General features: G+C 34.9%; 58 protein-coding genes (1 of these 58 only partly in view). 24 read left to right on the forward strand and 34 right to left on the reverse strand.

Features of this window, described 5'->3' with window-relative positions; genetic code table 11:
- Nucleotides 1-1,890, forward strand: partial view of a diguanylate cyclase gene (locus tag ABZC13_RS06710; RefSeq protein WP_373001624.1) — the 3' portion only. Its footprint begins 33 nt before the window's first position; the window shows 1,890 of its 1,923 coding nt (coding positions 34-1,923); its start codon lies off the left edge, out of view; the stop codon is at nt 1,888-1,890.
- An 8-nt stretch (nt 1,891-1,898) separates the two neighbouring features.
- Here ABZC13_RS06710 and ABZC13_RS06715 read toward each other — a convergent pair whose 3' ends face one another.
- The 3 genes from ABZC13_RS06715 to ABZC13_RS06725 form a co-directional block, all read right to left on the reverse strand.
- Nucleotides 1,899-2,339: a DoxX family protein gene (locus tag ABZC13_RS06715; protein WP_373001626.1), complete on the reverse strand. Its 441-nt coding sequence runs from the start codon at nt 2,337-2,339 to the stop codon at nt 1,899-1,901.
- Nucleotides 2,340-2,530: 191 nt separating this feature from the next.
- Nucleotides 2,531-2,797, reverse strand: coding sequence for a hypothetical protein (locus tag ABZC13_RS06720; RefSeq protein ID WP_373001628.1), 267 nt, complete (start codon nt 2,795-2,797; stop codon nt 2,531-2,533).
- A gap of 169 nt (nt 2,798-2,966) precedes the next feature.
- A complete protein-coding gene (locus ABZC13_RS06725; RefSeq protein WP_373001630.1) occupies nt 2,967-3,197 on the reverse strand; it encodes a hypothetical protein in 231 nt (76 codons plus the stop codon).
- Between the two features lie 64 nt (nt 3,198-3,261).
- On the opposite strand from ABZC13_RS06725, the gene ABZC13_RS06730 reads away from it, so the two are divergent.
- Nucleotides 3,262-5,283, forward strand: coding sequence for an EAL domain-containing protein (locus ABZC13_RS06730; RefSeq protein ID WP_373001632.1), 2,022 nt, complete (start codon nt 3,262-3,264; stop codon nt 5,281-5,283).
- Nucleotides 5,284-5,285: 2 nt separating this feature from the next.
- Here the strand turns inward: ABZC13_RS06730 and ABZC13_RS06735 are convergent, their stop codons facing one another.
- Both ABZC13_RS06735 and ABZC13_RS06740 read right to left on the reverse strand, forming a co-directional pair.
- Nucleotides 5,286-6,599 carry a cytochrome c3 family protein gene (locus ABZC13_RS06735; RefSeq protein WP_373001634.1) on the reverse strand — a complete coding sequence of 438 codons (1,314 nt, stop codon included), beginning with the start codon at nt 6,597-6,599 and terminating at the stop codon, nt 5,286-5,288.
- Nucleotide 6,600: 1 nt separating this feature from the next.
- On the reverse strand, nt 6,601-8,616 hold the full coding sequence (locus tag ABZC13_RS06740) for an EAL domain-containing protein (RefSeq protein WP_373001636.1): 2,016 nt from the start codon (nt 8,614-8,616) through the stop codon (nt 6,601-6,603).
- Nucleotides 8,617-8,763: 147 nt separating this feature from the next.
- On the opposite strand from ABZC13_RS06740, the gene ABZC13_RS06745 reads away from it, so the two are divergent.
- Genes ABZC13_RS06745 through ABZC13_RS06760 form a run of 4 tightly spaced genes read left to right on the forward strand, consistent with a single transcriptional unit; the run spans nt 8,764 to nt 10,344 of the window.
- Entirely contained in the window at nt 8,764-9,294 is a 531-nt protein-coding gene (locus tag ABZC13_RS06745; RefSeq protein WP_373001638.1) for an RBBP9/YdeN family alpha/beta hydrolase, read from the forward strand.
- A 30-nt stretch (nt 9,295-9,324) separates the two neighbouring features.
- On the forward strand, nt 9,325-9,525 hold the full coding sequence (locus tag ABZC13_RS06750) for a hypothetical protein (protein WP_373001640.1): 201 nt from the start codon (nt 9,325-9,327) through the stop codon (nt 9,523-9,525).
- A 47-nt stretch (nt 9,526-9,572) separates the two neighbouring features.
- Entirely contained in the window at nt 9,573-9,797 is a 225-nt protein-coding gene (locus ABZC13_RS06755) for a hypothetical protein (protein ID WP_373001642.1), read from the forward strand.
- Nucleotides 9,790-10,344 carry a GNAT family N-acetyltransferase gene (locus ABZC13_RS06760; RefSeq protein WP_373001644.1) on the forward strand — a complete coding sequence of 185 codons (555 nt, stop codon included), beginning with the start codon at nt 9,790-9,792 and terminating at the stop codon, nt 10,342-10,344. Before ABZC13_RS06755 ends, ABZC13_RS06760 begins: the two co-directional genes overlap by 8 nt.
- Nucleotides 10,345-10,346: 2 nt before the next feature.
- Here the strand turns inward: ABZC13_RS06760 and ABZC13_RS06765 are convergent, their stop codons facing one another.
- On the reverse strand, nt 10,347-10,571 hold the full coding sequence (locus tag ABZC13_RS06765) for a hypothetical protein (protein ID WP_373001646.1): 225 nt from the start codon (nt 10,569-10,571) through the stop codon (nt 10,347-10,349).
- Nucleotides 10,572-10,660: 89 nt separating this feature from the next.
- Here ABZC13_RS06765 and ABZC13_RS06770 point away from each other — a divergent pair, with 89 nt between their 5' ends.
- The 3 genes from ABZC13_RS06770 to ABZC13_RS06780 all read left to right on the forward strand — a co-directional run bounded on the left by ABZC13_RS06770 (nt 10,661) and on the right by ABZC13_RS06780 (nt 12,862).
- Nucleotides 10,661-11,575: a DUF234 domain-containing protein gene (locus ABZC13_RS06770; RefSeq protein WP_373001648.1), complete on the forward strand. Its 915-nt coding sequence runs from the start codon at nt 10,661-10,663 to the stop codon at nt 11,573-11,575.
- Between the two features lie 4 nt (nt 11,576-11,579).
- Nucleotides 11,580-12,428 (forward strand): prephenate dehydratase, encoded by an 849-nt coding sequence (locus ABZC13_RS06775; RefSeq protein WP_373001650.1) that lies wholly within the window; start codon nt 11,580-11,582, stop codon nt 12,426-12,428.
- 65 nt (nt 12,429-12,493) lie between these two features.
- Nucleotides 12,494-12,862 carry a nitrous oxide-stimulated promoter family protein gene (locus tag ABZC13_RS06780; RefSeq protein ID WP_373001653.1) on the forward strand — a complete coding sequence of 123 codons (369 nt, stop codon included), beginning with the start codon at nt 12,494-12,496 and terminating at the stop codon, nt 12,860-12,862.
- Here the strand turns inward: ABZC13_RS06780 and ABZC13_RS06785 are convergent.
- The gene (locus ABZC13_RS06785; RefSeq protein ID WP_373001655.1) at nt 12,859-13,980 is read right to left on the reverse strand and encodes a Fic family protein; all 1,122 of its coding nucleotides are present in this window, start codon (nt 13,978-13,980) and stop codon (nt 12,859-12,861) included. The genes ABZC13_RS06780 and ABZC13_RS06785 overlap by 4 nt on opposite strands.
- Before the next feature lie 69 nt (nt 13,981-14,049).
- Entirely contained in the window at nt 14,050-15,240 is a 1,191-nt protein-coding gene (locus tag ABZC13_RS06790) for a tetratricopeptide repeat protein (RefSeq protein WP_373001657.1), read from the reverse strand.
- Between the two features lie 91 nt (nt 15,241-15,331).
- On the opposite strand from ABZC13_RS06790, the gene ABZC13_RS06795 reads away from it, so the two are divergent.
- Nucleotides 15,332-17,437 (forward strand): helix-hairpin-helix domain-containing protein, encoded by a 2,106-nt coding sequence (locus ABZC13_RS06795; RefSeq protein WP_373001659.1) that lies wholly within the window; start codon nt 15,332-15,334, stop codon nt 17,435-17,437.
- Here the strand turns inward: ABZC13_RS06795 and ABZC13_RS06800 are convergent.
- Entirely contained in the window at nt 17,415-19,622 is a 2,208-nt protein-coding gene (locus tag ABZC13_RS06800; protein ID WP_373001661.1) for an ATP-binding protein, read from the reverse strand. The genes ABZC13_RS06795 and ABZC13_RS06800 overlap by 23 nt on opposite strands.
- Before the next feature lie 168 nt (nt 19,623-19,790).
- On the opposite strand from ABZC13_RS06800, the gene ABZC13_RS06805 reads away from it, so the two are divergent.
- Together ABZC13_RS06805 and ABZC13_RS06810 are read left to right on the forward strand one after the other, a co-directional pair.
- Nucleotides 19,791-20,984, forward strand: a complete 1,194-nt coding sequence (locus ABZC13_RS06805) for a molybdopterin-dependent oxidoreductase (protein WP_373001663.1) — start codon at nt 19,791-19,793, stop codon at nt 20,982-20,984.
- A gap of 9 nt (nt 20,985-20,993) precedes the next feature.
- Complete coding sequence (locus ABZC13_RS06810) at nt 20,994-21,302, forward strand: sulfite:cytochrome C oxidoreductase subunit B (RefSeq protein ID WP_373001665.1); 309 nt, start codon at nt 20,994-20,996, stop codon at nt 21,300-21,302.
- A gap of 4 nt (nt 21,303-21,306) precedes the next feature.
- On the opposite strand, the gene ABZC13_RS06815 is transcribed toward ABZC13_RS06810, so the two are convergent.
- Entirely contained in the window at nt 21,307-21,432 is a 126-nt protein-coding gene (locus tag ABZC13_RS06815) for a hypothetical protein (protein WP_373001667.1), read from the reverse strand.
- Nucleotides 21,433-21,595: 163 nt separating this feature from the next.
- Here ABZC13_RS06815 and ABZC13_RS06820 point away from each other — a divergent pair, with 163 nt between their 5' ends.
- Both ABZC13_RS06820 and ABZC13_RS06825 read left to right on the forward strand, forming a co-directional pair.
- The gene (locus ABZC13_RS06820; RefSeq protein ID WP_373001668.1) at nt 21,596-23,425 is read left to right on the forward strand and encodes an ABC-F family ATP-binding cassette domain-containing protein; all 1,830 of its coding nucleotides are present in this window, start codon (nt 21,596-21,598) and stop codon (nt 23,423-23,425) included.
- Nucleotides 23,426-23,489: 64 nt separating this feature from the next.
- The gene (locus ABZC13_RS06825; protein WP_373001670.1) at nt 23,490-23,792 is read left to right on the forward strand and encodes a hypothetical protein; all 303 of its coding nucleotides are present in this window, start codon (nt 23,490-23,492) and stop codon (nt 23,790-23,792) included.
- Nucleotides 23,793-23,805: 13 nt separating this feature from the next.
- Here the strand turns inward: ABZC13_RS06825 and ABZC13_RS06830 are convergent, their stop codons facing one another.
- Genes ABZC13_RS06830 through ABZC13_RS06850 form a run of 5 tightly spaced genes read right to left on the reverse strand, consistent with a single transcriptional unit; the run spans nt 23,806 to nt 28,001 of the window.
- On the reverse strand, nt 23,806-24,318 hold the full coding sequence (locus ABZC13_RS06830) for a YgjP-like metallopeptidase domain-containing protein (RefSeq protein ID WP_373001672.1): 513 nt from the start codon (nt 24,316-24,318) through the stop codon (nt 23,806-23,808).
- Nucleotides 24,319-24,323: 5 nt separating this feature from the next.
- Nucleotides 24,324-25,685, reverse strand: a complete 1,362-nt coding sequence (gene dbpA, locus ABZC13_RS06835) for an ATP-dependent RNA helicase DbpA (protein WP_373001674.1) — start codon at nt 25,683-25,685, stop codon at nt 24,324-24,326.
- Complete coding sequence (locus ABZC13_RS06840; protein ID WP_373001676.1) at nt 25,682-25,876, reverse strand: YwbE family protein; 195 nt, start codon at nt 25,874-25,876, stop codon at nt 25,682-25,684. Before ABZC13_RS06840 ends, dbpA begins: the two co-directional genes overlap by 4 nt.
- A gap of 45 nt (nt 25,877-25,921) precedes the next feature.
- The gene (locus ABZC13_RS06845; RefSeq protein ID WP_373001678.1) at nt 25,922-27,166 is read right to left on the reverse strand and encodes an EAL and HDOD domain-containing protein; all 1,245 of its coding nucleotides are present in this window, start codon (nt 27,164-27,166) and stop codon (nt 25,922-25,924) included.
- Nucleotides 27,167-27,221: 55 nt separating this feature from the next.
- Nucleotides 27,222-28,001, reverse strand: a complete 780-nt coding sequence (locus tag ABZC13_RS06850) for a TrmH family RNA methyltransferase (protein WP_373001680.1) — start codon at nt 27,999-28,001, stop codon at nt 27,222-27,224.
- Between the two features lie 35 nt (nt 28,002-28,036).
- On the opposite strand from ABZC13_RS06850, the gene ABZC13_RS06855 reads away from it, so the two are divergent.
- Together ABZC13_RS06855 and ABZC13_RS06860 are read left to right on the forward strand one after the other, a co-directional pair.
- Nucleotides 28,037-28,606, forward strand: coding sequence for a cytochrome b/b6 domain-containing protein (locus tag ABZC13_RS06855; RefSeq protein WP_373001682.1), 570 nt, complete (start codon nt 28,037-28,039; stop codon nt 28,604-28,606).
- 5 nt (nt 28,607-28,611) lie between these two features.
- The gene (locus ABZC13_RS06860) at nt 28,612-28,848 is read left to right on the forward strand and encodes a hypothetical protein (RefSeq protein ID WP_373001684.1); all 237 of its coding nucleotides are present in this window, start codon (nt 28,612-28,614) and stop codon (nt 28,846-28,848) included.
- Here the strand turns inward: ABZC13_RS06860 and ABZC13_RS06865 are convergent.
- The 3 genes from ABZC13_RS06865 to ABZC13_RS06875 all read right to left on the reverse strand — a co-directional run bounded on the left by ABZC13_RS06865 (nt 28,845) and on the right by ABZC13_RS06875 (nt 31,777).
- On the reverse strand, nt 28,845-29,438 hold the full coding sequence (locus ABZC13_RS06865; RefSeq protein ID WP_373001686.1) for a 2OG-Fe(II) oxygenase: 594 nt from the start codon (nt 29,436-29,438) through the stop codon (nt 28,845-28,847). The genes ABZC13_RS06860 and ABZC13_RS06865 overlap by 4 nt on opposite strands.
- Nucleotides 29,439-29,564: 126 nt before the next feature.
- On the reverse strand, nt 29,565-30,539 hold the full coding sequence (locus ABZC13_RS06870; protein WP_373001688.1) for an iron-sulfur cluster assembly scaffold protein: 975 nt from the start codon (nt 30,537-30,539) through the stop codon (nt 29,565-29,567).
- A 23-nt stretch (nt 30,540-30,562) separates the two neighbouring features.
- Nucleotides 30,563-31,777: a NifS family cysteine desulfurase gene (locus tag ABZC13_RS06875; RefSeq protein ID WP_373001690.1), complete on the reverse strand. Its 1,215-nt coding sequence runs from the start codon at nt 31,775-31,777 to the stop codon at nt 30,563-30,565.
- 150 nt (nt 31,778-31,927) lie between these two features.
- Between ABZC13_RS06875 and ABZC13_RS06880 the strand changes: the two genes are divergently transcribed.
- A complete protein-coding gene (locus tag ABZC13_RS06880; RefSeq protein ID WP_373001692.1) occupies nt 31,928-32,431 on the forward strand; it encodes a hypothetical protein in 504 nt (167 codons plus the stop codon).
- Between the two features lie 21 nt (nt 32,432-32,452).
- Here the strand turns inward: ABZC13_RS06880 and ABZC13_RS06885 are convergent, their stop codons facing one another.
- On the reverse strand, nt 32,453-33,187 hold the full coding sequence (locus ABZC13_RS06885) for a GGDEF domain-containing protein (protein WP_373001694.1): 735 nt from the start codon (nt 33,185-33,187) through the stop codon (nt 32,453-32,455).
- Between the two features lie 4 nt (nt 33,188-33,191).
- Nucleotides 33,192-34,025 carry a helix-turn-helix domain-containing protein gene (locus ABZC13_RS06890; RefSeq protein ID WP_373001696.1) on the reverse strand — a complete coding sequence of 278 codons (834 nt, stop codon included), beginning with the start codon at nt 34,023-34,025 and terminating at the stop codon, nt 33,192-33,194.
- Nucleotides 34,026-34,175: 150 nt separating this feature from the next.
- Between ABZC13_RS06890 and ABZC13_RS06895 the strand changes: the two genes are divergently transcribed.
- The 7 genes from ABZC13_RS06895 (at nt 34,176) to ABZC13_RS06925 (ending at nt 39,781) form a co-directional block, all read left to right on the forward strand.
- Complete coding sequence (locus ABZC13_RS06895) at nt 34,176-35,435, forward strand: 3-isopropylmalate dehydratase large subunit (RefSeq protein WP_373001698.1); 1,260 nt, start codon at nt 34,176-34,178, stop codon at nt 35,433-35,435.
- A 72-nt stretch (nt 35,436-35,507) separates the two neighbouring features.
- Nucleotides 35,508-36,731: an OmpA family protein gene (locus tag ABZC13_RS06900; RefSeq protein WP_373001700.1), complete on the forward strand. Its 1,224-nt coding sequence runs from the start codon at nt 35,508-35,510 to the stop codon at nt 36,729-36,731.
- Entirely contained in the window at nt 36,732-37,304 is a 573-nt protein-coding gene (gene mobA / locus ABZC13_RS06905) for a molybdenum cofactor guanylyltransferase MobA (protein ID WP_373001702.1), read from the forward strand.
- Between the two features lie 58 nt (nt 37,305-37,362).
- The gene (locus tag ABZC13_RS06910; RefSeq protein WP_373001704.1) at nt 37,363-37,791 is read left to right on the forward strand and encodes a hypothetical protein; all 429 of its coding nucleotides are present in this window, start codon (nt 37,363-37,365) and stop codon (nt 37,789-37,791) included.
- Between the two features lie 53 nt (nt 37,792-37,844).
- Nucleotides 37,845-38,315 (forward strand): cyclic pyranopterin monophosphate synthase MoaC, encoded by a 471-nt coding sequence (gene moaC, locus ABZC13_RS06915; protein WP_373001706.1) that lies wholly within the window; start codon nt 37,845-37,847, stop codon nt 38,313-38,315.
- Nucleotides 38,296-38,565: a YbeD family protein gene (locus ABZC13_RS06920; RefSeq protein WP_373001708.1), complete on the forward strand. Its 270-nt coding sequence runs from the start codon at nt 38,296-38,298 to the stop codon at nt 38,563-38,565. Before moaC ends, ABZC13_RS06920 begins: the two co-directional genes overlap by 20 nt.
- A gap of 157 nt (nt 38,566-38,722) precedes the next feature.
- On the forward strand, nt 38,723-39,781 hold the full coding sequence (locus ABZC13_RS06925) for a DUF6781 family protein (RefSeq protein WP_373001710.1): 1,059 nt from the start codon (nt 38,723-38,725) through the stop codon (nt 39,779-39,781).
- Nucleotides 39,782-39,788: 7 nt separating this feature from the next.
- On the opposite strand, the gene ABZC13_RS06930 is transcribed toward ABZC13_RS06925, so the two are convergent.
- The 14 genes from ABZC13_RS06930 to ABZC13_RS06995 all read right to left on the reverse strand — a co-directional run bounded on the left by ABZC13_RS06930 (nt 39,789) and on the right by ABZC13_RS06995 (nt 57,041).
- Nucleotides 39,789-42,575, reverse strand: a complete 2,787-nt coding sequence (locus ABZC13_RS06930) for an EAL domain-containing protein (RefSeq protein ID WP_373001712.1) — start codon at nt 42,573-42,575, stop codon at nt 39,789-39,791.
- An 81-nt stretch (nt 42,576-42,656) separates the two neighbouring features.
- Nucleotides 42,657-43,751 carry a 4Fe-4S binding protein gene (locus ABZC13_RS06935; RefSeq protein WP_373001714.1) on the reverse strand — a complete coding sequence of 365 codons (1,095 nt, stop codon included), beginning with the start codon at nt 43,749-43,751 and terminating at the stop codon, nt 42,657-42,659.
- Nucleotides 43,744-44,319, reverse strand: a complete 576-nt coding sequence (locus ABZC13_RS06940) for a molecular chaperone (RefSeq protein WP_373001716.1) — start codon at nt 44,317-44,319, stop codon at nt 43,744-43,746. The genes ABZC13_RS06935 and ABZC13_RS06940 overlap by 8 nt, the downstream gene beginning before the upstream one ends.
- Before the next feature lie 108 nt (nt 44,320-44,427).
- Nucleotides 44,428-44,922 carry a hypothetical protein gene (locus ABZC13_RS06945; RefSeq protein ID WP_373001718.1) on the reverse strand — a complete coding sequence of 165 codons (495 nt, stop codon included), beginning with the start codon at nt 44,920-44,922 and terminating at the stop codon, nt 44,428-44,430.
- Nucleotides 44,922-46,124 carry an ethylbenzene dehydrogenase-related protein gene (locus ABZC13_RS06950; RefSeq protein WP_373001720.1) on the reverse strand — a complete coding sequence of 401 codons (1,203 nt, stop codon included), beginning with the start codon at nt 46,122-46,124 and terminating at the stop codon, nt 44,922-44,924. Before ABZC13_RS06950 ends, ABZC13_RS06945 begins: the two co-directional genes overlap by 1 nt.
- Entirely contained in the window at nt 46,124-47,251 is a 1,128-nt protein-coding gene (locus ABZC13_RS06955) for a 4Fe-4S dicluster domain-containing protein (protein ID WP_373001722.1), read from the reverse strand. The genes ABZC13_RS06950 and ABZC13_RS06955 overlap by 1 nt, the downstream gene beginning before the upstream one ends.
- Nucleotide 47,252: 1 nt before the next feature.
- Nucleotides 47,253-50,153 (reverse strand): molybdopterin-dependent oxidoreductase, encoded by a 2,901-nt coding sequence (locus tag ABZC13_RS06960; protein ID WP_373001724.1) that lies wholly within the window; start codon nt 50,151-50,153, stop codon nt 47,253-47,255.
- Nucleotides 50,154-50,168: 15 nt separating this feature from the next.
- Complete coding sequence (locus ABZC13_RS06965; protein WP_373001726.1) at nt 50,169-51,311, reverse strand: sulfurtransferase; 1,143 nt, start codon at nt 51,309-51,311, stop codon at nt 50,169-50,171.
- Nucleotides 51,312-51,852: 541 nt separating this feature from the next.
- Nucleotides 51,853-52,443 carry a DUF302 domain-containing protein gene (locus ABZC13_RS06970; protein WP_373001728.1) on the reverse strand — a complete coding sequence of 197 codons (591 nt, stop codon included), beginning with the start codon at nt 52,441-52,443 and terminating at the stop codon, nt 51,853-51,855.
- Nucleotides 52,444-52,766: 323 nt separating this feature from the next.
- A complete protein-coding gene (locus ABZC13_RS06975; protein ID WP_373001730.1) occupies nt 52,767-54,110 on the reverse strand; it encodes an FAD-dependent oxidoreductase in 1,344 nt (447 codons plus the stop codon).
- 30 nt (nt 54,111-54,140) lie between these two features.
- Nucleotides 54,141-55,079 carry a DUF302 domain-containing protein gene (locus tag ABZC13_RS06980; protein ID WP_373001732.1) on the reverse strand — a complete coding sequence of 313 codons (939 nt, stop codon included), beginning with the start codon at nt 55,077-55,079 and terminating at the stop codon, nt 54,141-54,143.
- 35 nt (nt 55,080-55,114) lie between these two features.
- Nucleotides 55,115-55,552 (reverse strand): MOSC domain-containing protein, encoded by a 438-nt coding sequence (locus tag ABZC13_RS06985; protein ID WP_373001734.1) that lies wholly within the window; start codon nt 55,550-55,552, stop codon nt 55,115-55,117.
- A gap of 242 nt (nt 55,553-55,794) precedes the next feature.
- Nucleotides 55,795-56,904, reverse strand: a complete 1,110-nt coding sequence (locus ABZC13_RS06990; protein WP_373001736.1) for an MBL fold metallo-hydrolase — start codon at nt 56,902-56,904, stop codon at nt 55,795-55,797.
- 8 nt (nt 56,905-56,912) lie between these two features.
- Nucleotides 56,913-57,041: a thiosulfate oxidation carrier complex protein SoxZ gene (locus ABZC13_RS06995; protein WP_373001740.1), complete on the reverse strand. Its 129-nt coding sequence runs from the start codon at nt 57,039-57,041 to the stop codon at nt 56,913-56,915.
- Between the last annotated feature and the right edge of the window lie 12 nt (nt 57,042-57,053).

The raw sequence follows: 57,053 nt of genomic DNA on the forward strand, positions 1-57,053 counted from the left end.
GTCATAATACTCACAGCAGTCTTCTACAGATACATGCAAACATCTAAAGATGAAGTAATACAAAACGTAGCAGACAAAAGTCTAGAATCTATGGATGTTGCTAATAAATCTATACTAAACACTTACCTTCTAGTTGCTGAGAAAAATTTCTATGACATTATGCAAAATAAAAAAGCATTATATATTTTAAGAGAGTTCAAAGATGCTGATGAAGAAACAAAGGCAGTTCTCAGAGGGGACTTTTTCAGACTCCTTTACAAAGAGTATGATTTTCTTAAAAAGCAAAGCATCCGCCAGTTTCATTTTCATACCCACGATTCTAAAAGTCTGCTCAGATTTCACCTGCCATATAAAAGTGGTGACTCCTTAAAAGATATAAGAACTTCCATTAGAGTTGCTAATTCAGAACTTAAAACAATGGTAGGTTTTGAAGGTGGTAGAGTACTTCCTGGATATAGATATGTTTTTCCAATAGTTGACAAAGGAGAGCATCTAGGCAGTGTAGAGTTTTCAGTATCTTTTGAAGGGATAGAGAGAAAACTGCAAAAGATACTTCCTTTTTATGCTCATAAAATCATCCTGGAAAAATCAGTAAGTTATGATAAAGTTTTTAAAGATCATATAGACTTTTTTGTACCCTCACAATTTAGTGAGAATTACTATCTTGAAAATCAGGATATCTCTAATGTAACTAGAAAGACTCAAGATGATTCTTTTGTAAACAAGCTTACATCTTTGACGAAAGAGAGTAAAGGTTTTTTACAAAAACTAAGTAAAAAAGATAGCTTCACAGTTCCTATTATAGAGGATGAAAAAGGCTATGTTGTTACTTTTTTATCTCTTAAAGATATTGATAATAAAAATGCCGGTTATGTAGTCTCTTTTACAAATCTTCAAGAGATCGTTGATATACAAAAAAGATATCAAGACTTTAGTTTCGTTGTATTTCTTGGTGCATTACTACTCTTTGTACTAATAGTAGCTGTTTTAGTTCAAATCCAAAGAGTAAAAAATGAGTCTTTAAAACTTCAAAAGTTTATAGATATCCAAAACTCTATAGTTGTTTTAACCGATGGTAAAAAATTCAAGTTTGCAAATAAAAAGTTTTTTGACTTTTTCAAATATGCGAACATGGAGGATTTTTTAAATAAACATGATTGTATCTGTGAGCTATTTGTAAGAAGTAATGGCTTCTTTAGCTTAGCTGATGTAAAAGAAAATGAAAAACATTGGGTTGAGAGTCTGTTAAACCTATCTGGAAGAAACAGAATAGTATCTATGTTGGATAAGACTTTAACTCCGCATGCATTTACTGTCTCAATAAATAGATATGACAGAGAAAACTACATCATAAATTTTAGTGACATAAGTGATGCTATGACTGAGAAACTTCAACTTCAAAAACAGATAGTTAGAGACCAGTTAACAAAAGCTTATAACAGAGTATATTTTGAGAAAACTATTGATTCTCTTATAGATGCTAATGCCTCAGAAAATAAAAATACAGGAATCATATTTTTCGATATAGACCATTTTAAAGAGGTAAATGACACTTACGGGCATAAAGCAGGTGATGATGTCTTAAGAATAATTGTAGATCTTGTAAAGAAAAATATACGCAGTAGCGATAAGCTTATACGTTGGGGTGGAGAGGAGTTTCTTATCCTGCTTCCTGCAAACTCTATCGATGAAGTATATAAAGAAGCGGAGCACCTAAGAAAGACTATACAAAATCATGAGTTTGATATAGTCAGACATCTTACATGTAGTTTTGGACTATCTCTGCATGAAGCAACTGCAGACATTCATGAGAGCGTAAAAAAGGCCGATGAGAAACTCTATGAAGCTAAGAAAAACGGTCGTAACAAAGTTGTTTTTAGCTTCATATAAAATCTAATTTAGTTTTTCTCACCAAATATAAATCTATCTAGAGAAAATTTACCGGCTCCATGTGCAACAAACCCGAGTAAAAATATCATATAGTATAGTGGTATTTCAAAACCGTTATCCCCTGCTGAAAATCCATGAGGAAGGTGGACTGTGACAATAGCAACTATCATAACTATAATAAGAGGGATAGAGATAAGACGAGTCAAAAGTCCTAGTGTCAGTAGGATAACACCGGCAATCTCTGTACTTGCCGCCATATATGCATTTAGTAGTGGAAAAGGTATACCCATAGAACCGAACCACTCAGCAACAGCGCCTATATCTGCCCACTTGTTCATAGCTGGGGTATAAAAACCATAAGCAATCAATAATCTTGCCAAAAGTAACGATACTGATTTTAGGTATTCACTCAAACGAGTAAATTCTAAATATAATTTTTTAATGTTCATAACAGACTCCTTACGTTTATATGAGTATTCTAACACAATTTTAGTATAAGAGTATGTAATATGTATCACATAACTAATCTAGTTCTTTATGTTATACTGCTTTAAAGAAATCGGATATAAAAAATGAAGTTATCTTTGCAGAGGATGGGATGAGATTAAAACTCTAAAAAGAGTTTTAATGTCTCGGTTTACTATTTAGAACCACACTTACCAGCGCCGCACTTCATAGGTTTTTTTTCATCTTTTTTTGCAGCAGCTTTTTTCTCACCACCACACTTATCAGAATTGTTTCTCATAGTTTTTTCTTTTTCACCACCACATTTAGTAGCCGGTTGTTTCATAGAGCTTCCACATTTACCAGCTCCACATTTCATACCTTCTGCACTTGCTGCAGTAGCACCTAGACCTAGAAATAACATTGCACCAAAAAGAAGTGCTGCTAAGTTTAACTTTTTCATTTAGAACCCTTTGAATTAATTTGAAACAATTGTAGCACAAATATAAATAATATTAATGTAATATTTGTCACATAACTCTAATATTTAAGAGTAAACTAACAAATCTCTATTTGTAGCCTAGACAACTTTACTATAGCATTCTTCTCAAAACTCTTTAGGATTCTACTAATTACTTCTCAATCATAGATGCCATAGAATCCAGACGTTTTGCATACTGCTCAAATACATAACGCTGGAACTCTTTATCTTCCATAAATTGTCTTGCTAGAAGTTCCTCTTGATTCTCAACTTTCAGCTTATCAAAAAAATCAAATTCTTGCACTAAATCATCTTTTTGGAGAATATTTATCTTCAGTATATCCAAAAAGACAAGGATATTGATGTATAATAATACAAACACATTAGAGGCTTTATTATCATTTTAAACACGCAAACACTATTAAAAAGTTTAAGATCTTTGTAGCATGAAACTAGTTCATAAACTACTTTTAGGGTACTTTTTAATCATTAGTATCATTGGTACATTTTCAACATTTATACTGATGCACACTGTTGAGGAAAGCTCAACAAATCTAAATGTATACAGAGAAAGAGAGATAACCTCTTTTGTAAAAGTTCTAAATGTAAATATCATAGACGATAATAATCTCAAAAACACTTCAGAGATTCAAGAGCTCTTTGAAACTACAATAAGTAGACTACCTCATATAAAAAGACTTACACTTCATAATCAAGATAAAAAGACATCAAAATATACACATATAGTAAGTACAGATAGAGATATTATTGGTACTCCTTCGTATGTCGAAGACATAGATGCCATCATAAACAATAAAACTACTATTTTGTATGAGTCTGGTCCAAATGGTGATAGATGGATAGATATAACCTACCCTATCACCAATAAAAATGGCAAAATCATAGCTGCTCTAGGCGCAGCTGTATCACTTCATGAGTCAGATGAAATACTAAATAAAGCAATAGAACTTATGAAGGATGAAGCGCTAAACAGTGTTTTTATTGCCATTATATTATCTATAGCGCTTTCTTTAGTATTTGGTTTGATAATTGTTAAAAAAATTGTATCACCTATTGAGAAGTTAAAAACAGCTGTTAGTTCATTTTCAAAAAAAGAGTTGGCTCACAACATTGAGGTTTATTCCAATGATGAGATAGGAAAACTATCAATGGCTTTTAATACAATGGCTTTTGAGTTGAATATGCTTTATACTTCTATGGAAGAGCAGATAGAGGCTAAGACCAAGGAGCTAGAAACTCAGTTTTTAACAGACTCTCTAACCGGTATGCCAAACAGGCAAGCTCTATTTAAGGAGATCAAAAGACTTGATGAGTTTCATATAGCCATAGTAGATGTTGCAGCATTTAAAGATATCAATGACTCATATGGTGTAGATATCGGGAACAGTGTCTTACAGATGCTGAGTAAAAAAGCAAAAAGTCATCTTTTAGAATCACCTTTGAAAATATACCGTTTAGGAGCTGATGAAGTAGCCATCATAAATCCTATGATACTCGACAAAGATGAGTTCAAAGATTCTATAGAACAGCTAATAAGAACTATTGAGCATGATACACTTTACTTTGAAAAAGAAGATATTGAGATAAATATATCTCTTCATGCAGGAATCTCATTTGATCACGACCACGCTCTTGAAAAAGCAAATATTGCACTTGTAAACGCTAAAAAAGAACATATTGATCTTGTTGTTTTTGATAAAAATATAGATAATGAAACAAGACAAGTTCAAAATCTTGAGACTATTATAAAAATAAAAAATGCGATTAAAAACTTTGATTTTGTATCTTACTACCAGCCTATTGTAGATAAAGACAAAAATATTATAAAGTATGAGTCTCTTGTTAGAATGAAAGATAATAAAGAGGTATTGTCACCTTATTTCTTTTTAGATATTGCAAAAAAGACTAAGTACTATCCGCATATTACAAGAACTATGATTTTTCAATCTTTTAAAGAGTTTGAAGATAGAGACACATCTTTTTCTATAAATATAGAAGCAGATGACATAATCAATCAAGATACTTTCAACTTTATAAAAAAACATCTTGAAAACTTTAAAAATCCCCAGAGAGTTATATTTGAGCTAGTAGAGAGTCAAGATATTCATGATATTCCAAATATCAAAGAGTTTATTAATTTTGTTAAAAGTCATGGGGCTAAGATTGCTATTGATGATTTTGGTACAGGCTACTCAAACTTCTCGTATCTGCTGGATCTCGAACCTGACTACTTAAAGATAGACGGGTCATTGATAAAAAATATAGATACAGATATCAAGTCATATAACATTGTAAAAACACTGATTAACTTTGCTCACAACCTTGGAATATTAGTAATTGCAGAGTACATCCACTCAAAAGAAGTTTTAGCTATATGTGAAGAACTTGGAGTGGATGAGTTTCAAGGATATCTCTTTGGTGAACCATCTTTAAAACTAAAAGATTAGTTCTACCTCTTATCCCAACCTATCATGCCCCACTCTTCTAAATCTTTTTGAAGAGTATTCATATCTCTATCTTTTTTATGACATGCATAACATGCGTTAGTATCTTTAGGCATGTTGTACGCAAGCGTTTCTTTTGGGGTAGTAAAGCCAAACATGTGAGTCCTAACTGTTATAGGTGACTTGCCTGTATGCTTTCCTACTTTAGGCATATGACACTCAACACAGAGTGATCCTTTTGAGCTAGCCTTATGATGTGTATGCTTCTCGATGCTTTCTTGGTGTGGTCCTATAACTGAACCAAAAGTATGACACTTCATGCATAGGTCATTTCCTGTGTTTGATTCTGCTGTAGGCTCTAGCGTATGAGGATTATGACAGTTTATACAGGTCACACCATGTTTACCTTTCATAGAGTGAACAAACTCATTTCCTTGCATACGGTTTTTCTTACCCATACCATTTGCATAGAACTCTTTAGTCTCTTGTCCCATAACAAATGGTGCTACAAGTTTGTAGTCACTCAAAGGTTTACCGGCTTCATAACCAAAAGGATAGTCTCGAGCGTCCCCAAAGATCTCACTCATATTTTGATCTCTCATACGGTTATCTCTATTTCTCATATGACACTGCAGACAGATTTCATTTTGTCTAACAGGATCACTTAGAGATGCCAAGTAGACTTTAGACTCAGGATCTTTGATGTGATTAGACGCAGGACCATGGCAAGACTCACATGCAATACCAGCATCTACTCTTTTCTCACTTGACATAAAGCCTGTAAAGTGACAACCGTCACAAGCTCTAGAAGTCGGAAGTTGATCATTATCATGCGGATATGCATCTTTATACCAGTATTTCCATGGCTTAAAGCCTTGCCATTTTTTTGTTTGAACATTCCACTGATAATTCCCTAAAACATAGTCTTCAGTGCCGTTGATATCTTTGCGCATCATAAATCGTTGTTTAAACTTTCCACCAACTGTATAAACTGCATCTTTTAGAGCAAAGTTAGCATCACTAGGAAGCGTTGAAAAGTCAGCTACTACAGCAAATGGATTTGCTTTTGGATCTTGTATCATCTTTGGATGACGAGAGTGGCTCCAAGATTTATGATTACCTTCATGACACTTCACACATTTATCAGCTCCTACAAAATGCGCCTCTTTTTGATCATCCATTTGAAGATCAGTTTCTGTACCTACTCGATTTTGTGTTAACTGTCCATAAAATGGCAAGATTTTTGAAGCTTCTTTATAAATAAAATATCCACCAACTAAAACTATCATCCCTGCAATGAAAACTAAAGTTTTTTTCAATCTACTTCCCCATACTTAGTGCTAATTTTTCTACTTCTGTTATTGGGATAGGTTTTGAGTAGTAAAACCCTTGAGCAATATCACACTTAGAATTTTGCAAAAATTCTATATGTTCTTTTGTTTCCGGTCCCTCTGCAACTATTTTTAATGATAGTGATTTTGACATACTGATAATCGCATTTGTAATAGCAATGTCATCTTTGTCATTTGGAATATCTTTTATGAACTCTCTATCAATTTTCAACTTATCTATAGGCAGTTTTTTCAGATAACTCAAAGAAGAGTATCCGGTGCCAAAATCATCAATAGATATAGAAACACCTAATTTTTTAAGTCTTGATAATATTTTTACAGTCTCGTTGATATTTTCCATAATAACACTCTCTGTAATCTCTAACTCTAAAAGTCTGCCATCTATTTTAGTCCTCTCTATTGCCGCTTCAATATATGAATACAGATCTTGATGTAAAACTTGTTTAGCTGAGACGTTTATAGAGAGAGTGGCTTCACTCATATGAGTACCCTTCCATAGAGCCAATTGATCACATGCCTGGTCTATAATCCATTCCCCTATAGGCATAATCAAGCCACTATTTTCTGCGATAGGTATAAAGTCAAGAGGAGAGATTAATCCTTTTATCGGATGCTGCCATCTTATAAGTGCTTCAACTCCAACTATTTCTTCATTACATAGTGATACCTGAGGTTGAAAAAGTAAAAAGAGTTCATTATTTTCTAAAGCTTTATGAAGTTCACTCTCAAGCATAAGACGGTTTGAAGATAGATTTAGCATATCAGCATTAAAGAAAGAGTACTTGCTTCTGCCTGACTGCTTTGCGTCATACATCGCAACATCTGCATTTCTTAAAAGCAATTCTGCATCTTGTGCGTCATCCGGATAGATTGCAATACCTATAGATGCTGTGGTATAGACTTCATAAGTATTTAATATAAATGGCTTTTTAAGTACTTCATGAATCTTAATCATTGTCTTTTCTATGGTCAGTTCACTCTGTACGTTTGAGAATAAAAATACAAATTCATCCCCTCCAAAGCGCGAGAGCATATCATATTCTTTTATTTCATCTTTAAGACGTTTTGCAACTTTTTGAAGTAACATATCTCCTAGTGTATGTCCTAGTGAGTCATTGATAGTTTTAAAGTTGTCAAGATCCATGAAGACTAGAGCAAAATTATTTTTATTTTTATTCACCATACTTGTTATTTTATCAATATAAGCATGACGATTAGGAAGACCGGTCAGACTATCATGATTTGCAAAGTATTCTAGTTCGTCTTTAGCTTTTTTCTCTTTATTGTATACGAACCGAAAAAGTATCATACCCACAAGCCAAAAGATAATATGAATTATAAGTGTCTTCTTGTAAGAGCTCATTGCAAGTTTATAAATTTCGGCCATTGGAACAATTACACTAACTCCTCCGGCTGTTTTATTGTTTATATAGGATTCTTGATGACCGTGACAAGTCAGACATCCAGAGGTAACTTCCATTGGACGGATAAGACGCATATATGCCTCATTATTGACTTTAGTAAGTTCTACTATTTCTTTGATTGAGTCATCTTTTATAAACTTTTTTAGTGCATCTCTTTCCCATGCATCCGGTGCGCTACTTGGATTTAAAATCTCTAAGGCTGTGATATGCCCTTTTGCCCCATAAAGTCCTGAGTACTCATCCATCATCTGTCTTAACATATATGCCGGATTCATAAGTGTTAGCTTTTTCCCTGTAACTGTTGTCACATCCCTCTCAGGTATGTGACTTAAGTATGGACTTGGCGGTGTTCTCTTCATATCTACAGGGACATAGACTCCACCATGAGTAGTTGCCCACTGTCTAAATGCCTGATCTTTATCAAAGTTGGCACTGGCAACATTACGGGCAGTCTCAAAACTTTGCTGATACTGATTAAATGCGGAAAATGCTAGAGATGCAACGACTGTAAGTGTCCAGACAAGCATAGTAATAATTTTTAGATTGAATAATTTTTTCATAGCTCTTTTCGTTGCTTGTTAAATGTTAATTTAATTATAATACTTAACAACTTAATATTGTCCCTTATTAGTGAACTAAATAATTTATCAATATATTTTAGATAAACTTACTTCAGATATTAACAAACTAAATAAGGTATTTTTCAAATGAAACAAAGAGTCTTACTTGTACATGGATGGGGAGGGAGTGATTATCCTCATTGGCAAAGCTGGCTAGCAGCAGAAATTGCCAAGGATTATGGATGTGTTAGTTTTTTAAAACTATCAGACTTTGAGTTTCCAAATAAAAAAAGATGGAAACAAGAACTTTTAAAAGAAATTGATGATTTTAATCCGACTATAGTTATTTGTCACTCTCTTGCAAACACTCTTTGGTTTCATCTTTGTAATGAAGAAAAAATAGCCGATGTGGAGAAACTGTTTTTAGTAGCACCTCCTAGTTTAAACTCTCAGATAGATGAGATAGAAAACTTTTTTCCTGTAACAGCTCCTAAAAATCTTCATGCTAAAGAAGTTTTACTTGTATGCTCTACTAATGACCCATATATGGAGCTAGAAGAAGCGAAAGCATTACAAAAAGAACTAAATGTTGATATGAAAGTTTTAGAAGATGCCGGACACATAAATGCAGATAGTGGTTTTGGTCCTTGGACTTGGATGCTAAATAAGTTAAAATAGATACAATTACAAAAAAGGAATTTTTAAACCATGAACGATACAGTAGAAGAATTAGAATCAGAACTGCAAGAAGTTTTACTAAACATAGATAATATAGCAGCAAGAGTTGTAAAGAAAGAGTTAGACGCTTACGAAGGTTTCGTTGAATCTGAAAAATGGAAGAACAGAGTTGTTGAGATTGGTTACGCTTTAAAAGAGAAGGGTATAGACATTACTACAAGAACTGAGTAAATATTTTTTGTGCTATAATTAGCGTATGTACAGTTAAAGGAGTTGTTATGAATGTAACTCGTTATACATTTCAATCACCTTATCCAAGCCAAGTTCAGGTTGGTAGACCTGACCCTAGTTCAAAGCAGGAAAGCAGTGCACCAGACACTGGTTCAGAGATTATTAAAAGTACTAACACCTCTCTCGCAAATGCACAAAGTTTTCAAGCAACACAAACTAGTGAAGTGAAGCCTACTGTTGGTTCTAGTCCTCTTTTAGACACGTATGCTTAACCCGACGCTTTACTTTCTCAGATCTTCTGAGCAGAAAATTGCGGCGGATATGCTTCGCTATTCAATGCGACTGGATGAATTAAACAAACCCCTAACCGATTTCCCTGCACTAGATATTTATCAGAAATTTTATGGACTATCTACTAAAGACTTAGGTCTCTATGCACTGGTAGACAACAAAATATCCGGAGCTATATGGATACGTCTTCTTAAAGCTGAAGATGGTGCTATGGGTTACGTAGATGCAAATACACCTGTGCTAAATATAGCAGTCATTCCAGAGTTGAGAAGTAAAGGAATCGGTTTCGCTATGCTTAATCAACTTTTACAAGAAGCGGGTGCCGTTTTTGAGCAAGTCAGTGTTAGTGTTTTACAAGACTCTAAAGCTGTAAAACTTTTTGAGAAGTTTGGCTTTGTGATAGTTGAAGCTTCTGAGGGCAAAAGCCCTGTTGATGGAAGTGACGTCTTTACGATGCTCAAAAAACTAGAGAAAAAAGAAGTAGTCAGACCAACTGATGGATATGATCCAAGAAGATGGATGGACTAATTCTAAATATCTAAGTCGTCAAAAAACTCATCTGCAGTTAGAGGCTTATTGCTCTCATCTTCCATAGGTTTTTGTTGTAGGCTCAACTCTTGATATGCAAGATACATATTGAGAGCTTCTGTAAGCATTCTTTGTTTATCTTTACCAATCTCTACAGATAATATATCTAACTCTTGCGAAAGTTCTAGTGGTATATCAAATGTTATTGATTCTACTTTTTCATTCATAATCGGTTCTCTATTTTTTAAATTGTCTAATTATAGCCATCTTCGTATTATTGCTGTATAATTTCAAAAACAAACAAAAGGCTTCTCTCATGGCAAAGCATCCAACACTCTTAGAACAATTCCGCTCTTTTTACTTTCAAAACAACCCTATAGATATGGAACAGGCAATAAAGTACTTTTCTGTATTTGGCGGAATGAGCTGGAGTGTTGATATGGGTGTGCCTCTAGAAGAGCTTATAGAGAGTAAAGTTTTAAACAACTATAGATATATTCATGCAGATATTACAAAGATTACGGAGAGTGATAGACACTCTCACCTGCTTTTAAGCGGCATCGCTATGGGAGACCGTCGTACTCACTCTGCTCTAAAGAAAGCCCGCATCTCAAGATCTGACGGTGAATACGCTTTGGAAAATCTTTATGAAAGAGGTATGCTCGAAGCTGAGTACTCACTGGAATCTCCGCCTAACTCAGAAGACAACATAGATGAAAAACTAAACTTTACAAAACCGTTTATGCGCTTTTGGTTCTCTTTTGTATCTCCTTTTTTCAAAGGTATCAGAGACGGTGACTACAAAGAAAGCAAAGAAAGCTTTGCCAACCGCCAACAAGAGTTCTCTGAACTTATCTTTACAAAACTTGCAATGGAAGTTATGAAAAAAAGTTTTAAAGAGGACCCTATTACAGAGATAGGAAGCTACTGGGACAGAAATACTGAGATAGATATCTTAGCAAAAACCAAGTCTGGCAAGATCGTTGCGGGCATCTGTAAAAACTCTAACTCTAAAGCGAAAAAAACAGAGCTTACAAAACTAAAAGAACAATGCGAGAAGGCTGAACTCACTGCTGATATAAATGTTGTTATATCAAAGAATGGTTTTTCAAATGAGCTTAAAACTCTAAAAGGTGCAGACTTAAGACTATTTGCTCTTAAAAACTTCAAAAGTCTTGTAGAAGACCTAAGTGAGAGAGATTTCATAGAATGCAGTGGGAAAAGATATTAATAACATGAAAAGAAAAGTTGCTTACCAAGGTGTAAAAGGTGCTTACTCTCACCTAGCATGCTACAATCAGTTTCCTGAGTATGAAGCTATCGCTTGTAAATCATTTGATGAGACTATGTATCTCGTTGAAGAGAATGAAGCTGACGTAGCGATGATCCCTATGGAAAACTCAACGGCCGGTAGGGTTGAAGAGATATACAGACTTATACCAAAGATGAAACTACACATCATAGATGAGTATTATCAGCCCGTAAACCACTGTCTACTTGCTCTTCCAGGAACTAAGATAGAAGATATCAAAAGTGTATCATCTCATCCTCAGGCACTAGCTCAATGTAAGAGTCACATAGAAAAGTACAATCTAGAAGCTATTGCCAAGTTTGATACAGCAGGTTCGGCAGAAGAACTTATAAATATGCAGGACAAAACTCACTCTGCCATAGCATCCAGCTTAGCAGCAGAGATATATGACTTAGAGATTTTAGAAGAAGAATTTCAAGATCTTAAAAACAACACTACACGTTTTCTTGTTCTCTCTAAAAAGCATATTGTTCCTGCGTTTGATGAAAAAGAAAAGTACATTACCTCTATTATCTTTGAAGTAAGAAATATACCTGCAGCACTCTACAAAGTACTTGGCGGCTTTGCGACTAACAGCGTAAATATCATCAAAATAGAGAGTTATTCCGGCAGTGGCACTCTTACGCTTTCTCAGTTTCACATCGACATAGACGGGCATCCAGATGAGACAAATGTAAAACTGGCACTTGAAGAGTTAGCCTACTTTGCCAACAGCGTAAAGATGCTTGGAACTTATATACCTCACTCTATGAGAGAGAACTTACGAGCTTGATTTAACCGACATACATCAAGATAAGTAACATTATTTTTAGATACACTTATTCAAAGTGAAAAAAAATGACAGAAGAAAAATTTATCCATGACAGTCAAACTGTTTTAAAGTTTATTCAATGCTACTGTGACAGTGAGCATTTTAAAGCCCAAAAAAGTAAAGACTGCATCAACCTTAACTACAACAATAAAGACCTAAACGAAGAGATACACTACACCCTGTGTGAAAAGTGCGAAGAGACTCTTCACTACTCATACCTCAAACTTCAAGAATGCCCGCACGACGAAAAACCAAGCTGTAGAAAATGCCCAAAACCGTGTTATGACAAAGCAGAATGGAAACTTTTAGCAAAGATTATGAGATACAGCGGGTTGAGATTTGGCATCCTCAAAATCAGAAAAAAACTCTTTGGTAGATTTCAGAAGAGTGCTTAAAACACTAAGGTATAAAAAACACTACGACCGTTTCCGTGACTCTGCATAACACCCTTTTCAACCAAGTCGGACAAATCTCTGCTTGATGTTAATCTCGTAGCTTTTGTTATAGAGATATATTTACTAACTTTCATACCACCTTCAAACTCTTGCGGCAGAGATGCGAGCATCTTTAAAATGACTTTTTTTTGTCTATCGTTTAGTTTTGTGTTTATATGCTTATCCCAAAACATGGCTTTTGTTTTAACTGTTTGAACTTTTATAAGTGTCTGTTCTATGGACTCAGTTAGCAGTTCAACAAACCACTTCATCCATAGACTGATATCTAAATCATCTTTCACACAAACTCTGTCAAGTGTTTGATAGTACTCTTTTCTATGAGCATGAATTGTTGTAGCAACTGAGTAGAAGTTTGCATTTACAAGATTTGACTTACTTAAAACATAATCACTAATCGCTCTTGCTATCCTACCGTTTCCATCATCAAAAGGGTGTATAAGTAAGAACCACAGATGCGCTATAGAAGCTTTGTAGATAATCTCAGATGCGTCAACTTCTTCATTTAACCAAACAAGATATTCATTCATCATCTTATCCATCATACTAGATGGTGGTGCTTTATAGTGAACTTTTTCTTTTTCCCATGAGCCTGAGACTATCTGCATCTCTTGGGCATCTACTCTATATGCACCGACTTGAATCTTTTTAAAACCTGACTGACCAGTAGGAAAGAGTGCTTTATGCCAAGTCATAAGTCTATCTTTACTAAGTGGCTCACCTGAGTTTTGTTTAGCATCTATGATAATCTCTACTAAAGCATCAGTCTGGTTTGTGTGACTGTAGTCATCTTCAAACCCAAGTCTGAGGATTTTGTTTATAGAAGAGCGAACAGAAGAACGCTGTAGCATCTCACCTTCTATGGCAGAAGTAGCTACTGCTTCATCCTCTAACACATCAAGAAGCAGTTCTTTTGAATCCGAGTCATTCATAAACTTCTCAACAGTCTGTAACTGACCAAGCTTGTAAAACAATTCTTCTAGTTTTGGTTTTGTGTAAGTAAAATCTGGAAAGTTTTCACTCTCCCAAATCCACTTTTTTTCATAATGATACGATTCCATAAGCTAATTGTATCATTTTTTGATATGATTATGGGTTTTTATTGTATCATTTTCAGACGAGAATAAAATTTAATCTTGTGGATGTAACTTGAATATTTCAAGAGCATTCTGTAAATGAGACTTTATTTTTGGATTATCTTCACTATTAATCAAACTTTCCAATTCTTTAAAGCCCCATCCTTTCAAAGAAACACTTTTATACTTATCTTTCCAATTTTGAAGCTTATTAGTTATATCTTTATTATTTTTTATGTCCTTTATTATTTCAAGCATGTCATACTTAATCATTTCTTCTTTATTAGAAGCATATTTTTCAAGAAACTTACTTACTAAACCTTCATCAATAGTAATATTAGTAATAATTGACAATTCGTAAAGATTTAAAAATGATTGTTTGTATTGTTCATGATTTTCTGGAACTTTTTTATAACAACTAATTGCTTTTTCATATTCATTTATTTTTCCATAACTAATACCTAGATTAACAATAACTTGAACATAATTTGGATTTATAATCAATGCTTCTTCGTATACTTTAATAGCTTTTTCATCTTCATCAAGCTTACCATATACATAACCTAAATTATTATATGCTACTATGTTTTTCGGATTTAATTCAATTACTTTGTTGTAGGCATTAGCAGCATTTTTGTAGTCATTTTGATTAGTGTATCTCATTGCTAACACATACCAATCATTTTCAGTTTTGTCTTGTTTATTTTTTACTTCTTCAGACAGCTTTTGTAATAATTCTTTTTCTTCTACTGAAAATTCTTTTGTCTGGTTTACTATATCCTCAGACATAGTATTTATAAAATCTTCTACCTCTTTTTCAGTTTTAATTTTTATTTTTTCAAGTAAGTCTTTATACTCTTTAATAGTTTTTTCCAACTCTTTAATTTTATCATTAGTCTTACCATCAATTAGTTTTACGACATAACCCTTAATATTGTTAATACCCAAAAAAGTTACTAGCAAGAACAATGCTCCTACTACACCAAGTATAACTTGAAACGTAGTCAATTGCTTATCATATAAATTTCTATTATTCTCAGCTTCATTTTGATAATTTTCTTTTATTGTATTAATTTTTAATTTAAAAGTTTCGTTATCTTTTATTAAGTCTTGCACTTGACTTTTTAAAACATCTTTTTCTTTTATTAGTTGCCCAACTTTATATTCCAATAATTTTGTATCCTGAGCTTTTGCATATAACAACGATGAAGTAAGCATTATAATAACAAGTAAAAATTTAAACAAATAAAATCCTTTAGAATATTTTCAATGATTATATCTTATATAGATTTTTAACACCAATAAAACAGTATAATTCCCTAAAAAAGAAACAACCATGCAAAACCTAATAACCCTACTAACACAAAAAACAAACCTAAAAAAAGAACATATTGAAAGTATTTTAAAACTTTTAGATGAAGGTGCTACTATTCCTTTTATCGCCCGTTATCGTAAAGAGATGACTGGTGGTGCTGATGATGAAGTACTTCGTGAGTTTGAGGGCTTGTACATAAGTTCTAAAAATCTTTTGGAGCGTAAAGAAGAGATTTCTCGTTTGATTGCTGAGAGAGCTACTCTTACAGATGCTATAAAGAAGAGCATCTTAGATGCCGAGACTATGAGAGCTTTAGAGGATATTTACAGACCTTATAAAGAAAAAAAGAGCTCTCGTGCTACAACTGCCATGGAAAATGGTCTGACACCTCTTGCTAACACTCTGCAAAGTGCAAGACTAACTGCTTCTGAGTTCAAGCAAGAAGCGAAAAAGTTTGTAAAAGGAAACGTTGCATCTGCCGAAGATGCTATAAAAGGTGCTCAGGATATCTTGGCTGAGAGATATGCGGACTTGCCTCGTGAGCGTGAAGCCATCCGTAACTCTATGCTCCGATTCGGAAATTTAGAAACTAAAAAGACTAAGAACTTTGATGAGAACGGTACTTTTAAAAACTTTGCAGAAAAGTCTGAAAAAGTTGCGTACATCCCATCGCATCGTTATCTTGCCATTATGCGCGGAGTAAAAGAAAAAGAGTTGTCTGTGAAGATTACAACAGACACAGATCGCATAGAAGAAAACATAAAACAGTACAAGATTCCTCGTCATGCATCCAGTTCTAGTGAGTTTCTTTTTGAAGCGTACAAAGATGGACTAAAAAGACTTCTTCTTCCATCGTTAGAGAGAGAAGTTCATGCTGAAGTAAAAGAAAAAGCAGATGTATCTGCCATCAATGTTTTTGGCAAAAACCTCAACCAGCTTCTTATGACTCCACCGGTTACAAAGATGGTTATTTTAGGAGTAGACCCTGCATATGTTAGCGGATGTAAACTAGCTGTTATAGATGATAACGGCAACTACTTGGAATCCGCAGTAATCTACCCCACACAGCCAAAGAACGACTATGAAGGCTCTCGTAAAAAAGTGCTAACACTAACAAACAAATATAACATTACGGGTGTAGCCATTGGCAACGGTACAGGCTCACGCGAGACACAAGAGTTCTTTGCAAGGCTTAACCGAGAAGAAGGTACAAATCTCAACTACACGGTAGTATCTGAAGCAGGTGCGTCTGTCTACTCCGCATCTAAGCTCGCACAAGATGAGTATCCTGATCTGGATGTGACTATTCGCGGTGCTATATCTATAGCTCAGAGACTTCGTGACCCGATGGCAACATTGGTAAAAATAGACCCTAAGTCTCTTGGCATTGGACAGTATCAACACGATGTAGATCAAAAGCTTTTAGCTAAAAGACTAGATGATGTAACTTGTGACTTGGTAAACCGTGTAGGTGTAGATATCAACTCTGCGTCTGCATCTCTGCTCTCACATGTTGCAGGCATCGGTGCTAAGATAGCTCAGAACATCATCTCTTTTCGTAATGAGAACGGCAACTTTACTACAAAAGATGAACTACTAAAAGTAAAAGGTCTAGGCAAAAAAGCTTACGAGCAGGCAGCCGGATTTATCCGTATTAAAAACGGCAAAAATATCTTTGACAACTCTGGCATCCACCCTGAGAGTTATGCAGTAGCTAAACAGCTAAACGGGTTAGACCTTAAAACTATAGATGCAGATGCAAAGTCTAAAGAGTTAGAAGTTGGAAAAGAGACTTTAAAGGACATCATTAAAGAGCTCTTAAAGCCCGGTTTTGATCCAAGAGAGGATTTACCTGCGATTCCATTTAAAGATGACGTAACGGACATTAAAATGCTCAAGGAAGGTAGTTTTGTCTCGGGTGTGGTTCGCAATATTGCAGACTTTGGTGCGTTTGTTGATATCGGTCTAAAAAATGACGGTATGATTCATATATCAAAGATGAGTGAAAAGCGTATCTCTCATCCTTTAGAAGTCCTGTCTTTAAACCAGTTTTTACCACAAATTGAAGTAGTCTCTGTAGATAATGAAAAAGGCAAAGTCGGACTTAGTCTTTTAAAAACTTTTTGAGCATGTCGTAAAGCTGAGTTTCATCTATAGGCTTAGACAGATACTCATCCATTCCCTCTTTTAAGAAGCGTTCTCTATCTCCCTCCATAACATTTGCAGTAAGGGCGATGATAGGTCCGCATCTGTCTCCATGTTTTTCTCGGATGTGATGCATAGATGTTATACCATTCATATTTGGCATATTTTCATCCATAAGTATAAGCTGATGAATCTTTGGGTCGTACATATCTAGTGCTTCTTTACCATCGTTTACTATGTCACACTCTACACCTATCTCTTCAAGTAAAAGTTCAATAAGCATCTGGTTTGTTTTATTATCCTCAGCTACTAAGACTTTTCCTCTAAGAGTTTTCTTGACCTTCTCAGCTTCATCAATTTTCGCTTTTATTATGACATAAGAAGGCATCTTTTGCAGAGGAATCTTAACAGTAAATGTTGAGCCTTTGCCCTCTTCGCTCTCAAGTGTAAGCTTTCCGTTCATCAACTCTATAAGCTTTTGAGTGATGCTAAGTCCTAAACCTGTTCCTCCATACTTTCTTGTAGTAGAACCATCTGCTTGAACAAAAGGTTTAAAGATCTTATCCTGGACATCAATAGGCATACCGATGCCGGTATCTTTTACAACTATAAAAAAATCTCCCTCTTTATAGTCAATATCAAGAGTTATCGTCCCCCCATCTGGTGTAAACTTAATAGCATTAGATAACAAGTTAAGAATAATTTGACTTATTCTAAACCAGTCCCCGATAAAAACACCTTTTAAATCATTGCTTATATGTGTTTGGAAAACTATCTCTTTTTCACTAAGTAGCCCTTCAAACTGTTGAGAATATTCTTGAAGTTCAACATAGGCGTTGAACTCATGTGCTTCTACAGTGAACTCGCCTGTTTTTATTTTTGCGAGATCTAAGATATCGTTTATGAGATTCAGTAGTTGCTTAGAACTTGTACCTATGTGACGTAGATACTCTAAATGTTTTTTATCAACTACCTGTTTGTTTAAAATGTTTAAGAATCCAAGAATAGCATTTAGTGGTGTACGAATCTCATGGGACATGTTTGAGAAGAACTCTTCTTTAACTTTTTGCGCTGTTATGTCGTGACGAATAGAGCTATAACCAACTAACCTTCTATTGTAATCATAATCAGGGAGGATTGTGCTTCTTACCCAGTAGAACTCTCCAGCTTTATTTTTATTTTTTATGTCCCCCTCCCAAGCCTGACCTTCTTTGATACTTTTCCACATATCTTCATAGAACTCTTTTGGCATATCAGGATGGCGTACTATGTTGTGGGATCGTCCCATAAGTTCTTTCTCTGAGTAACCGCTAATATCACAAAACGCCTTACTTGCATAGGTAATAAAACCGTTTAAGTCTGTCTTTGAAGCTATCACATTCTGGCCAAAAGATTTAACTGTTTCATTTAACTTATACTGCTTCTCTTTCAACTCTTCTTGACGTTTTTTTTCTAAATTTGTAAAATATGATACAACTATATAGATTAAGATTACAAGTAAAAGCCCTGATACCAGAAGCGTAATGTTTATATAGCCAATAATAATATCATACCGTTTTCTTTGCTCTTGTACAGGAATGATTACTTCAAGAACCCCGCGAACATCACCAAGTTTCCAATCTTTTTTTGAACTATCATGTCTCGTGTTATGGCAGTTGACACATGACATATCATTCATAACATCTCCTATTGCGACTCTCACAACTTCTACGCCGTCTATAATATCATCAGAAATAATCGGCTCTAAAGCACCGCTGTCTCTAAAGTAGCTTATAGATTTTTTTTCAAAGGCATCAAGTACTCTATTCTCACGATTTGGGAAGGGGTAGTCACTGTAGAGTTTAAACTGCATACCCTTAACATTTTTAGTTATATTTTCGCTTATATCATGAATAAAAGTAGCAGGAAGAGGAATGGTGTCTAAGATATGTTTATGATTTGAATCAACTTTAAGATCTGAATACTTAAGAACTTTACTTATGATATTCTTGCTGTAATATTGGCGTAACTCTTTATACTGTTCTATAGTTCTAACAGCATGTTCAACCCTGTCCTCACGCATACTTTTCTCATGCAAAGAAGAGGACACTTTTGTAATAATCAAAACTTCTACGATTATGAGCAAGATGATGGGGAGAAAAATCTTAAACTTGGCTATGGGTGACAATTTATCTTCCTCCATCATCTTTAAAAATAATAATTTACAATAATTATAACCAAACTACTTAAGAACATAGTATGAATCATTTATATTAGCCGATACCGTAAGCAGTCACTAAGCAAAATCTTTTTTTCTTATTTGTGTTAAAATAACAAAAAACTATTTAGGACTCATATGCAAAGAAGAGATTTCTTTAAATTATCACTTGCGGCTTCTGCAGTTGCACTTACAAGACCTGCATCTGCTCTTACAAGAGAGCCTTTAGATTCTCAAAGTGTCTCAAAAGTTGCATTTCCTGAGAAAAGACCGCTAATAACATACTCTGACAGACCTCCTATCTTAGAAACCCCAATAGAAGTTTTTACAAAAGCTATAACTCCAAATGATGAGTTTTTTGTTAGATGGCATATGCCGCGTATCCCTACTCATGTCAGCATCGATACTTACAGAATCAAAGTTAGCGGTGAAGTTGAGAATCCTCTATACCTTTCACTTCAAGAGCTTAAAACCGACTATGAACAAGTAACACTAACTGCTGTAATGCAGTGTGGAGGAAACTCTCGTTCAGCATTTGTACCGACAACCAGTGGTATCCAATGGGGCAACGGAGCTATGGGCTGCGCTTCTTGGAAAGGAGTTAGACTAAAAGATGTTCTAAAAAAAGCAGGTCTTACTAAAGATGCAAATTGGATAGGCTTAAATGGTGATGACAAAGCAGCTTTTCATAAGACTGAAAACTTTATGAGAGAGCTTGAACTTCATGAAATAAAAGATGACGTTATCATTGCTTATGAGATGAACGGTGAAGATCTGCCATATCTAAACGGTTATCCAGTTCGTCTTGTTATTCCAGGATCATTCTCAGACAGTTGGGTGAAGATGCTAAGCAACATCACTGTTATGAAAGAGTATAAAGAGCTTTACTACATGGACACTGCTTACCGTGTACCTGACAATGAGTGTGAGTGTGAGACACCTGATAATCTTTCTAAAAAAACTAAACCAATAACAACCATGAATATAAAATCTGTTATAGGTTATCCAACCAGTAACACAAGAATAGATGCCAACTCAAATGTAATACTAAAAGGTGTAGCTTTTGACAGTGGAAACGGGATAAAAGAAGTTCTAATCTCTGTAGATGCCGGAAAAAGCTGGTCTCCTGCTGAACTTGGCAAAGAGTTGTCTTTACATGCTTTTAGAGAGTTCAAGTTTGCGTTCAGACCTAAGAGTAAAGGAAAAATGACACTTATGGCTAAAGCTATTAATACTCTTGGCGAAGAACAGCCATTTGCAAAAGATATAAAATGGAATCACGGTGGATACAAATACAACGGCATCGATAGTGTTACTATCACAGTGCTGTAAGGAGATATGATGAAGAAAATATTATTAATAACACTATTTTTAGCATCTAGCCTCTTTGCTGAGTATGCCCAGAAAGTACAACTGCCAAGTATTACATTTCAAATGGCTGAAGATGAAAACTTCAAAGCGATGCAGAGAAACTGTCAATGGTGTCACTCTTATGGTTATATACTAAACCAAGGAAAGCAGTCTAGAAAATTTTGGAACAAGTCAGTTGTTAAGATGAGAGAAGTCTATAAAGCTCCTATAACCGCTAGAGATGAAAAAACAGTTACTGATTACCTATTTAAACACTATGGTAACGGTGAGCTAGAGTAACTGTTTAAAGGTTTACCAAAATGCTAACATGGTATCTTGGCATATTTATATCTGTAAAGATACCATCAGGATTATATATATTGAACTTTTCAAGACCATCTTTGCCATCAACAGCTACGGACAATCTCATCAAAAAATCTCTCAAGCATAAGCAGAGTTGAGACTCTCGTCTCTTCATTATCTTCTACGTAAAGAAGTTTTAGTTTTTTAATATTCATTTTTATATTCCTACTAAAATAATTTCTGTAGACTTGGTATAATTCGACTTATTAAACACAAACTAAAAGAGCATCATGATACAACTAAATAATATCTCTAAAAGTTTCTCTTCTCAAGAGCTTTTCTCAAACCTAAACTTTAAACTAAACGGTGGAAATCGTGTCGGTCTTGTAGGTCGAAACGGTAGCGGGAAATCTACTCTTTTTAAACTCATACTTGGCGAAGAAAGTTCTGACAGTGGTGAAGTTATCATCCCTAAGGGTTATAAAATAGGTACTCTAAAACAGCATCTTACATTTAGCCAATCTTCGCTTAGAGAAGAAGCAGCTCTAGCTCTTGAAGAAGAGATGCAGTACGATGTTTACAGAGTTGAGAAGATTCTTTTTGGTCTTGGTTTTGTTCAAGAAGATCTAGATAAAGATCCTCTCTCTTTTTCTGGTGGTTATCAGATACGTATCAACCTTGCAAAACTTTTAGTAACCGAGCCAAACCTGCTTCTTTTAGATGAGCCTACCAACTACTTGGATATCGTCTCTCTTAGATGGTTAAAATCTTTTTTAAGAGCCTTTGAGGGTGAGGTTATACTTATTACCCACGATAGAGATTTTATGGACTCCGTCTCAACTCATACGATGGGACTTGTTCGCAAAAAAATAGAGATAATTCCTGGAGATACTCATAAGTTCTATGAGCAACTTAGTGCAAATGACGAACTTCATACAAAACAGAAAATCGCACAAGACAAAAAAGTCAAAGAGCTTGAAGAGTTTATAGCTAAAAATAAAGCCCGTGCTTCTACAGCAACAAGGGCACAGTCAAAAGTAAAAGAGTTAGAGAAGATGGATTTACTAGAAGACCTTAGTTTTGATGACTCTTTGAAATTTGATTTTAACTTCAAAGATACACCTGCAAAAGTTCTGCTTGATGTAAAAGACTTGAGCTTTGGTTATACACCTGAAAATATTCTCTTTGAAAAGATATCTTTCACATTGCAAAAGGGTGAGTGTCTTGGCATCATCGGTAAAAACGGTAAGGGTAAATCAACTCTTTTAAATACTATTGCAGGTGAGCTAAAACAACTTAGCGGTAACGTTGATTTTCACGGTACGACTTCTTTTGCTCACTTTGGTCAGACGAACATCGCTCATCTAAGTGATAAGAACACTGTTATGGATGAGATTTATGTAGGAAATCCCACACTATCAGAAGCAAGTGTAAGAAGCATCTGTGGTGGAATGATGTTTAGCGGAGATGCAGCTAAGAAGAAGATATCACTTCTCTCAGGTGGAGAAAAAAGTCGTGTAATGTTGGGGCAGATTATAGCTAGAAATGTAAACCTTCTCTTTCTTGATGAGCCTACCAATCACCTTGATATGGATAGTATTGAAGCACTGACTAAGGCTATAAAAGGCTTCAATGGTTCAGTTATCATAGTAACTCACTCCGAAGAACTTCTTCGAAGAGTCTGTGGAAGACTTATTATCTTTGCAAAAAATGGTGCAGAGTATTTTGACGGTGGTTATGATGATTTCTTAGAAAAGATTGGCTGGGAAGAAGAGGAGCAAGAAGAAAAAGTAAAAGCTGCTCCAAAAGGCAATCAAAAAGAAAACAAAAAACTAAAAGCTGAGATGGTTAGAGAAAGAAATAAAGTAACTTCTTCTCTAAAGAAAAAAGTTGAAAAGCTAGAGAGTAAAATTATGAAGATAGAAGAGCTGTTAGAGCTTCATCATAAAGAGCTTATAGAAGTATCAAACTCTGGAGACAGCGCTTCACTTATGGAGCTTTCAAAACTTGTATCAGATGAAGAGAAACAAGTCGAAGATGCATTTGAAGAACTTGAAGTTGCACAGACAGAACTTGATGAAATCAACGAGGACTACAATAAGAGATTTCTAATCACCTAAAAGTGTGATTTATTATTATTTAAAAATTTTGTATAATCTTTGTATATTATACAAAGGATTCAAAATGAAAAACATGATTTTACTGGGCATTTCGGCGCTATTAATTTCAAGCATTCATGCATTTGCCGCAGATAAGGATCAAGTAAGAGACAGATTGAGAGATGGGACTGGTGACAAACTACAGACTCAAACGCAGTCTCAGACTAGAGATAGGATTAAGGCAAAAGACGGAACCGGTGACGGAGAGCAAATAAAAAGCAAGTACAAAAAGCAAAATAGACATAAAGAGCAGATTAAAACACAGAGTGAGTTTGGCTCTGGTCAAGGTCCATCAGGCGGAAGGCGTGGTGGTGGCGGTCGCAAGTAGTATTAGCTTTTAGTTAATTCCACTCTTGCAGTTTTCCTTTTATATCAAGGTGAGTCAGATAAAGTCGTAAATCAAACTCCGCCTGATGATAGGAAGGCTGCATATATTCACACAGTTTATAAAATGCTTTGTTGTGTTCTTTTTCTTTAAAGTGAGCTAGCTCATGTACGACTATCATCTCTAAAAAATCTTGGGGCACACTCTTAAACATGGATGCTATTCGTATCTCATTTTTAGCTTTTAGTTTACCGCCTTGTACTCGTGATACAAAATGATGAGTGCCTAAAGCATTGTGAATAACATTTATCTTTCCGTCATAGAGAACTTTACTAAGTGGAGCTGCTTTTTTTATGTGTTCATTTTTTAAGTCATTCGCGTATAAAAAGAGTGTTTTATCACTCTTTTTATCGTGTGAATATGGATATTTTTTTAGAAGATGCGCAGAGAGCTTATCTGCTTTGATAAGCTTATGCACCTGCTCTTTTACTTGAGCCGGATAGTGATTTAGATACTTTAACTCTTTCATTTAACTTACAAAACCCAAACAGAAAATTTCTTACCTTTTATCTTTCCATTTTTCAACTGCTTATGTGCCTCATCAATAAGTTTAGCCTCTATAGCAACATAACTTTGACGCTCGTAGATATCTATCTTACCAATCGAGCTGCCTTGAAGTCCTGCATCTCCGGTCAAAGCACCAAGAAGATCTCCTGCACGTACCTTATCTTTTTTTCCACCTTCGATTACAAGCGTTATGTATTGAGGTTTCATCTCAAAACCGTTTACAGTTTTAAGGTCTCCTGCACTCTCAAAAAGTCTAGTGTCATTTTTGTACTCATAAGCTTTATCTGCTTCGTGTTCTGTAAAAAGAGTAAATGCCAGACCATCTTGACCGGCACGTCCGGTTCTACCTATACGATGGGTATAAGTCTCCTCACCATGTGGAAGATCATAGTTTATAACCATAGACATCTCTTTTATATCAAGACCGCGCGCTGCAACATCGGTAGCTATAAGCACCGGACAGCTTCTGTTCGCGAACTGAACCAAGACATCATTTCTTTCATACTGTTCAAGATCACCGTGAATAGCCAATGCATCTATCTTTTTCTTTTGCAGATTATCCGCCAACTCTTTTGCATCTATCTTTGTATTTGTAAAAATGATTACATTTTCAGGCTTGAAATTACTAAGAATATTTATGATGGTATCCATTTTTTGATGATTCTCTACTTCATAAAATCTTTCAGTTATATTGTTCGCAACTTCAGTAGATGTTGTCTTAACACTAACTGCTTCATGCTGAAGATTTTTACTAATATCCATGATTTCATCTGTATATGTAGCCGAGAATAGAAGTGTCTGTTTTCTCTTTTTAGTAAAAGACAAAACTTCATTTATCTCTTCGCTAAAACCCATATCTAACATTCTGTCTGCTTCATCAAGAACAAGCATATCAAGGTCTTCAAGAGAGAGTGTCTCTTTTTTTAGATGCTTTAAAATACGTCCCGGAGTACCAACGATGATATGTGCACCATGACTAAGTGAACCTAGCTGTGGACCGAATGCTGCTCCACCACAAAGAGTAAGGATTTTTACATTGTGTGTTGCACGTGCTAGCATACGAAGCTCTTTTGCAACCTGGTCTGCAAGTTCGCGAGTCGGACAAAGGATAAGAGACTGAACTCTGAACTTTTTAACCTGTAGTTTTGTAAGCAGTCCTATTCCAAAAGCAGCTGTTTTACCGCTTCCAGTTTTTGCCTGAGCGATTACATCTTTTCCATCAAGAATATGTGGAAGTGCCTCAGCTTGGATGGGTGTCATCTCTTTGTAGCCAATTTCGTTTAGATTATGAAGCATCTCTTTTGAGAGAGGAAGGTTTGAGAATTTCATTGGTAAACTTCCTTTACACGTCCAACTTCACCACTCATAAGACGCACTTTGATACCATGAGGATGAGAAGGAGATTTTGTAAGTATATCACGAACGATGCCATCTGTTAGAAGTCCAGTGTCTTGGTCTTGTTTTAGCACAATTGCTACGCTCTTGCCATGTATAATATTTTTTCTTTGAGTGCCATCCATAACTGTACCTTTAGTTTTTAAGTATGCAATTATAGCTACATTCTTCTAAGCTGTCATCGCTTCTTCAAAAGTTGTTACTTCTTCCATACATTTAAGTACTACATCTTCTATCTGATGCGTTCCTAGATTATATTTTGAAGTAAAGATATGGACCGACTTTGTATCAAAGGCTTCTATATCTCTAATAAGAGCATATATCTCACCCAATAAACCCTCGTCTTTTAGTAAAGCATTTGTTACTTCATCTGAAATATTTAAATCTGCTAATATCCTTTCTAACTTAACACTAAAGAGCGTATCTATAAGTGACAAAACACCTACAAAATAAGCTTCTCCCAAAGCATTGCTCTTTACATCAGGGTTTACAGCTTTCAAGATATTTTCCATTAATTCAGTTCTATTTTTTACCATCAGCATTAAAGGAGAATGTTTAGATGTTCTGCTTACTGATTTTGAGTAAATCATTAACATTAGCCATTGAGCAAGAGGCTGTCTTCCAACTAAAGTTAAGATGTGATGGACAGAAGATATCCTATTTCTAAAATGAAATGCGCAAGAGTTCATATAACGCAATAACTGTACAGTTATCTCGTAGTTGTTCTCAAACTCAGATGTAATCTCATCTATATTTGTATCATTTATCAGAAGATTATAAAGTTTTAGGACATTTAATTGAGAAGGTTCATACTTTGCATTCTCTACAATGTTTGGTTTTGCAAAAAAGTAACCTTGAAACATGTCACATCCAATCTCTTTTGCTAATATATAGTGTGCATTATCTTCTATTTTAGAACCGACTACTTTGATATTGTGAGCTTTCATCTCACTGATCATAGCTTTCATCTCAAAGTCAATATCTTTATCTACATTTATTTTTATGTAAGAGAGTTCTTTATATACTTTTGAATACTCTTTTAAAGTATCTGAGTCTAAAGAAATATCATTGATAGCAAGTACATAATCTTTGGCATGAAGCTGTTGCAGTCTCTCAACTACTCTCTCGCTCATCTCTACATCTTCAAAAAGTGAAAATATAAAAAACTCTTTTGGTATCGAGAAGATAATATCATGAAGTAAAAACTTTTCATCAACTTTAACAAATGCTCTACGATTACCAAGTAAAGTGCTTGTTCCGAACTTGTTTAAAATATTGCTTATCACAGATGCACTGGCAAAACGGTCATTGCTTATATGACTGGCCTTAGCACTGTCTCTATATAAAATCTCATAAGCAACAAGATCACCTTTAGAATCAAGAATTGGTTGGCGCCCTAAATATACATTTTCCATTGCAATCCTTTTTATTTAATCAGGTATATTGTAACGAAAAAAAGTCTCTCAAAAGTTAGATTGTGTGTTTTAGTTGATACATCATGATAGACGCTGCAACACTCACGTTAAAACTCTTAACACCATCAGCCATTTCTATACTCAAAACTTCATCACATAGACTAAGAACTTCCGCGGATATTCCCTTGCCCTCATGTCCCATTAAAAGAACCCATTTTTTAGGAGATTTTACCTGTGATAAAAGTGTCGCATCTGGAGTTACCTCAGCTGCGTATATCATATATCCATCTTTTTTAAGCTCTTGTATTGTCTGGGATATATCTCCATAGATATGTACTTTTAATTTGCTAACATAGCCCATAGAGACTCGTAAAGCGCGCCTTCCATAAGGATGTGGTGATTGGCGAGGTAGAAGATAAGAGTCTACTCCAAGGGCAGCTGCACTTCTTGCAATAGAGCCGACATTTTCAGTTGATGTTATAGCATCTAGCATCAGGATATTATTTCCTAAAGAATCTAGTGGTGTCTCATCAGGACGTGTACCATGCATCATGCAGTTATGATGAATTTTATGTCCGACAATGCCCTGCATCTCTTCTTTGCCTACAAGAAAAAGTTTCTCTATTTTTTTTGAGTTTATCAGCTCTGAAAATTCATCATAATACTCTTTTGTAGCCAAGATACTTTTCACTTTTATCTCACTGCCTAAAAGCATATTTACAACTTTTGGACTATCAGCGATAAAGCTATTGTCCTCTGTAAAAGCATTATCTCTGAGCTTCTTATAAATCTCTAGTTCCGGTATATTTATGTCATCAATTATCGTGTATTTCATATTTGGTATAATATCATAGATTCAAAGGAGTTAATATGAAGTACTCACCGTCTTTTCGCATCTGGCACTGGTTAAATACTATCGTAGTCTTGGGACTGCTGGGAACTGTGTTTTTACGTAAAACATTTTTGAGTTGGCGAACTAACTCTGAAATACTTATGAACAAACTTCTTGAGATGGATATTGAGATAACAGCCACACAGGCAAAAGTCCTGGCAAAAGCTGTTCGTGCAGGAATGTGGGAGTGGCATATTATATTAGGTTATGCCCTAGCCTTTTTGCTTATCTATAGAGTCTATCTCTTTTTTACTTTTAAGAGAACGAAAAAAAGTTTTAGCTCCTTGTCAACACATAAAAAAGCAGTGAGAGCTTCTTACTATCTTATCTATGCAACTCTTACCTTCATGGCTGTTAGTGGGCTTATTATTCACTTCTACCAAGATTTAGGGCTTCTAAAGGATACTGCTCACGATATAAAAGAGATTCATGAGCTTGTTTTTAACATTATCATGATTTTTGTACCGCTTCATATAGCGGGTGTTATCATTGCTGAAAACAGAGACCAAAAAGGCATAATTTCGACAATGATAAATGGAGAAAAATAATTTTTATGAAAATATTAATACTATCAATAATAGCAACATTTTTACTGGCAGACTCAAAACTTATTGATGGACTAGAGAGAGCTTCAGCCGAGCATAAAAGAGATGCTTGTGCCTTAGCTAAAAAAGAAGCTAAGAAGAACTACGACGTAAAAGAGATGAATGCAGGTTGCAACTGTGAGATCTCAGATGCCAGAGAATGGATGTGTTTTGTAAAGTTCAAGCATCTGAGTAAAGAGAACTAAACTTTATCTATTCTAAACCAGCCGGCTATAGAGTATCTTTTCTTTTTAGCCGCTAGTACTTCATGTGGAAATTTCTCACTCAAAAACACAACTAGAGTATTCGCTTTTGGAGGCACTTTTTTCAGAAAGTTATTGTGCTCGTCATATATGACTAATTCTCCGCCGTCTCCCTCTCTCCATCCTTCATTTAGATAATAGACAGTTGTTACAACGCGATTTACAGAGTTTTTAAAAGCATCTACATGAGTCTCATAGAAATCTCCATTGTTATAGATGGAATAGTGACTCTCATAATATGTTAAAACCAAAAATAGTGTTTTGTTTAGATAATCTTTTAAGCCATCAGTAAAAGCCAAAAACTCACTTCGTACAGAGCCGTCATCGTCCAACCAATGGATTCTATCTCTTCTTCTGTTTGTATCTATATGCAAAGTGGGAGAACTTGAGATACCAGCCCTTTTAAACTTGGTCTCAATTTTCGCATCTTGTAAAAGTGAATGTGAGAGATTTTGGTTAATAGCATTTTCAATCACTATATACCCATCATCGACTAAAGCGTCTGTTATTTTAGAATATATAGACTGGTTCATATGCGTACCTAATATTAATAGCGCATTGTAATCAGTTTTATTGTTTTTTGAGTATTGAGATGCAGTTTTATTGATAATACTTTCTAAATTGATAAAAAGTATTCTATTTAACACTCAAAATGAGTGTTAAATAGGAAGAACGCGGATGTTTTTGGAAAGTTTCTCTTTAAGAGTTGATTCGATTGCATAAAGTGTACCAGTTGAAGAAGAAGCACAGCCATTACAAGCACCTAAGTAACGGATATAAATATCAATATACTCATCACCTGCTTTAATGTCGATAACTTCCATATCTCCACCATCCATAACTAGGAACTGGCGAACACTCTCATCGATTACAGCATCTACCGCTTTGATTTGTTGAACTAAAGTCATGCTAGCGAAATCTCCAGATGCACCTGCATCAGCAGCAGCTTTCATCTTCTCTTCGTCCATTTCTTTACGAGTATCAGCCAAGATATCTACTAAGTACCACTCTCTAGCCTCGTGTCCACCAGGCTTAATACAGCTCTTACAAAAACCGCCGGCTTTTGTATAGTCTGTAATCTGCTCTACTGTTTTAAGGTCATTAAGACGAATAACCTCTCTAAGAGTATTTAGACTGACACGAGCACATTCACAAACAATGATTTCTTCTTCAAAACTTTCAGCATCTACGCCCATGTAAAGACCCGCTGCTTTTTTAATAACATCATAAGCCATAACTGAACAGTGCATTTTTTGAGGTGGAACAGCCGGAGTCTCAGGGTCATCACGAAGAGCCATCTCAACATCAATATTTGTAATCTTTACAGCTTCTTGCACTGTTTTACCAATACAAAGTTCAGTCATAACATCAGAAGATGCTATAGCTGTACCACAGCCAAAAGATTTAAACTTTGAATTTACAATCTTATCATTGCTTGGGTCAATCTCCCAATATAAACGTACTGCATCTCCACAAGACTCTGCACCAAAGTCAGCAACAATCAGTTTGTGACCACGCTCTTCTGCCTCTGCCTCAAAGATTTCACCTTGGTGTTGAGGGTTGTTCATAAGAGTTGTTACTTTATTCGAATACGCATCCCATAATGATGCGCCTAACATATCTGCTTTTGCCATAATATTTTCCTATATTTTATTTTCTAGTGGTGATGAAGTTCGCATTCTTGAACTTCTCCGCCCTTTGTTGGTTGTTGAATCGCAAATGAACTTGAAATAGCTCTAAGTCTTTCAACTGCACCTTTAAAATGACTGATAGTATAATCAACCTCAGCATCTGTGGTAAAACGACTAAGACTTAGTCTGATACCAGTATGAGCTAGCTCGTTATCAGCGCCGATAGCAAGCATTACAGTATTTGCTTCAAGGTCTTCACTTGCACAAGCTGAACCAGTAGATGCACCGATTTGTCCATTGTTTAAGTCCCAAAGCATACCTTCACCCTCAACACCTCTAATAGATATCAAGATAGTATTTGGTGTACGATTTTCTCTGTCACCTACAACAAATGTATCACTAAGCTCTAAGATAGCATCTTCTAAACGATCTCTTTTTTCTCTGATTTTTTTACCAGTCTCTTCGATGTTTGAAGTAGCAAGCTCCATAGCTTTACCCATACCAACAATAAAAGGAACGTTTAATGTACCTGAACGGCGACCACCCATATGCTCACCGCCATGCAGTAGCGGAGTAAGTTTTTGAGAATCTTTAATATAAAGAGCTCCTATACCTTTAGGACCATGAAATTTATGAGCAGACATTGAAACGAAGTCAACATGTACAGCTTGTAAATCAACAGGGATCTTACCGATAGCCTGTACTCCGTCTGAGTGAAAAAGAACACCTTTTTCTTTACAGATATCACCAATCTCTTTAATAGGAAAAATCATTCCTGTCTCATTTGAAGCCCACATGATTGAGACTAAAGCTGTTTTATCTGTTATGAAACTTCTAACAGTATGTGCCTCAACTATACCCTGATCATTTACGGGAAGGTATGTTACTTTAGCACCTTGTTCTTCTAAAAACTTACAAGTAGAAAGGATTGATGGATGCTCAACCTCAGTTGTTACTATGTGGTTTTTGTCTCCATTTACAACAAGATCTGTAAATACAGATTGAAGTACCCAGTTATTTGATTCTGTTGCACAAGATGTGAATACTATATCGTCATTATCACTTGCGTTTAACGCTGTGTATACTTGATCGATTGCTTTACTTAAAGCAGGATGCGATGCCGTACCAAATTTATGTAGTGAGTTAGGATTTCCGTATAGCTCACTAAAAAATGGTTGCATTGCTTCTACAACTAAGGGGTCTACCATTGTTGTAGCGTTATTGTCTAAATAAACTTGCATGTTTTACCTCATGAAATAGGATTATTTTTAATTAAGACAAAATTTGTCTTCTTTTACTTTTGACATGATAATAGGTTTGTTATTACGATATGCTTAAACGAAACTGACTTACTGCATTATTTAAGGTATAATTCCATTTAAAGGTTTAACATGTGTAATTTTAACAAACAAAATGATGATACAAAAGAGTTGCTTCACCTACTTATGAAGAAGGTTGCTGATAGTGTTGGCGGAGCAAACTTCCTGCTAGCACTTATTGAAGAGATGAAAAAGCAAAAGCCCAATGCTCTTATGTATAAGCATGCAAAGATTCAGTCTGAGCAACTTACCATCTCATGGAATAAGATAGTTTTTAAAGATAAACTGGAGATTTTGGAGGAAGTTTTACACTCTCACAAGAGTTCAGAAGGTCAAGATTTCAATATTTTAGAAAGTGACAGTGCTAAAAAAAGTAAAAAAATCCTAAATATGGTTAAAGCCTTGGCACCAATAACTTTTGTGGTAACTCCAAAAGATGTTGAGAATGGTGGAGGTTTTGATTTTAAAGTTTTTGAATCTATAGAAGATGATAATGTTAAGATCAACCCTATTTTCGTAGCAATGTTCTTTTGTTCTACAGACTTTACAAAAAGAGCTTTAAAATATAACTCTTAACAACTTTAACTCAGGAAGCAACTAAGCTAGATTATAAACTTTAACACAGTTTCTTCCTGCATCTTTAGCCATATATAATGCTCTGTCAGAATGTTCCATAACTTCATTTATATCATCATCTCTTGAACCAAAACTAATACCTGCTGAAATCGTGATCTTTTGCTCTTTACACTCAAATGACCTTCTCTCTATGCTATCTCTAATCTGTTCTACTTTACTTAAAGCATCTTGTTTAAAAATATCGCAAAAGATAATCACAAATTCTTCTCCACCGTAACGGCAAAGTGTATCGCCTGGTCTTATGAGGGATTGAAGGCTAAGTGCGAGACTTTTTAGTATGCAGTCTCCAGTAGAGTGACCAAGAGTGTCATTTACCAGTTTAAATCTGTCTATATCTATAAAGACAACGGCAAAGTTTGAATCATCTTTACGAATAGATGTAAACTTTTCTAAAAAATCATTTAGATAGTGACGGTTGTTTAATCCTGTCAAAGCATCTGTAAATGCATAAGTAACTGCTTTAGAATTTACTCTCATAATCTCTTTTTCGATAAACAGGTACAAAATAGCTATAATAAAAATGGCTGATGAGACGGAAAAAAACAACTCTTTAAAAATAAGACTGTATATCAAAGAGATGTCTGAAACATCATAATGTAGGAGTAAAACACGCATAACAGATAGAACAATCAAAGCAGAGATTACTATAAAGATTATTTTATAGATTAAACGTTTTTTCTCTTGATGGCTTATCATCTACCTAGTCTTTAATCTTTTGCATCTGATATATCTGTATCTTTTTGTTTGCTACTTCATTAAGTATAACACTTGGACTTACACCTAAAAACTTTTTAAATACAGCATTCATATGGGAGTTATCACTATAGAGATATTCTAACTCTTTAAAAGTACACTCATCCTCAATATATGCAAGAGCTGTTCTACAAAACTTAGACACAAATATAAAATTCTTTGGAGTCAGACCGACAACCTTTTTGAACTGCCTCTCCATAGTACTTCTACTACATCCAAACTCTTTAGTAAGATTTTCAACCGTTACTTCAAAACGATAAGAATTTACTATCTTATCTATAACATCATATACTGTTAGATGCGGACTATTTTGTTCGCTATATATTGATTTTAATGAACTGTTTAAATAGTTCAGCTCAGCATCTATACTATCATGGGTGTACAGATCTTTAAAGTACTCCTCAATTATTTCTGGTTCAAGCTCTTCATAACTACTGTTTAAAGCAGATGCTTCTTTATTGAACAACTTATAGTAACCAATAGGTGTCAGCTCTGCCAATATAACTGGAAATGTGATATCTTCAGAGATATTTTCATTACTAAATATAAACTTTTCTACCTTATTTGTTTTAACGCTTACTGAGTAATTTTTTGGGATTGAAAATTTATCATCTTCAGTATATATCTTCGTGTATCCCTCTATTCCCCTGTTAAAAACTATAAAGTTGCACCCGTTTGGAAGAAAGAGCAAGCTCTCTACTCCTTCAAGTGAATTTATAACAACATACTGTCTAACTATACTTTCTAGCTCTTGTGATGGAGGAAAAATATCATAAATCATTTAATTATAACCGTTAATTTGTATTTGGTACATTGTACTCAATTATTATAGTTTTAAGTTGTGTTAAATCGTCAATAAACTTAGTTTCACTGCAATTTTAAATCAGAAATGGTATAATCGCGAAATTATTACTTATTATAAAGGTTCATTATGGCTCAAACTATAACAGAGAAAATATTTTCAGAGCATGTTGGAAGAGAAGTTTTCGCTGGAGAAATCATCCGCTCAAACATAGATATGGTTATTGGAAATGACATTACTACTCCTATTTCAATCAGCGCTTTTAATCTTAGCGGTGCAGAGAAACTTGCTAATCCAGATGGATTTTCTATCGTTCTTGATCACTTTATCCCTGCAAAAGATATAGCATCTGCAAACCAGGCTAGAATCAGCCGTGATTTTGCCAAAAAACATAAACTAAAAAACTTTTTTGATGAAAAAGATATGGGAATCGAGCACGCTCTTTTACCGGAAAAAGGTCTTGTTGTTCCTGGAGATGTAATCATCGGTGCGGATTCACACACTTGTACACATGGTGCTCTTGGAGCATTCTCAACTGGAATGGGCTCAACTGACTTGGCATTTGCAATGATCAGTGGTGGAAACTGGTTTAAAGTCCCTGAGTCAATCAAAGTAAACCTTAGTGGAAAACCTGGAAAATATACAACCGGTAAAGATATCATCTTGGAAATCATTCGTATGATCGGTGTTGATGGTGCTCTTTATAAGACTCTAGAGTTTACAGGTAGCACAATAGAGCACTTAAACATGGATGACAGATTCTCCATGTGTAACATGGCTATTGAAGCTGGAGCTAAGAGTGGAATAGTTGCTTACGATGAGATTACTGCAGAATTTTTAGCAGATAAAGATCTTGCTCGTGAGCCTAGGATTCATTACTCAGATGCAGATGCGTCTTATGTTCAGGTTCTTGATATTAATGTTGCTGAACTTGAGCCGGTAATTGCTTACCCTTTCTTACCGTCAAACGGTCATTCAATCACTCAAGCAGTAAGTGATAAGATCAAAATCGATCAAGCGTTTATCGGTAGTTGTACAAATGGTCGCTTAGGTGACCTTAAGACTGCAGCTGAGATATTAAAAGGTAAAAAAGTTCACGAGGATGTTCGTCTAATCGTAACACCTGGAACTCAAAAAATTCTAAAAGAAGCCTACAGACTTGGCTATATGGATATCATCATAGATGCCGGTGGAGTTGTTTCAAACCCTACTTGTGGAGCATGTCTTGGCGGATATATGGGAATCTTAGGCGATAATGAAGTTGCCGTTTCTACAACTAACCGTAACTTTGTAGGTCGTATGGGTTCAAGAAGTTCGAAAGTATATTTAGCAAATTCTGCTGTTGCAGCGATCTCTGCTATTACAGGTTATATAACAGACCCAAGATAGAAAATAATAAAAAGTCACTATTTGCTCACTAGTTTGTAGTATACTTGTAAGATATATTTTAAAGGATAACAGATGAAAAGACTTCTTCTTATACCGGCGCTTTTGCTAGGTTCTGTGGCAATGGCTACAGGTTACAACTATGAGATCACTCCTCTTATCGGCTACAATGTAGCTGAGGGTAATACTGACTTGGACAACTATACGACTTTTGGTGCTGAGTTTCAATATAATGGTTTAGATTCTGTAATCAAACCTGAACTTTCTCTTCTTTACTCAAAAGCTGATTATAATACTAATAAACTACCAAGCGGAACTGATACAGAAGTATGGCGTTTTGCATTAAACGGTGTTTATGAGTATGACAAAGTAGGAGCTGTAATCCCTCTTGCTAAAGCCGGTCTTGGTTACGAGAGTATGAATGACGGTAGTTACACATCTAACACAGGGAATGCAGATAGCGCATTTATAGATGCTGGTATAGGTGCTAAAATTCCTTTTAACGACATGATAGCTCTAAAACTTGAAGCTGTTTATATGCTGAAGTACAATGACAACAGATATGACAACAACTTAGCTGTTCTAGCTGGTCTCAACATCGCATTTGGTGAGAAAGCTCAAAAAGCTGCACCGGTTAAAGAAGAGCCTGTAGTTGTTGCTGCAGCAGTCGTAGTGGATGGCGACGATGACAAAGATGGTGTATTAAACTCTGCAGACAAGTGTCCAACTACTCCTGCTGGTTCGAGAGTTGATGTTAAGGGATGTTTTTTAGATGGTGATGATGACAACGACGGTGTCTTAAACGCTTCAGATTCTTGTTTAGCCTCTGCTCCTGGTGAGAAAGTTGATGCTTCTGGATGTAAAGTTGATACTGATGATGACAAAGACGGTGTTTTAAATTCTAAAGACATCTGTCCTAACACTCCGCTAGGTGATGCGGTAAACAGTGATGGTTGTCCTGCTAAAGTAACTCTTCATGTTAAGTTTGAAAACAACTCTGATGTTGTAAACCAAGAGTCATATGATATTATTGGAAAATATGCAGATTTTTTAAATAACTATAGCTCGTATAGCGCTAAAATCATTGGTTATACAGATAGCAGAGGAAGTACAGACTACAATCAAAAGCTATCTGAAAAAAGAGCTAATGCAATTAAAAGTATGCTACTTAAAAAAGGTGTACCTGCTGAGAGACTATCTTCTGTTGGTATGGGTGAAAGCAACCCTGTTGCAGACAACGCAACAAAAGAAGGTCGTGCACAAAACAGACGTATCGAAGCTGAGTTAACTAAAAACTAAATGCTGGATATTCCATGTGTCATCTTCGCAGGTGGTAAAAGTAGCAGAATGGGAGAGGATAAATCTCTTCTTCCATTTGCCGGCTTTGACACACTCACTGAATTTCAACTCTCTCGTTTAAATAAAATCTTCAAAACAGTATATATATCATGTAAAGAAAAAAACAAATTTAATTTTCAAGCAAACTTTATTGAAGATATTAAGACTACACAAACTTTCGCTCCGACTGCAGGATTTGTCGCTATATACAAAGAATTAGAAGAAGATTCATTTTTTGCTCTTAGCGTAGATGCTCCTTTTGTAGGTGAAAATGAGATAAAAAAAATCATAGATGCAGATACAAAAGACTTAGATGCGACTATAGCAAAAACAGAGTTCGGAATTCAACCGATGTGTGGCATCTATCATCGTTCTCTCCAAAACAAGTTTGAGCAGATGCTTCAAACTGACACCCATAAACTCGGATTTTTATTAAAAAACTCTAACACTAGGTTTGTAGACTTTGATGATGAGAAGCCATTTTTAAACCTCAATCATCCTCATGAATATAAAGAAGCACTAAGCCTAATCTAACAATGTATTCCTATCGTAATATAAATTAAATACAATATGTAAAAACAAAGGATGTGCAATGCGCTACTTTTCTAAAGTAAAACTCAAGCAAGAAGTTTTTAGTCTTATCTATGGAAAAGGAAGAGTTGTTTTTGCTCTACCTAAAGAGCATAGACTCGACGGTTTTTACGTGTTTGCAGTAGAATATAACAATAACCAAAAAGTACACTACACTATAGATGGCGTACCTAATTGGACTCATCTGGACGGAGGCTGTCAAACTGTTTTTTACCTGCAAGACATAGATTTAAGTGATATTGACATCCAACCTCCTCACAAAGTTCCTTCAGAAAAACAAATATTAAAATATAAAGAAAAAGGAACACTGGAGATACAGTGTCCTTCTGGTATCTGGAGAAATGTAGATGAATGCCCGGAAGAACTTATGAAAAAGGCTTTTAAAAAATCTAGATACTACCTCTTTAGAAAACAAAAAGACAATCATTAAAAGAGCTTACTTACTTCTGCTATAATAATAAAAATACAATTTAAAGAATAGCAATGAACTTAACTCACCTAGATGAAAATCAAAGACCAAAAATGGTCGATGTGTCTGACAAAAATCAAACAACAAGAGTTGCCGTAGCTTCTGGAATCATAGAGATGAGCCAAGATGCTTACGATGCAATAGTAAGTGAAAAGACTAAAAAAGGCCCTGTTTTACAAACTGCCGTAATCGCAGCTATTATGGGTGTTAAAAAAACAAGTGACCTTATCCCTATGTGTCATCCTCTAAACCTCAGCGGAATCAACTGTGACGTTGAAGAGTTAGCTGAGCTTCCAGGTTTTAAACTGACTGTTACTGCAAAACTTACGGGACAGACTGGTGTTGAGATGGAAGCTTTAACTGGAACAAGCATAGGTCTTTTAACAATTTATGATATGGTTAAAGCAATAGACAAAGGCATGATTATCAGAAACGTACAGCTAGAAGAAAAATCAGGAGGCAAGAGTGGAGATTTTAAACGATAGAACTGATAAACTAGAGCTTACATACCCATGTTCTTGGTCTTATAAGCTGATTGCAGGCGAAAAAGAAGCCTTAGAAAAAGCAATACATGATGTTATTGTTGAGAGAGAGCACAAACTAACTCACTCTAAAAACTCTAAGGGTGGCAAGTATGTTAGTATGAATTTAGATCTTCTTGTTCACAATGAAGATGACAGAAACTTTATATATGAAGCTCTAAAGGCTCATCAAAACATCAAAATGGTATTATAGGAAATTATCTTTAGTCGTCTCAAAACAAAGGAACCGCTTTTGCAAAGCAAAATGTTTCTTTAGACGGCGCAAGCGAAGATAAAGGGACATTGTTCCTTTATCGGACTAACTAAATGAAGGTTCCCTTCATTTTATGAAATAAAATTAAGGAATAGTGATGGATTTAGAAAAACTACAAATTGACATAGATAACTCGTATAACCGTAGATTTAAAAGTGTTGATAAAAGAGTAACTCATGCTATGGATCATTTAAGTGATGAGCTAAATATTCAAATAAATGAATTAAATCTAAATGAGATTAAAACTATTGCAACAACTATTTTAGATATAGAAACCCAAACTCTCAAGAGTGATGTAGAATCTCTTTTGGCACAAAAAGAACTTATTGAGAGAAGTTTAGAAAAGAAGTCTGAAGAACTTCAGGAATCCAAATATAGTGTGTTTAATGCTATGGAGACTAAGCTGGAGAATCAACAAGATGCCCTCTCTAAACTTCATCAGGTTAAATTACAGTCTATAGATCTGTATGATTTCTTAAGTGAGACAGTAGAATCAGCTATTATTACCGCTCTTGAAAAAGACAAAGACGGTGATATAAGAGAGACTACCCAAGAGGTTATAAAAGACATTACTTTTGAAGCTATAAAAGAGGGTTCGCTAAACACTATCAGAATCAGAAAGATACTATCTACAATCTTACACTCAGCGGTAGATATTGCAGAAGCTACTCCTACAAAAGCTGATGATATTTTAAATGCAACTCTTCACGGGATGAGAAGCGGTCTTATACGCTCTATAGACAGATTTAAAAAACGTTTAGCTTATATGCCTGTTGAAGCAAAGCATATTCTTATAGAAGATTATGACACCATTATGGAAGACTTGAATCAGACTGATACTCTTTTCTCTCAAGTTGTTCAGACTCAGGCTAGTGAGAATACACAAGAGATAAGAAAGCTGCTTCTGGATATAAACAAAAATATGCACTACGATTTAGAAGAGTTAGTTCATATCTCTAAAGAGACTGCTGATGTTATGAGAGAAAGATTCTCTTCATTCGCAAAAACAGCTGTTAAGAAAGCCGATACGGCTCTAAAATCTGAAGCGGCACAAGAAGCTAAGCGAATGGGTAAACAAGCTTGGGGAGTAGCTAAAACAGCTCTGGGAAGTGCTATTAAAACTGCTAAGGGAGCAATAGACAATAAAGAGAAGTAAAGTCTCTTTATTCTATCTCTTCACAAGGTTTCGAGAAAAGATAACCTTGTGAAAAATCTACACCTAACTCTACTAGTAGATTATAAACATTCTCCGTCTCTACAAACTCAGCAATTGTTTTAATATTCATATTTTTTGCAAAGAGCAAAATACTCTCAACTGTAATTCTTTGAGTTATATCTTTATCAATATTATCTACTAAAGAACCATCTATTTTTATATAGTCAATATTTAGCTTAGCCAAATAACTGAAGTTAGAGTAACCTGTACCAAAATCATCGATTGCTATTTTACAACCATATTTTTTAACTTCTTTGATAAAAAGGTCTAGCTCATTAAAGTTTTCTATACCTTCTGACTCAACAATCTCTAATACAACTCTATTGCCACACTTATACGTTTTAAGATTATCTACAAGTATCTTTATTATCTCAGCGGAGAGTATATCTTGAAGACAGAGGTTAATCGAAAAATCATACTCAAGTTTTGAGAATTTCTTAAATGTTTTCTCAATCATAAGAATAGTTAACCTGTCATAGAGTTTAGCTTTTTTCGCATGTTCTAAAAAGAAATATGGGGATATAATAGAATCATCCCTCTGCTTTAGTCTGATAAGTGCTTCATATTTTACGATTTTCTTAGTTTTATTATCTACTATACCTTGATAAAACGGTAAAAATCTGTCCTCTTTAATTCCTAGTTTAATAGTATCTATAACTTCAATATTATTTTTTGTTTGCGTCTGTAAATATTCACTTTCATCGTAAATTACTATTTTCTTATGACTTTGCTTACTCTCTTTAATAGCAATATGAGAGAGTTTATATGCATCTTGTTTTTTTCCGGATGATATACCACAAGATATGATTGGTGCAATATTATATCCGTCTATTTCCAGATTAGTATTTTCTATGCGGTCTATCAACCCTTCTATATCAACTTTAATATCACCAGAAAGTTCGCTATTTGAATATAATACTGCAAACTCATCACTACTCAACCTATACGCTTTTGCATCTTTAGTTATAATATTTTTAATGATTTCAGCTATTTCTTGAAGAACTTTATCTCCAATCTCATAACCGAAATAATCATTGATATCTGAGAATCTGTCTATATTAATAAGAGCTAGTGTGCTTTTTTCACTAGTTAGTGCCAACTCTCTAAGTAGAGCCCCCCTATTTTGTAACCCTGTCAATTCATCTGTAAATTGTTTTTTGATGATTTTATCTTTTTCTATTAGCTCCGTAACATCTGTTCTAGCTGCGATATACTCAACAATCTCGCCATCATCATCTAAGATAGGCATGATTACTGACTTAACATAGTAGATATAACCCTCTTTAGAGATATTTTTGATTGTACCTCGCCATATCTGCTTATTTCTAATTGTCTCCCACATATCTTTAAATATATTCAGATCGTTCTCATCATGCTTTACAACATTATGTCTCTGACCAATCAACTCTGCTCTGGTATAACCGGAGATAGTACAAAAAGCATCATTTACATATGTAATAACGCCCTTAGTATCTGTTTTTGAGACAATGGAACTCTCATCAAGTATAGTCTTATATTGGTTAAGTATGCTTATATTATCATCAAGCTCATCTTGAGATATGTTTACTAGATGCGTCAAAGATTTAAGCATTGTCTGTTTGTGTTCATGGTTAGCTATATCTTCATGCTCAGATATATTGTTTGTCTCAGAGAGAGACAGCGTAGTCGTTGTTATATTTAAAAGTTTATTATCTTCTTGTGAGTGAAAAAATTCCCCATACGTAAACATTCCAACTGTTGGAGCGACATCTTCTATAAGACCAAATTCATGATTTAGTTGTTCTTTTAAAAATAGGTCTCTAACGGAACATGAATAAATGTAAGTAGCCTCTACCGGTTTTTGTGCTATCTTTCTTTGGATTTTAGAAGCATTATTCAGTATCTCTTCTATATTTCCAATAGCAAACCTTACTATATCACCGTCATTAAAATGACCTGCAAATACAAAGCCATTATCTGGTGTTACAGCTACCATTGATCTTGCTATCATTACATCATTTTCAACTCGAACTAAAGGGAATTCTATTGCACTGGCCGGTAGATTTGAAATAACCTCTTCACCAAGGTAATGAGAAAAAATATCTTTTATAGGTATGTTATCTATCTCATATATAGTATTTTTATCTGATTTAGTAATCAGCATCTCTCTACCGATTGGCGTCCATTCAAGAGAGTACTGACTGGAGACATATAGATCATCACTATTGAGTGTTGCCAGCACTACTCCATCAAAGTATATTTTTTTATCTTTTATTATAAATGTTGTTCTAAACTCAAAGTTATCACCTGCATTGCCACCTGCCAGAGTCACTTTACTATTAACGGATGTAAAACCATTTAAAAAAGACTCGGAGTCACTTTTTAAAGCTTCACTAAATGCTATAACAGCTTTTGTATCACTTTTTATACATTCTTGAGCAGCTTTTACACCTGTATCAAAATTTGATTCTTCATAATAATATGTATTTATAATAGTGTTTTCAAAAATTGAGAATGATATTTGTATAGTGCTTCTTTGAATCTTCCCATTGACAATCTCGCCTGCAGTAGAAGCACCGATTATCTTAGCATGTGGAAGTTTATCTATTAGTAAATCTAAAATAGGTTGAAGTTTTGTAGTGTCTATTTCACCACTTAGAAGTTGTATCAGTAAGTTTGAATCTTTTAGTATATTAGCATCTATGAAAGCTTCTAAATCTATTATATCTTCATAATTATAATTTACTAATTTCATCTAACCACCAAAAATATCAAAATATAGACCTCATTATAGTATAAGATTCATATTATGACAAATTATGACAAAATATTGGAACTACATATCTTTAGCTAATGTAAAAACATGACTAAAGTCGACTCTGAAATCAGCACATCTATCACAGATTGGGTCTCCACCACGGTATGGATATGGACAGCGACACTCATGACACATTACCATCTCATAGTGAACCAACTCAGTTCCTCTATCATAAGCAAAATTTACCAAGTCTATACCACCGGTGGTTTTAATAGCATCTGTTTTACAAATATGATTACAGATGCCGCAAGAGATACAGTTACCTACATTAAAGTTGATTCCCTGCTTATCTGTTGTTTTCAATAATGCTTCTGTAGGACAAAAGTTAACACAATCTCCACAATTTGTACAATCTTTGAAACTGATCTCTTTATTTGCGAAGATGCCAAAATTAGTATCGTGAGTTGTTTTAGGCAACTTGGAAATGTTATCTCTAATAGCTTTTTTAAGATTTAAGAACTTCAAAGGAAGTCCAGTGAAACCTGAAGCTTTTTGATACTCTAATGTAATACCTATACTTTCTTGTTCATCTTCTTCCTGCACTGCTTCTTTTACTTTTGTAAAAGCAGCTTTAAAGAGTGCACGCTTAGCATTTTCATCTTCTGGCTTTTCTTCTTGGATGCTTATGCTGTACTCTGAATCACAAGCAGTTAAAAAATCCATAGTTTTTTTAATCTCTTCTCTAATAAATGATTCTATTTTACCATTTGTATTTAAAGAACACTCCTTGCAGTGAGCCATGTCGCAGATGGGACTTTCATTGCTTGTTAGAGCCATTGTTATATAGTGATGGGAATCAAATGAGCCTAGACAACTTGTAGTTTTTTTACATGAGAGAAGTTTGTCATCTTCCTCTTTGAAACTAGTTGTGTATGCATTTGGATCAAAACTCTTAATAGAAAGTGCTTCAGTCGGACAAGACCCAATACACGCAGCACACTCTATACACTCGCTTGAGAAGAGTGTTAACTTACTTCTAACTATATGAAAGGCTCTCTCAGGGCAAATATCAACACACAACTGACACTCGTTATGATAGTAGTCATTTCTAACACAGTTTGTGCCACTGTATGAGAACAGCTCTGAGTTTTGTACAAATGTCATACTACCCATCTACAGGCTCCATGAATGAACTACAGTACTCATAATCTGCTACAATAAACTCAGCCATAAAGTCACATATATCTCTGTAAAACGGTGTTATAGCCATACTCTTCATACCTATCATATATGGAACAGCCCAGAGAAAAAGATGTTCTTTTAAAAATTCAAATTGTGGAGCCTTTTCATCTCTAAATATAAGTGTTTGCATAAAAGCAAGTTCTATAGACAGGTGATCGGGTGCCATCAATTCTGTTTGATTCATGTTCAGCTCAAAACCGTGTTTGTAGTAAAAATTCATAACAGGATTTTGAAGTCCTACAAGTGTCTCATTTTTTGCATCTAGTACAAATGATTCAACAGCCTGAGTATTTATAACAAACATGGAAGAGAAGTCTTCATTTAGTGCATCCAGAATCTCTTCATCACTATTTTTATCAAAGAACTTAACTGTATCTTCTCCAAAAAGCTCTAGAAGATCTCTGTTTTGTCTTAAGTCGCTTATATATCTTTTATCAGCTGTATCAGCCATAGTTCTTGATAGAAATGCATAAATGTAGAGTCTGTACTCTTTATCCATAATTGTTCCTAGTTATTTTTATAATAGATTTTTATCATAATTTCGCTTATTTAAAGAGTTGGAAAAGAAGTTATTGTAAAAACCTCTTAAAGCCAAAAGGCTTTAAGATTATAAACATCCCTTGAAGAAAGACTTCTTAGGTGGTGGGGGAGCTTTGAACTCTGTAGCGTGTATTGTTTGTGTACTCTCATCGTATTTACCTATGATTGTTACATTATTACGATTTATACCGCCATCTAAATCAGCTATATTTAATTTAGAAATATCAATCTTGTAAGTTATACCGTCTTTGTGATTATATAAGACGATCTGAACATCTCCAAATACACCCGGAGCATTCTTTTTATAGCAGTCATCACTGCCACAAATGTAGTTTTGTAAATAACAGTCTTGAAATGCACCGGCTTCTACACATTTATCAGTACTCAAGAAACCTTCTTTTTCAATATCTACTAAAGTTATAGATGCAACTGGAGCTTCTTTTGCTACTGGAGCAGCAACTGCTGCCTCAGCTTTCTTCTGTGGAGCTGCTTCCTTTGAACTACATGCAGTAAACGCAAGCATAGCAGTTAAAATTAAAGAGATTAAAGTAAAATTTTTCATTATTCAGCCTCCGCTTTTAAAGTTTTCAGGTAAGCAATCATATTATCAAGATCAGCTTTTTCTAACCAACTGAAGTCAGTCATAGTAGATGTTCTCTTACCATTTTCTTCCACGTACCACATGAAGTTAGAGTGAGCGTTTCTATTATAACCAGGAACAACTACAGCCGAAGGATTAACAAGAGACTCTCTTAAATAATCGGTAGTTGCATAACCACCTATGTTAGTTAAAGATGGTCCCATTAAGTTTGGAGCATCTGTCGCTTCAAGTTGATGACAACCAGCACAACCATTGTTCGTAACAACTTCTTTACCCTTAACAGCATCTCCAATAACTTCACCATGCAGAGCAGATACCAATGCATCTCCTCCCTTTTTACCTTCCAGTTTCACTGCAGTCCAAGATGAAAGGAACTTAAGCCCATTACGGCCCATTTTCTCTCCATCCCAAACAGCAAATGCTACAGGAATAGCAGCAGCATCAAGATTTACATATTCATCTTTCATAGGACGAGAAAGCGTACCCATCCAACCTGTACCTTCGTAACCTAAACGAGCGTAAGATTTAGCACTACCGTCTTTGATCTCGGTCATTGAACGGAAACCTTCACTTACAAAGTTACGCTCATAATCACTATTACCTAAACGTTTAACTCTTGCGTTAAATTTTTCAAGATCTTTATTGAAAAGGTCAGTTTGATTAGGATTAACTTGATAACCTACGATACCATCTCCGTTTGGTTCATAAAGATCCTTAACACCTTTTTGTAAGTGGATTACAACAGGACGTCCATCAGAACCCATACCTATGTATGGAAGCTCAGCAGGATTAGAAAATTTTTCAGCAAATTGAACTGCAAAACCATCTGCAAATGAGTCAGTCTTGTATCCTTTTTGGATATTCAAAGTGCCATCCGGCCAACCAATAATAAATGCTATTTTAGAACCGTTATATACTGCACCAACTCTAGCATTTACAGCTTTATTATTTGCATTTAGCTCATTAGCTTTTTTGTCGTTAAACTTGATAGTTGTCTGTGGATATAGAGTTACAGTACTAAATTTAGCCTTACTCCAAACAGAAGATTTATGAGTAATTTTATCTAAGTTTGCATCAACTTTAACCGCAGTTACAGCAGAACTAGCCGCTACTGCAGAAACAGTAACAGCTGTTGCTAATAATATTTTAGCTAACTTTTTCATTAGTGATGTCCTCCTACAGGTGCATTACCACCATGAAAGAAATTCATTTCATGACCAGATTTAGTATATTTACCAGCCACATAACGATTATCCACAGGTGCTAAAGGATGTTGACCCTTATCTTTTGCAACTTGGCTGTAGTAGTTATTATCAAGACGAAACATATCTGAGTGTTGATATGCAATTAAGATATCCATTAACTCACTCTCTCCTGTCTCTTTACGTTTTTTCATTTCAGCTTTTAAAGTTTTAATAGCTCCATGAACTTCTGGACCAAACAGTTTTTCTAACTCTTCGATTGGAAGTCTTCCAGAACCCTCAATAATCTTACCTTGAGCATCAAACTTAACTGGTGATTCAGTTGGCGGTACATAGTAAACATTTGGTTGAGTACCATAGTCAGTTCTAAGACCGATAGCTACTTTATACTTGTTTACAAGTTTGTGTACTTGACCCTCTTCATCATCTAAGAAACCAACGAAACGGATACGACCAACACACTGTTGTGCACATGCTGGTGGAAGACCTTGTTCGATTCTTGGGAAACATAAAATACATTTCTCACTTTTTGAGATTTTTGGGTTAAAATAGATTTTTTTGTAAGGACATCCCGCAATACAGTAACGGTAACCTTGACAACGATCTAAATCAACTAAAACAACACCATCTTGCTCACGTTTAAATATTGCATCACGAGGACATGCACTTAGACAGCCTGGGTTTGTACAGTGATTACAAATACGAGGTAAGTAAAAGAAGTAGTTATCTTGTGGAAAAACACCAGCCCCCTCATCTTCATCCCAGTTTGGTCCCCATGTAGGTTCTACATTTGGCTCAAACGATGCCCCACCTTGTAATGCATCATAGTTGTAATCCCAAGGCACACCGTAGTCTGCTTCAAGATTAGGAATAATACCTGGTTGTAAATCACCGGCAGAGTCAAAACCACCGCCTAATTCCATCCAGTTTTTAGGGTAACCGGTACCCGGATACGTTTCAACATTGTTCCAGTACATATACTCACGACCATTACGGTTAGTCCATTGAGTTTTACATGCTACTGTACACGTTTGGCACCCGATACATTTGTTCAGGTCCATAACCATTGCTAATTGTCTTTTTGACATGTTATACCCTCGCCTTCTCATAGTTTACTGCACCATCATATGCATACTGATTACCATCCCATAGACCACCAAATTTTAGGTGACCCCAGCCATCTGCCATCTCTAGTAAGTTAAGAGATGTAGGTACAACTTCATTGTGCCCTTTGTTAAACTTATACATGTATGGTTCCCATCCATGTTCCATTACAAGACCATCAGCCGGTGCAGAAGAACTTAGTTTTGCCATTGCAAAGAACTCTCCAAGATTATTAAATACACGAATAGTATCTCCATCTTTAATATCTTTAGCGGCAGCTACAGCACGATTAAGCTGTATAGCTGGTACACCACGTTGTAAACGTAGAAGCGTACGAGAAGTTTTATAGTTAGAGTGGATTGACCATCTGGCATGAGGAGTCATAAGTACATATGGGTACTCTTTACGCTGTGGACGGATTCCTTCCATACCAGTATTTGTCATGGCACCCATTTTAATGTACATTTCATGGTCAACATAGAACGTTTGACGACCAGACATTGTGTGAAGTGGCTTATGCTTATATAAGTGATCTTCATTAGAGTTATATGGCTTATCTGAATATAGTGGAGACGTCTGTGCAGCTTTCTCATTTATCAATAAGAAACCACCCATTTTGTACATCTTCTCTATAGTCCAAGGCTGATACTGGTCACATTTTTCTAAAGCAGCTTCAACAGCCATTTTATCTGTACCAAGGTATACTTCACCCTCACCCTCTGACTCTTCATCAGTATTTGTATACTCTTTATGGAAGATAGTTAAATCATGAAAACCTGGCTTAGCATAACGAACATCATCTTTAACTTTTGCTTTAGCAATGTTTTGGGGACGATTTGCTATCTCTTCTAATTTCTTAGCCAGTAAAGTAAACATACTCCACTCATCCATAGCTTCACCAACATTTTTGATATTAGCAACAGGCTGAGCTAAGTTAGTAAAACGGTGATAACCCGGTGATGTACGTAGATCATATACCTCATAGTGAGATTTCGCCGGAAGCAATACATCTGCATACTGAGCAGCTTCACTCATTCTATAATCAACATATGCAAAGAAATCCATTCTTCCTAACCATGCTTTACGGTACTCATTACCTTTGTTGCGTCTAAAAGTAGAATCTGCAACGATTAGAGCAGTAGTCGGTAACCACCAAGGTTTGGCAACATTACCATGCTTACTTTCTGCATTAGCTTTACCATGTTTACCGGCTTCTAGCATCTCACTAAGTACAGTCATGTACTCTTTCTTACTCATACCGTTTTGTGCGCGTTTAACATCTTCATCTTCAAAATACTCATCGAATGTTTTCATTCCGTTTCCGTTCATGAACTCACCAACAAAACCAGAACCAAAACGAGGAGCATATTTACCAGAGAATCCTGATAATGCGCCAAGACCTGAAAGTTGGAACTCATTCTCAGTATTTAGGCCACCGTATGGTCCCATTCTACCTGTAAGACCACAGATTGAAGCAACATTCCAAATAGTCATCATACCATTGAAGTATTTGTTCAATGAGAAACCGGTAGTGATCTCTACAACTTTTGGTAAAGCAATATCTTTAGCTAGTTGAACAACAGTATCAGGGTGAACACCGGTAATCTCTTTAGTCGCTTCTGGAGAGAACTTAGCAGCTGAAGCTTTTAGCATCTCAAATACTGTAGTTACTTCACGCTCATGACCATGAACATCTTTTATAGTAAATGTACCCTCTAAAGCAGGTTTAACATCAGCAGGCAAACGAAGAGTACGCTCTTTATGACCCTCTGTTCCAGGCATTAAGAAAGGCTGTTTGGAAGTTTCGTTCATACAGTAGAATTGCTCATCCCATGCATGATGGTCTTCTTTATTTTCAGTATGCTCTAAATCATTGCGACGAATCATTTTTTTAGTTTTTGTGTCAACTAAGAATGAAAGGTCAGTATAGAGTTTAGCAAATTCCGGCTTATACATCTTCTGATCAAGGATTACATTGATAACGCTCATAGCCAAGATATTATCAGAACCTGCTTTGATAGGAATCCAAAGGTCAGCTGATTTAGCAGTCGCATTGAACTCAGGAGTAATTACAACAACTTTAGCGCCATTATATTTACCTTCCCATACGAAGTGAGCATCTGGTATACGAGAAACTGATGGATTTCCACCCCACATAACTGCAGTATCTACAGTATACATAAAGTCCCAAGTACAACCAAGGTTACCCTCACCGTAAGCGATAGCAGCACCGGAGAACATATCTCCCAGGTAAGATGATGGATAGATACGGTTAGCACCTAACTGAGTTGAGAAACGTAAAACTGAACCACGACGACCTTCAGTAAGAAGACCAGTACCGGCATGTACCATCAACTTATCTGGACCACGCTCGGGATCAGTCAGAGTATCGAAAATATTTTGACAGATTTTCTCAGCAGCTTCATCCCAAGATGCACGTTTCCATTTACCTTCACCACGCTCACCTGTGCGGATCATAGGATAAAGGATTCTATCTTTTTGATACATTACTTGTGAGTGTTGAACACCTTTGTTACAACCACGAGGGTTAAAGTCAGGTATTTTAGCATTGATAACTGGGTATCTTGCAGATTGGTTTTCACGAGTGATAACACCATTGTGTGACCAGACTTCCCAAGCACAGTTACCTTGACAGTTTACACAGTGGTATGCAAAACCGTGCTCTTCTTTTTTACCATAAGTAAAAGAGAACTCATTTCTATACATCTCTTCTGTATAGTTTGTGTTTGGATAATTACTTTTTCCATTTTCAACTGACATTGCTTCAGTTTTAGCGAAAAGGCTGCCTTGAGAAGCAACTAGTGCGGCAGTCATTCCTGAAACTTTCAGGAAATTTCTACGCTTATTATTCATAGTTTTTGTCATATTTAAACCTCTCCCTTATCTTTTTAGTGGTAAATTCATATCATTACCCCAAACATCCCAGCTACCGGTAAACACTTTAATATTTTTGTAACCTAGAAGTTTTAGAGCAGTAATATGCTCTGAACCACGACCCGCACCAACCATACAGTAAGCGTAGATAGTTTTATCTTTTGAAATTCCATATTTTGCATAAGCATCTTTTAAATCTTTTGCCGATTTGAAAGATTTCTTATTTTTCATATCTGAAATTTTACTCCACTCCATAAAAGTAGAACCTGGAATATGTCCTCCACGAGCTACATTATCCATTTTTCTCTCACCTATGATTTCAATCATTGAACGAGAATCAATAATTACATACTTAGAATCTTTACCATTTTTAAGTATATCTTCCATTGCATGCTTAACTTCATCTTTAGCTGCTATGTGCGTAAAATCAAGGTTATCTTTATTAATTTTATAAGTCTTAGCTTCAACATGTTCATCACCCTTGATTACAAGAAGATTTTTCTCTTGAGCTTTCATTTGAGCTTTGTACTCTTTTTGTTTAGCTTTACTCTTCTTTACAATTGCTGTTAACTCAGCAACTTGTGCTTCAGTAAGTTTTATCTTACCTTTTTTTGCTTCTTTTAACTTCTTAGCAGCCGGCTTAGCAGCTTTTTTGTCAGCTTTTGCTTTTTCTTTAATTTCATCATATATTATCTGTTCAGGATCAATTTTCATGATGGCAGCTCTACCACCATTTAAAACTTTCAGATTTTTATGTCCATAACTCTGAAAGAATGAATATACACCGGTTGCATTTGGCCCTTTAAAATCATCATAAGCGATTATCATAGTATCATTGGAAATACCTTTAGAACCTATATAAGCCTCTGCATCGTCTAAACAACGATAAAGTGGTGCACAATGCATTTCTCCTGTAATGTCAGAGTGATGTAAATGATGTGCATACATTTCAACAGAACCTTTTATATGTCCTAATTTATATACATCAGCATTATCTCCTGAAACAAACATTACATTTTCTTTGCCAATTAACTTTATTGCATCTTCAGCATCTATAAGAATGTTTTTGTCAACATACTCATCAGCAACCATTAAAGGTGTGAAAGTCAATGTTGCCGTTAAAGCTAATATTTTTAGCATTTTTCTCATACGTGCTCCTTAATTTTTGTTTTATACCGTGAATAACTCTCATAATTGTGATAAAAATTTACAAAAATGTGATATATTTTATGGAATTACATGGAAATTATATGCTTTGATATCTTATTTCCCAATTAAGGCACAAAATTGTCACTTTTTGCAAAAGGCACAATAAAGCAAACATTGTTATTTGTCAAATAAGCCTATATTATGAAAAGCGCTCTTTTTAGCTTAAATAATATCAACTATTTATTTATTTAAGTGGCTGTACGTATTTTAGAAAAAAATATGTTATCTTATTGGTTTCAATAGTTATATAAGTTTGCTATTTAGGGAGTATTTTAGTATTTATAGATTTTGTAAGAGATGCTGATTCTTTAAGAAGTTTGACATGAGTAATATTATTTTAATATACCTAAAACTTCTGATATTTATTTTTTTATAAAAACAGAAGTTTTACAGTTTATCCAGAGTTTGTATCCAATTTGTCGCTGTTACATTTCGTCACAACAAATTTTCAGCTTTTACTCAATATAGTGAATTTATATCGCTAAAAGTCTCCCTTAGCAGCCAAATCCATCATCTTATACATTGTATCTCTTACATGCTCAGCTTTTTTCATCATTTCAGGAGGTAGTGTATGCCCACCAAAAAGCATTAACTCCATTGCCATAGTTACAAGCCATCTATCACCTTTATCATCTTCAACTATGAGGATTCTACAAGGCATAAATGCGCCATATGCTACTGAGTAGTCAATAAATGTTTTAGCAATATTTGGAGCACAATAGTGAAGTATTCTGATGTACCTTTGTCTTTTACCTGCGTGGTCATACTCATCAGCCATTCTTGAATCACCAACTTGAAGCATATTTGCATCACCGGCTATACTTTTCATAGATTCAATAACGTCCTCAGTACTAACATCCGGATTTATTTTAACACGTCTTACCATTGCATCTGCAGATTTACCAGTAGTAAGTACAGCATCAAACATTGTCATATACGCACCCATAGCTTTAGGATCTAGTTTTGAGGCTTTACTTATTTTGTCACCTAAATCAAACTTAACAAATGCAACAAGCATACCTATAATTATAACAGCACCAATAATGCTTAAAATATTTTTTATAATATTCATTTTTTTCCTTAACTTAATTATCATAAAAACAGATAAACTGCTTTATATTCTCATTATAGAGAAGTAGGCTTTATCTGAGTTTTAAAGTAAAAGGGAACAGGAAATGAATAATTGCAAAAATTGGTAGTAAATCAAACAATAATAATCTATTAATATAAATAATATAAACAAAGAGTATTATTGTTTGTGATTATAGTAGTATTATAACTTCACTATATAATGTGATATAAAAAAAGTAATATTTTAAAAATAACACTCTTTATCACATTCTTTATGACTTTGTGTAAAAATGTAACTAAGTTATCACAAAAAAAAGAGTTGCTTTATTTCTTAAACATATCTGCATATAGAGCAGTTACCCAATCATAGATAGAGTTTGCATTAACCTCTCCATCTTTTAACCAGTCTTCACTACTGCTTGTTGAAGCAAAATTAAATGTTGAGTCCGTCTTGTTGTAAGCATATTGTGTGTATATATATATTGCTCTCTCGGGTGCTATAGAAACAGCAGAGAAACAAGTAGTAGTTGGAGACTCCCACTTTAATATTTTTGTTTTATTTATCTTTTGAGCTATTAATCTAGCTACATGGTGTCCTTCTGAATTAGAAGTATTTCCTGATTTAGAAAAGCCCATTGGTCTGGAGTCACCTGTAATAAATATATCTTTTTCGCCATTAACTTCATATGTAAGAGTGTTGATATCACCTTCTAGCATATTTTTAGCATCTTTTGCTATACCCACTCTCTCTAAAATCTTAGCACCTCTAACGTGCGGATAGAATGCAGCTTCTTCAAAACTGATTTCATCAAATTCTGTCTCGACTATTTTATTGTCTAGATCAATTTTTTTGATAACTGAGTTAGGTATATATTCAATATAATCACTATAAAGTTTTTCAAAAGCAGATTGAAAGCCGTCTTTTTTGATAGTTATAGCATTGTTTTCATCTAGTATTACAACCTTAGCTTTTAGCTTCTTCTGTTTAAAATAATCTGCGATAACACATGCTCTCTCATAAGGTCCAGGAAGACATCTATAGTTTCCACTTGGAACTGTTAGAATAAAATTTCCACCTTTGAAATTAAGAACTTTATTTCGTAGAGTAATGTGTTCAGACCCAGGTATAAAACCTGCCGGATACTCTTGTCTAAGTCTTGTCTCAAATGCTATATCATTTGTCCATCTAGAATAATCATAATCAATACCTGGTGCAAAAACTAAATAGTCAAAAGCAAGATCACCATCACTGGTCTCTAAAATGCGATTTTCTCTGTCTAGACCAATTGCAGTTGCATGAAAGTATGTATAGTTATTTTCTCTTGCAGCTTGAAGATAATCATGAGTTAAAAACTCTAACTCTATCTTATCTACCAGCCATAGATTACTAAGGGGACACGAAACAAACTCATGTCTCTGCTCAACTAATACAACATCTGCATTTGGAGCAAAAATTTTTGTATATTTTGCAATAGAGAGTCCAGACCACCCACCACCAACTACAACTACCCTAGGACCTTTTGCATCAGCTATAGGTGCTTTAAAAGTAGTTTTAGGCTTAATTATTTGTTCTGGTTTTAGGTTCTCCGCTTTGCTACATCCACTTATTGCAGCCGTTGCTGCAATAACGCCTGAAAATTGTAAAGCTTTTCTTCTTGATATAGCCATTTGGACACCCTCTCTTTAAATTATGTTTTGCTACTCTGTTACTTCGTTAATTACTTTTACCATGCGTTTTTGAGCATCTTCTAATACTTTTATTGATGGTTTGTCTTCAATATCTAAAGAACTTATCCAGTTATACACTGATGGATATGCCATTTCTACTACCGTAGAACCTTTTTCTTTATACATATATAATGTACAAGGAGCAAATGCACCAGCTTCTGGATGAGTTTTTGCTACTTCAAATATAACTGGTAATTTACAGATAGAATAAGCATCAAAAAAGTCATATTTATCATAACCAGCAGCACTAAATTCATCACCTAGTTTATTGTAACCTGCAATTACAAATCCAGCAGTTTCAAGTGAACCTTCAAGCTCAGTCTGAAAACCTTCTAACTCATCTTCAACATCATCACCTTGAGCTTCCATCTCACCAGTAAACGAAGTGATTAATTCACCCTTAGGTGTTGCTATTTTATATGATGTTTTTTCAAAATGACCATTCGGTAATGCTTTAGCTAGAGTATCACGAACTAGTTTACTGTACTCTATCATATGTTTGTTAGAAACAGGAATACCAGTAACCTTTGACATACCGTCAATTGCCAGAGATGAAATAGAGATATCATTTGAGCCTTTATTCATATATATTGACATACTAAGAGGTGCAAATAGTGCAGCTTTAGGAGACACTTTTACAAGCTCTAAAACTAAATCTTTTTTATAAAGAGTAAAAAGATGATACATCTTATGATTTGTTTTTTGAAACTTTGATTTAAATGCAACATTCATGTCATTGTTTCCAGAGATTGAAAATCCTGCATCTGCGAAAGCTTTCTCTATAGAAGCTCCTGTAATTTTACCTTTTGAGTTATCTGCTGTATATATCTGAATATCTTGTGCAGCATTAGCCGCAACTCCAGTCACTAGCATAAATGCTGCAACTAAACTTTTGATCATTGATTTCATTTTTTCCCTTTTTTAATGTTGTGAGTTTAAACTATCTATTTTAGAAGATAAATATTATCACCCTTGCGGATAGTTCCACTACTAATAACTTTTGCAAAAACACCTCTATCATTTTTAAGTAATTTTGGTAGTCTTGCATCTACTTTTGCTAAACTTTTACAAAGTGTACAATTTTGACTGATTTCCAGCTCTAGATCACCGATTGTCAGTCTAGCTCCTGGTCTTAAATGGTAAGGATTATAATCTATGAGTATGTTTTCCCCTAATGCACTATATGGTGCATCTATACCGTGACTAGCAGCTAGTTTATAACTCTCATATGAAGTTATTAAAACCGATCTTTGTATGTCTTTGTTGTAATATTTATCTTCTATAACACCCTTGTCATCAAGAGCCAACTCAGTTGTATTTACTCTACCGTTGTTTGTAGAATAAAATAGTTCTAAAATTTTTCCGGCTTGAACTAATGACATATAGTACTACTCTCTTATATTAAAATCTATCGTTAACAAAAACAAAGTTTTTTTGATTTTTTCATAAAGTAGCGTAAATTCAATCATACTTTCACGGTATGTACAGCATGTTATATGCAGAAAAATCAACATATCTTTATGTGATTTCTCTGCATTTTTAAGCTTGTATCTAGATTGACATGAAGCACTACTAATGCTTAGGATAGAGAGGACTAAAAAAGAATTCTAATCTGATATATAGATTATTCTTCTTCTTTTTCCTCTTCTTCCTCTTCATCATCATCGCCTTCATACATTTCTAGCTCTTCGTAAGATCTAAAAACATTACCTGGGCTTAGAAGATAATATAACTCTTTATTTCTAAATTCTTCAAGAGTTACATGTTTAGTAATAAAATCCGGATGTATCTCTTCTTCAATACCTTCAAGAACTCTATCTTTTAAAAGAGCAAAGTATTGAACAGCCTCATCAGCTGCTGTTTTGTCAGTTATAAAACCATGACCCGGAACTAAGTGGTTCCAATCTCTAGATTTAATAGCTTTAAGTGCCTTTAACTGGCCAACAACAATACCATCACGATTTGAAGTCACCCTACCGTTCATTACAACATCTGCAACAAGAACAACTTTATCCTCTGGAAGATATAAGAACCAGTCCTCTTCAGAGTGTGCATAACCAACTTTTACATACTCCATTTTAATACCATGAAGTGTAAGTTCTGTTGTTTCTTCAAAAGATTCATCAACTGATGCTAGTTTAGTTCCTCTAATAGCATTTTGGTAAAGAGCTCTAATCATTCTAGTTTGAGGTGGAATCTCTCTAGTATTTTCATTTGGCTTTCCAGTATGCTCATCATAACCAAGGTAATTTACATTAACAGACTTTGGACCATACACAACAGCACCTTGAGTCTCTTTATAGTAGTTGTTACCTAACCAGTGATCATCATGTTCATGACTTACAATAACTGTTTTAACAGGCAAATCAGCAATTTTCTTCATAGCTGCATGAGCTTGTTTAGCAAATATATAAGATGGTCCACTGTCCCATGCTATCCAACTATCATTACCTTTAATGTAACAACTATTAGACATATCACCTGCATTTTCTTTAGTTGGCATTTCCATCGCACCGAAAAAACACCATACTCTGTCACTAACTTGTACTGGCTTTAAGTTATAATCCCACTCTTTATTTGTACCTGTACGTGGTTCAACCCACTCATAAAGGATAAAGTTATCATCTGCATCAAGCTTATGCGGATCTGTGATTGTAACGCTTTTATTAAAGATAAATGGCATAGATACAACAAATAGCACTATCGATAATAAAATAATTATTTTAATTTTCATAAGTATCCTTATTTAATTTTTTGAGTACCCGTTTCCGTTTTTTCTTCGTTATCTATTGTAGTAAAAGTAATTTTGTCACCTTTTTTACCTTTAAACTTGAACTTAACAAGTGGATTCTCAGACATAAAACCACTCATACTTACTTCATA

The organism is Sulfurimonas sp. (assembly GCF_041563035.1).
In the GTDB taxonomy this organism is placed as follows: Bacteria; Campylobacterota; Campylobacteria; order Campylobacterales; family Sulfurimonadaceae; genus Sulfurimonas.

What these genes read in the sequence shown, in the direction of transcription:
- ABZC13_RS06930 (WP_373001712.1), bottom strand. Translation starts at nt 42,575, where the DNA reads ATGAAATTAGTAAATTATAATTATGAAGATATAATAGATTTAGAAGCT.
- ABZC13_RS06995 (WP_373001740.1), bottom strand. Translation starts at nt 57,041, where the DNA reads ATGAGTGGTTTTATGTCTGAGAATCCACTTGTTAAGTTCAAGTTTAAA.
- ABZC13_RS06880 (WP_373001692.1), top strand. Translation starts at nt 31,928, where the DNA reads ATGTGTAATTTTAACAAACAAAATGATGATACAAAAGAGTTGCTTCAC.
- ABZC13_RS06755 (WP_373001642.1), top strand. Translation starts at nt 9,573, where the DNA reads ATGAATGTAACTCGTTATACATTTCAATCACCTTATCCAAGCCAAGTT.
- ABZC13_RS06820 (WP_373001668.1), top strand. Translation starts at nt 21,596, where the DNA reads ATGATACAACTAAATAATATCTCTAAAAGTTTCTCTTCTCAAGAGCTT.
- ABZC13_RS06805 (WP_373001663.1), top strand. Translation starts at nt 19,791, where the DNA reads ATGCAAAGAAGAGATTTCTTTAAATTATCACTTGCGGCTTCTGCAGTT.
- ABZC13_RS06980 (WP_373001732.1), bottom strand. Translation starts at nt 55,079, where the DNA reads ATGAAATCAATGATCAAAAGTTTAGTTGCAGCATTTATGCTAGTGACT.
- ABZC13_RS06875 (WP_373001690.1), bottom strand. Translation starts at nt 31,777, where the DNA reads ATGCAAGTTTATTTAGACAATAACGCTACAACAATGGTAGACCCCTTA.
- ABZC13_RS06765 (WP_373001646.1), bottom strand. Translation starts at nt 10,571, where the DNA reads ATGAATGAAAAAGTAGAATCAATAACATTTGATATACCACTAGAACTT.
- dbpA (WP_373001674.1), bottom strand. Translation starts at nt 25,685, where the DNA reads ATGAAATTCTCAAACCTTCCTCTCTCAAAAGAGATGCTTCATAATCTA.
- ABZC13_RS06970 (WP_373001728.1), bottom strand. Translation starts at nt 52,443, where the DNA reads ATGAATATTATAAAAAATATTTTAAGCATTATTGGTGCTGTTATAATT.
- ABZC13_RS06965 (WP_373001726.1), bottom strand. Translation starts at nt 51,311, where the DNA reads ATGAGAAAAATGCTAAAAATATTAGCTTTAACGGCAACATTGACTTTC.
- ABZC13_RS06760 (WP_373001644.1), top strand. Translation starts at nt 9,790, where the DNA reads ATGCTTAACCCGACGCTTTACTTTCTCAGATCTTCTGAGCAGAAAATT.
- ABZC13_RS06985 (WP_373001734.1), bottom strand. Translation starts at nt 55,552, where the DNA reads ATGTCATTAGTTCAAGCCGGAAAAATTTTAGAACTATTTTATTCTACA.
- ABZC13_RS06825 (WP_373001670.1), top strand. Translation starts at nt 23,490, where the DNA reads ATGAAAAACATGATTTTACTGGGCATTTCGGCGCTATTAATTTCAAGC.
- ABZC13_RS06975 (WP_373001730.1), bottom strand. Translation starts at nt 54,110, where the DNA reads ATGGCTATATCAAGAAGAAAAGCTTTACAATTTTCAGGCGTTATTGCA.
- ABZC13_RS06810 (WP_373001665.1), top strand. Translation starts at nt 20,994, where the DNA reads ATGAAGAAAATATTATTAATAACACTATTTTTAGCATCTAGCCTCTTT.
- ABZC13_RS06770 (WP_373001648.1), top strand. Translation starts at nt 10,661, where the DNA reads ATGGCAAAGCATCCAACACTCTTAGAACAATTCCGCTCTTTTTACTTT.
- ABZC13_RS06775 (WP_373001650.1), top strand. Translation starts at nt 11,580, where the DNA reads ATGAAAAGAAAAGTTGCTTACCAAGGTGTAAAAGGTGCTTACTCTCAC.
- ABZC13_RS06860 (WP_373001684.1), top strand. Translation starts at nt 28,612, where the DNA reads ATGAAAATATTAATACTATCAATAATAGCAACATTTTTACTGGCAGAC.
- ABZC13_RS06900 (WP_373001700.1), top strand. Translation starts at nt 35,508, where the DNA reads ATGAAAAGACTTCTTCTTATACCGGCGCTTTTGCTAGGTTCTGTGGCA.
- ABZC13_RS06940 (WP_373001716.1), bottom strand. Translation starts at nt 44,319, where the DNA reads ATGGATAAAGAGTACAGACTCTACATTTATGCATTTCTATCAAGAACT.
- ABZC13_RS06960 (WP_373001724.1), bottom strand. Translation starts at nt 50,153, where the DNA reads ATGACAAAAACTATGAATAATAAGCGTAGAAATTTCCTGAAAGTTTCA.
- ABZC13_RS06720 (WP_373001628.1), bottom strand. Translation starts at nt 2,797, where the DNA reads ATGAAAAAGTTAAACTTAGCAGCACTTCTTTTTGGTGCAATGTTATTT.
- ABZC13_RS06840 (WP_373001676.1), bottom strand. Translation starts at nt 25,876, where the DNA reads ATGGATGGCACTCAAAGAAAAAATATTATACATGGCAAGAGCGTAGCA.
- ABZC13_RS06895 (WP_373001698.1), top strand. Translation starts at nt 34,176, where the DNA reads ATGGCTCAAACTATAACAGAGAAAATATTTTCAGAGCATGTTGGAAGA.
- ABZC13_RS06885 (WP_373001694.1), bottom strand. Translation starts at nt 33,187, where the DNA reads ATGATAAGCCATCAAGAGAAAAAACGTTTAATCTATAAAATAATCTTT.
- ABZC13_RS06730 (WP_373001632.1), top strand. Translation starts at nt 3,262, where the DNA reads ATGAAACTAGTTCATAAACTACTTTTAGGGTACTTTTTAATCATTAGT.
- ABZC13_RS06745 (WP_373001638.1), top strand. Translation starts at nt 8,764, where the DNA reads ATGAAACAAAGAGTCTTACTTGTACATGGATGGGGAGGGAGTGATTAT.
- ABZC13_RS06750 (WP_373001640.1), top strand. Translation starts at nt 9,325, where the DNA reads ATGAACGATACAGTAGAAGAATTAGAATCAGAACTGCAAGAAGTTTTA.
- ABZC13_RS06925 (WP_373001710.1), top strand. Translation starts at nt 38,723, where the DNA reads ATGGATTTAGAAAAACTACAAATTGACATAGATAACTCGTATAACCGT.
- ABZC13_RS06890 (WP_373001696.1), bottom strand. Translation starts at nt 34,025, where the DNA reads ATGATTTATGATATTTTTCCTCCATCACAAGAGCTAGAAAGTATAGTT.
- ABZC13_RS06785 (WP_373001655.1), bottom strand. Translation starts at nt 13,980, where the DNA reads ATGGAATCGTATCATTATGAAAAAAAGTGGATTTGGGAGAGTGAAAAC.
- ABZC13_RS06830 (WP_373001672.1), bottom strand. Translation starts at nt 24,318, where the DNA reads ATGAAAGAGTTAAAGTATCTAAATCACTATCCGGCTCAAGTAAAAGAG.
- ABZC13_RS06715 (WP_373001626.1), bottom strand. Translation starts at nt 2,339, where the DNA reads ATGAACATTAAAAAATTATATTTAGAATTTACTCGTTTGAGTGAATAC.
- ABZC13_RS06855 (WP_373001682.1), top strand. Translation starts at nt 28,037, where the DNA reads ATGAAGTACTCACCGTCTTTTCGCATCTGGCACTGGTTAAATACTATC.
- ABZC13_RS06845 (WP_373001678.1), bottom strand. Translation starts at nt 27,166, where the DNA reads ATGGAAAATGTATATTTAGGGCGCCAACCAATTCTTGATTCTAAAGGT.
- ABZC13_RS06935 (WP_373001714.1), bottom strand. Translation starts at nt 43,751, where the DNA reads ATGGGTAGTATGACATTTGTACAAAACTCAGAGCTGTTCTCATACAGT.
- ABZC13_RS06740 (WP_373001636.1), bottom strand. Translation starts at nt 8,616, where the DNA reads ATGAAAAAATTATTCAATCTAAAAATTATTACTATGCTTGTCTGGACA.
- ABZC13_RS06910 (WP_373001704.1), top strand. Translation starts at nt 37,363, where the DNA reads ATGCGCTACTTTTCTAAAGTAAAACTCAAGCAAGAAGTTTTTAGTCTT.
- moaC (WP_373001706.1), top strand. Translation starts at nt 37,845, where the DNA reads ATGAACTTAACTCACCTAGATGAAAATCAAAGACCAAAAATGGTCGAT.
- ABZC13_RS06945 (WP_373001718.1), bottom strand. Translation starts at nt 44,922, where the DNA reads ATGAAAAATTTTACTTTAATCTCTTTAATTTTAACTGCTATGCTTGCG.
- mobA (WP_373001702.1), top strand. Translation starts at nt 36,732, where the DNA reads ATGCTGGATATTCCATGTGTCATCTTCGCAGGTGGTAAAAGTAGCAGA.
- ABZC13_RS06990 (WP_373001736.1), bottom strand. Translation starts at nt 56,904, where the DNA reads ATGAAAATTAAAATAATTATTTTATTATCGATAGTGCTATTTGTTGTA.
- ABZC13_RS06850 (WP_373001680.1), bottom strand. Translation starts at nt 28,001, where the DNA reads ATGAAATACACGATAATTGATGACATAAATATACCGGAACTAGAGATT.
- ABZC13_RS06815 (WP_373001667.1), bottom strand. Translation starts at nt 21,432, where the DNA reads ATGAGATTGTCCGTAGCTGTTGATGGCAAAGATGGTCTTGAAAAGTTC.
- ABZC13_RS06870 (WP_373001688.1), bottom strand. Translation starts at nt 30,539, where the DNA reads ATGGCAAAAGCAGATATGTTAGGCGCATCATTATGGGATGCGTATTCG.
- ABZC13_RS06865 (WP_373001686.1), bottom strand. Translation starts at nt 29,438, where the DNA reads ATGAACCAGTCTATATATTCTAAAATAACAGACGCTTTAGTCGATGAT.
- ABZC13_RS06795 (WP_373001659.1), top strand. Translation starts at nt 15,332, where the DNA reads ATGCAAAACCTAATAACCCTACTAACACAAAAAACAAACCTAAAAAAA.
- ABZC13_RS06950 (WP_373001720.1), bottom strand. Translation starts at nt 46,124, where the DNA reads ATGAAAAAGTTAGCTAAAATATTATTAGCAACAGCTGTTACTGTTTCT.
- ABZC13_RS06955 (WP_373001722.1), bottom strand. Translation starts at nt 47,251, where the DNA reads ATGTCAAAAAGACAATTAGCAATGGTTATGGACCTGAACAAATGTATC.
- ABZC13_RS06780 (WP_373001653.1), top strand. Translation starts at nt 12,494, where the DNA reads ATGACAGAAGAAAAATTTATCCATGACAGTCAAACTGTTTTAAAGTTT.